General features: G+C 60.6%; 53 protein-coding genes and 1 riboswitch (2 of these 54 running past the window's edge). Of the genes, 26 read left to right on the top strand and 27 right to left on the bottom strand.

Annotated elements, in window-relative coordinates; translation table 11 throughout:
• Positions 1–1096, top strand: partial view of a Fic family protein gene (locus ACMX25_RS01900; protein ID WP_414947852.1) — the 3' portion only. The gene continues 20 nt to the left of window position 1, outside the view; 1096 of the gene's 1116 nt are visible here — the last part of the coding sequence; its start codon lies beyond the left edge, outside the window; its stop codon occupies positions 1094–1096.
• Between the two features lie 66 nt (positions 1097–1162).
• Here the strand turns inward: ACMX25_RS01900 and ACMX25_RS01905 are convergent, their stop codons facing one another.
• The 17 genes from ACMX25_RS01905 to fliF all read right to left on the bottom strand — a co-directional run bounded on the left by ACMX25_RS01905 (position 1163) and on the right by fliF (position 19652).
• Positions 1163–2341 carry a Wadjet anti-phage system protein JetD domain-containing protein gene (locus ACMX25_RS01905; protein WP_414947853.1) on the bottom strand — a complete coding sequence of 393 codons (1179 nt, stop codon included), beginning with the start codon at positions 2339–2341 and terminating at the stop codon, positions 1163–1165.
• Positions 2338–5712, bottom strand: coding sequence for an ATP-binding protein (locus tag ACMX25_RS01910; protein ID WP_414947854.1), 3375 nt, complete (start codon positions 5710–5712; stop codon positions 2338–2340). Before ACMX25_RS01910 ends, ACMX25_RS01905 begins: the two co-directional genes overlap by 4 nt.
• Positions 5705–6355 carry a DUF4194 domain-containing protein gene (locus tag ACMX25_RS01915; protein ID WP_414947855.1) on the bottom strand — a complete coding sequence of 217 codons (651 nt, stop codon included), beginning with the start codon at positions 6353–6355 and terminating at the stop codon, positions 5705–5707. Before ACMX25_RS01915 ends, ACMX25_RS01910 begins: the two co-directional genes overlap by 8 nt.
• 2 nt (positions 6356–6357) lie before the next feature.
• The gene (locus ACMX25_RS01920; RefSeq protein WP_414947856.1) at positions 6358–7812 is read right to left on the bottom strand and encodes a DUF3375 domain-containing protein; all 1455 of its coding nucleotides are present in this window, start codon (positions 7810–7812) and stop codon (positions 6358–6360) included.
• A gap of 115 nt (positions 7813–7927) precedes the next feature.
• Positions 7928–8719 carry a flagellar biosynthetic protein FliR gene (gene fliR / locus ACMX25_RS01925; RefSeq protein ID WP_414947857.1) on the bottom strand — a complete coding sequence of 264 codons (792 nt, stop codon included), beginning with the start codon at positions 8717–8719 and terminating at the stop codon, positions 7928–7930.
• The gene (gene fliQ, locus ACMX25_RS01930; protein WP_031364176.1) at positions 8719–8988 is read right to left on the bottom strand and encodes a flagellar biosynthesis protein FliQ; all 270 of its coding nucleotides are present in this window, start codon (positions 8986–8988) and stop codon (positions 8719–8721) included. The genes fliR and fliQ overlap by 1 nt, the downstream gene beginning before the upstream one ends.
• A gap of 29 nt (positions 8989–9017) precedes the next feature.
• Complete coding sequence (fliP, locus tag ACMX25_RS01935; protein WP_414947858.1) at positions 9018–9794, bottom strand: flagellar type III secretion system pore protein FliP; 777 nt, start codon at positions 9792–9794, stop codon at positions 9018–9020.
• On the bottom strand, positions 9794–10342 hold the full coding sequence (gene fliO, locus ACMX25_RS01940; RefSeq protein ID WP_414947859.1) for a flagellar biosynthetic protein FliO: 549 nt from the start codon (positions 10340–10342) through the stop codon (positions 9794–9796). The genes fliP and fliO overlap by 1 nt, the downstream gene beginning before the upstream one ends.
• Positions 10339–10776: a flagellar motor switch protein FliN gene (gene fliN / locus ACMX25_RS01945; protein ID WP_414947860.1), complete on the bottom strand. Its 438-nt coding sequence runs from the start codon at positions 10774–10776 to the stop codon at positions 10339–10341. Before fliN ends, fliO begins: the two co-directional genes overlap by 4 nt.
• The gene (gene fliM, locus ACMX25_RS01950) at positions 10769–11767 is read right to left on the bottom strand and encodes a flagellar motor switch protein FliM (protein WP_414947861.1); all 999 of its coding nucleotides are present in this window, start codon (positions 11765–11767) and stop codon (positions 10769–10771) included. Before fliM ends, fliN begins: the two co-directional genes overlap by 8 nt.
• A 129-nt stretch (positions 11768–11896) precedes the next feature.
• Positions 11897–12394, bottom strand: a complete 498-nt coding sequence (gene fliL / locus ACMX25_RS01955; RefSeq protein ID WP_414947862.1) for a flagellar basal body-associated protein FliL — start codon at positions 12392–12394, stop codon at positions 11897–11899.
• 207 nt (positions 12395–12601) lie between these two features.
• The gene (locus ACMX25_RS01960; RefSeq protein WP_414947863.1) at positions 12602–14140 is read right to left on the bottom strand and encodes a flagellar hook-length control protein FliK; all 1539 of its coding nucleotides are present in this window, start codon (positions 14138–14140) and stop codon (positions 12602–12604) included.
• 45 nt (positions 14141–14185) lie between these two features.
• Positions 14186–14635 (bottom strand): flagellar export protein FliJ, encoded by a 450-nt coding sequence (fliJ, locus tag ACMX25_RS01965; protein ID WP_414947864.1) that lies wholly within the window; start codon positions 14633–14635, stop codon positions 14186–14188.
• Between the two features lie 24 nt (positions 14636–14659).
• Positions 14660–16222: a flagellar protein export ATPase FliI gene (gene fliI / locus ACMX25_RS01970; protein WP_414947865.1), complete on the bottom strand. Its 1563-nt coding sequence runs from the start codon at positions 16220–16222 to the stop codon at positions 14660–14662.
• The gene (gene fliH, locus ACMX25_RS01975; protein WP_414947866.1) at positions 16216–16890 is read right to left on the bottom strand and encodes a flagellar assembly protein FliH; all 675 of its coding nucleotides are present in this window, start codon (positions 16888–16890) and stop codon (positions 16216–16218) included. Before fliH ends, fliI begins: the two co-directional genes overlap by 7 nt.
• On the bottom strand, positions 16883–17878 hold the full coding sequence (fliG, locus tag ACMX25_RS01980) for a flagellar motor switch protein FliG (RefSeq protein WP_414947867.1): 996 nt from the start codon (positions 17876–17878) through the stop codon (positions 16883–16885). The genes fliH and fliG overlap by 8 nt, the downstream gene beginning before the upstream one ends.
• Entirely contained in the window at positions 17868–19652 is a 1785-nt protein-coding gene (gene fliF / locus ACMX25_RS01985; protein WP_414947868.1) for a flagellar basal-body MS-ring/collar protein FliF, read from the bottom strand. Before fliF ends, fliG begins: the two co-directional genes overlap by 11 nt.
• A 333-nt stretch (positions 19653–19985) precedes the next feature.
• Between fliF and fliE the strand changes: the two genes are divergently transcribed.
• The 5 genes from fliE to ACMX25_RS02010 all read left to right on the top strand — a co-directional run bounded on the left by fliE (position 19986) and on the right by ACMX25_RS02010 (position 23193).
• A complete protein-coding gene (gene fliE / locus ACMX25_RS01990) occupies positions 19986–20336 on the top strand; it encodes a flagellar hook-basal body complex protein FliE (protein ID WP_414947869.1) in 351 nt (116 codons plus the stop codon).
• 300 nt (positions 20337–20636) lie between these two features.
• Positions 20637–21050 carry a flagellar export chaperone FliS gene (gene fliS, locus ACMX25_RS01995; RefSeq protein ID WP_414947870.1) on the top strand — a complete coding sequence of 138 codons (414 nt, stop codon included), beginning with the start codon at positions 20637–20639 and terminating at the stop codon, positions 21048–21050.
• A 24-nt stretch (positions 21051–21074) separates the two neighbouring features.
• Positions 21075–21407, top strand: coding sequence for a flagellar protein FliT (locus tag ACMX25_RS02000; RefSeq protein ID WP_414947871.1), 333 nt, complete (start codon positions 21075–21077; stop codon positions 21405–21407).
• An 80-nt stretch (positions 21408–21487) separates the two neighbouring features.
• Positions 21488–22855 carry a flagellar hook-length control protein FliK gene (gene fliK / locus ACMX25_RS02005; RefSeq protein ID WP_414947872.1) on the top strand — a complete coding sequence of 456 codons (1368 nt, stop codon included), beginning with the start codon at positions 21488–21490 and terminating at the stop codon, positions 22853–22855.
• On the top strand, positions 22852–23193 hold the full coding sequence (locus tag ACMX25_RS02010; RefSeq protein WP_414947873.1) for an EscU/YscU/HrcU family type III secretion system export apparatus switch protein: 342 nt from the start codon (positions 22852–22854) through the stop codon (positions 23191–23193). The genes fliK and ACMX25_RS02010 overlap by 4 nt, the downstream gene beginning before the upstream one ends.
• A gap of 26 nt (positions 23194–23219) precedes the next feature.
• Here ACMX25_RS02010 and ACMX25_RS02015 read toward each other — a convergent pair whose 3' ends face one another.
• The gene (locus ACMX25_RS02015; protein ID WP_414947874.1) at positions 23220–24920 is read right to left on the bottom strand and encodes an isovaleryl-CoA dehydrogenase; all 1701 of its coding nucleotides are present in this window, start codon (positions 24918–24920) and stop codon (positions 23220–23222) included.
• A gap of 329 nt (positions 24921–25249) precedes the next feature.
• Between ACMX25_RS02015 and ACMX25_RS02020 the strand changes: the two genes are divergently transcribed.
• Positions 25250–26911 (top strand): OmpA family protein, encoded by a 1662-nt coding sequence (locus ACMX25_RS02020; RefSeq protein WP_414947875.1) that lies wholly within the window; start codon positions 25250–25252, stop codon positions 26909–26911.
• Positions 26912–27002: 91 nt separating this feature from the next.
• Here the strand turns inward: ACMX25_RS02020 and ACMX25_RS02025 are convergent, their stop codons facing one another.
• Positions 27003–27956, bottom strand: a complete 954-nt coding sequence (locus ACMX25_RS02025; protein ID WP_414947876.1) for a LysR family transcriptional regulator — start codon at positions 27954–27956, stop codon at positions 27003–27005.
• Between the two features lie 205 nt (positions 27957–28161).
• Positions 28162–28297, top strand: a riboswitch (S-adenosyl-L-homocysteine riboswitch).
• 33 nt (positions 28298–28330) lie between these two features.
• Between ACMX25_RS02025 and ahcY the strand changes: the two genes are divergently transcribed.
• The 9 genes from ahcY to ACMX25_RS02070 all read left to right on the top strand — a co-directional run bounded on the left by ahcY (position 28331) and on the right by ACMX25_RS02070 (position 38378).
• Complete coding sequence (gene ahcY, locus ACMX25_RS02030) at positions 28331–29752, top strand: adenosylhomocysteinase (protein ID WP_414947877.1); 1422 nt, start codon at positions 28331–28333, stop codon at positions 29750–29752.
• An 87-nt stretch (positions 29753–29839) separates the two neighbouring features.
• Positions 29840–30190 carry a phage holin family protein gene (locus ACMX25_RS02035; RefSeq protein ID WP_031364155.1) on the top strand — a complete coding sequence of 117 codons (351 nt, stop codon included), beginning with the start codon at positions 29840–29842 and terminating at the stop codon, positions 30188–30190.
• A gap of 38 nt (positions 30191–30228) precedes the next feature.
• Positions 30229–31074 carry a methylenetetrahydrofolate reductase [NAD(P)H] gene (metF, locus tag ACMX25_RS02040; RefSeq protein WP_414947878.1) on the top strand — a complete coding sequence of 282 codons (846 nt, stop codon included), beginning with the start codon at positions 30229–30231 and terminating at the stop codon, positions 31072–31074.
• Between the two features lie 442 nt (positions 31075–31516).
• On the top strand, positions 31517–33151 hold the full coding sequence (locus tag ACMX25_RS02045; RefSeq protein WP_414947879.1) for an ABC transporter substrate-binding protein: 1635 nt from the start codon (positions 31517–31519) through the stop codon (positions 33149–33151).
• Between the two features lie 113 nt (positions 33152–33264).
• Entirely contained in the window at positions 33265–34275 is a 1011-nt protein-coding gene (locus ACMX25_RS02050) for an ABC transporter permease subunit (RefSeq protein WP_414947880.1), read from the top strand.
• 4 nt (positions 34276–34279) lie between these two features.
• Positions 34280–35197: an ABC transporter permease subunit gene (locus ACMX25_RS02055; protein WP_299703719.1), complete on the top strand. Its 918-nt coding sequence runs from the start codon at positions 34280–34282 to the stop codon at positions 35195–35197.
• Positions 35198–35282: 85 nt separating this feature from the next.
• Positions 35283–36278, top strand: coding sequence for an ABC transporter ATP-binding protein (locus tag ACMX25_RS02060; protein ID WP_414947881.1), 996 nt, complete (start codon positions 35283–35285; stop codon positions 36276–36278).
• Positions 36275–37288, top strand: coding sequence for a peptide ABC transporter ATP-binding protein (locus ACMX25_RS02065; protein ID WP_414947882.1), 1014 nt, complete (start codon positions 36275–36277; stop codon positions 37286–37288). Before ACMX25_RS02060 ends, ACMX25_RS02065 begins: the two co-directional genes overlap by 4 nt.
• On the top strand, positions 37281–38378 hold the full coding sequence (locus tag ACMX25_RS02070; RefSeq protein ID WP_414947883.1) for a TraB/GumN family protein: 1098 nt from the start codon (positions 37281–37283) through the stop codon (positions 38376–38378). The genes ACMX25_RS02065 and ACMX25_RS02070 overlap by 8 nt, the downstream gene beginning before the upstream one ends.
• A 15-nt stretch (positions 38379–38393) precedes the next feature.
• On the opposite strand, the gene ACMX25_RS02075 is transcribed toward ACMX25_RS02070, so the two are convergent.
• The 5 genes from ACMX25_RS02075 to pxpB form a co-directional block, all read right to left on the bottom strand.
• A complete protein-coding gene (locus tag ACMX25_RS02075) occupies positions 38394–39350 on the bottom strand; it encodes a DUF979 domain-containing protein (RefSeq protein ID WP_414947884.1) in 957 nt (318 codons plus the stop codon).
• A complete protein-coding gene (locus ACMX25_RS02080; RefSeq protein ID WP_299703734.1) occupies positions 39347–40066 on the bottom strand; it encodes a DUF969 domain-containing protein in 720 nt (239 codons plus the stop codon). Before ACMX25_RS02080 ends, ACMX25_RS02075 begins: the two co-directional genes overlap by 4 nt.
• 231 nt (positions 40067–40297) lie before the next feature.
• On the bottom strand, positions 40298–41050 hold the full coding sequence (gene pxpA, locus ACMX25_RS02085; protein WP_414947885.1) for a 5-oxoprolinase subunit PxpA: 753 nt from the start codon (positions 41048–41050) through the stop codon (positions 40298–40300).
• Positions 41051–41066: 16 nt separating this feature from the next.
• Positions 41067–42098: a 5-oxoprolinase subunit C family protein gene (locus ACMX25_RS02090; RefSeq protein ID WP_414947886.1), complete on the bottom strand. Its 1032-nt coding sequence runs from the start codon at positions 42096–42098 to the stop codon at positions 41067–41069.
• Entirely contained in the window at positions 42095–42748 is a 654-nt protein-coding gene (gene pxpB, locus ACMX25_RS02095) for a 5-oxoprolinase subunit PxpB (RefSeq protein ID WP_414947887.1), read from the bottom strand. Before pxpB ends, ACMX25_RS02090 begins: the two co-directional genes overlap by 4 nt.
• Before the next feature lie 185 nt (positions 42749–42933).
• On the opposite strand from pxpB, the gene ACMX25_RS02100 reads away from it, so the two are divergent.
• Positions 42934–43446: a winged helix DNA-binding protein gene (locus ACMX25_RS02100; RefSeq protein ID WP_414947888.1), complete on the top strand. Its 513-nt coding sequence runs from the start codon at positions 42934–42936 to the stop codon at positions 43444–43446.
• Positions 43447–44426: 980 nt separating this feature from the next.
• Here ACMX25_RS02100 and ACMX25_RS02105 read toward each other — a convergent pair.
• Positions 44427–45020 carry a 5-formyltetrahydrofolate cyclo-ligase gene (locus ACMX25_RS02105; protein ID WP_414947889.1) on the bottom strand — a complete coding sequence of 198 codons (594 nt, stop codon included), beginning with the start codon at positions 45018–45020 and terminating at the stop codon, positions 44427–44429.
• A 23-nt stretch (positions 45021–45043) separates the two neighbouring features.
• On the opposite strand from ACMX25_RS02105, the gene ACMX25_RS02110 reads away from it, so the two are divergent.
• From ACMX25_RS02110 to ACMX25_RS02125, 4 genes are all read left to right on the top strand, one after another.
• Positions 45044–47014, top strand: coding sequence for a lytic transglycosylase domain-containing protein (locus ACMX25_RS02110; RefSeq protein WP_414947890.1), 1971 nt, complete (start codon positions 45044–45046; stop codon positions 47012–47014).
• A gap of 123 nt (positions 47015–47137) precedes the next feature.
• Positions 47138–48094 carry a complex I NDUFA9 subunit family protein gene (locus tag ACMX25_RS02115; protein ID WP_414947891.1) on the top strand — a complete coding sequence of 319 codons (957 nt, stop codon included), beginning with the start codon at positions 47138–47140 and terminating at the stop codon, positions 48092–48094.
• A gap of 42 nt (positions 48095–48136) precedes the next feature.
• Positions 48137–48757 carry a glutathione S-transferase family protein gene (locus ACMX25_RS02120; protein WP_414947892.1) on the top strand — a complete coding sequence of 207 codons (621 nt, stop codon included), beginning with the start codon at positions 48137–48139 and terminating at the stop codon, positions 48755–48757.
• Entirely contained in the window at positions 48754–49983 is a 1230-nt protein-coding gene (locus ACMX25_RS02125; RefSeq protein WP_414947893.1) for a multifunctional CCA addition/repair protein, read from the top strand. Before ACMX25_RS02120 ends, ACMX25_RS02125 begins: the two co-directional genes overlap by 4 nt.
• Position 49984: 1 nt before the next feature.
• Here the strand turns inward: ACMX25_RS02125 and ACMX25_RS02130 are convergent, their stop codons facing one another.
• Both ACMX25_RS02130 and ACMX25_RS02135 read right to left on the bottom strand, forming a co-directional pair.
• Positions 49985–50179 carry a DUF2905 domain-containing protein gene (locus ACMX25_RS02130; RefSeq protein ID WP_414947894.1) on the bottom strand — a complete coding sequence of 65 codons (195 nt, stop codon included), beginning with the start codon at positions 50177–50179 and terminating at the stop codon, positions 49985–49987.
• A gap of 4 nt (positions 50180–50183) precedes the next feature.
• A complete protein-coding gene (locus tag ACMX25_RS02135; RefSeq protein ID WP_414947895.1) occupies positions 50184–51398 on the bottom strand; it encodes a class I SAM-dependent methyltransferase in 1215 nt (404 codons plus the stop codon).
• 13 nt (positions 51399–51411) lie between these two features.
• Here ACMX25_RS02135 and ACMX25_RS02140 point away from each other — a divergent pair, with 13 nt between their 5' ends.
• The 5 genes from ACMX25_RS02140 to glmS all read left to right on the top strand — a co-directional run.
• Entirely contained in the window at positions 51412–52251 is an 840-nt protein-coding gene (locus ACMX25_RS02140; protein WP_414947896.1) for an SDR family oxidoreductase, read from the top strand.
• A gap of 63 nt (positions 52252–52314) precedes the next feature.
• Positions 52315–52716 (top strand): dihydroneopterin aldolase, encoded by a 402-nt coding sequence (locus tag ACMX25_RS02145; RefSeq protein WP_414947897.1) that lies wholly within the window; start codon positions 52315–52317, stop codon positions 52714–52716.
• A gap of 56 nt (positions 52717–52772) precedes the next feature.
• Positions 52773–53681, top strand: coding sequence for a tRNA 2-thiocytidine(32) synthetase TtcA (gene ttcA / locus ACMX25_RS02150; RefSeq protein ID WP_414947947.1), 909 nt, complete (start codon positions 52773–52775; stop codon positions 53679–53681).
• A 112-nt stretch (positions 53682–53793) separates the two neighbouring features.
• Positions 53794–55152 (top strand): bifunctional UDP-N-acetylglucosamine diphosphorylase/glucosamine-1-phosphate N-acetyltransferase GlmU, encoded by a 1359-nt coding sequence (glmU, locus tag ACMX25_RS02155; protein WP_414947898.1) that lies wholly within the window; start codon positions 53794–53796, stop codon positions 55150–55152.
• Between the two features lie 95 nt (positions 55153–55247).
• Positions 55248–56807, top strand: partial view of a glutamine--fructose-6-phosphate transaminase (isomerizing) gene (glmS, locus tag ACMX25_RS02160; RefSeq protein ID WP_414947899.1) — the 5' portion only. It continues 258 nt past the right edge of the window; only the first 1560 of its 1818 coding nucleotides appear in the window; its start codon is at positions 55248–55250; its stop codon lies beyond the right edge, outside the window.

The raw sequence follows: 56807 nt of genomic DNA on the forward strand, positions 1-56807 counted from the left end.
TTTTATCTGGGAAGATCCTGACTGGCCGGCTTGGCGCTACGATCTGTCGGTGATCGCAGAGCCGCTGGCCGCCGTTAGTCGCGCCCAGGGTTTGCTGCTCGGCCGGCTTGCCGATGTCGGTTTGTCGCTGCGCAATCAGGCAAGTCTGGCCGCGCTCACCGAAGACGTGATCAAGACCAGCGAGATCGAAGGTGAACGGCTGAATGTGGACTCGGTTCGATCGTCTATCGCGCGCCGGCTCGGGGTGGACATTGGCGCGCTTGCACCGGTCGACCGGCATGTGGAAGGCGTGGTTGAAATGGTGCTTGACGCCACCGCTCGCTGCGACGCTCCGCTTACGCAGGAGCGTTTGTTTGCGTGGCACGCGGCTTTGTTTCCGACCGGCTTCAGCGGGTTATCGCGGATCCAGATAGGCGCATGGCGCAACGACCAAAACGGCGCCATGCAGGTGGTCTCCGGTCCTGTTGGCCGCCAGCGGGTTCATTTCGAAGCGCCTCCTGCCGATCGCCTCAACGCCGAGACAACGCGTTTTCTCGACTGGCTCAATCACGACGCTGACGTGGCTTCGGTGATCAAGGCCGGGCTGGCGCATTTGTGGTTCGTCACGCTGTATCCTTTCGACGATGGCAATGGCCGTATCGCCCGGGCCATCTGCGACTTGCTGCTCGCCCGCGCCGACGGCAGTCCGCAGCGCTTCTACAGTTTGTCGGCGCAGATCCGGTCGGAGCGCCGCGCTTATTACGACATCCTTGAGCAAACCCAACGCGGATTGCTCGATGTGACCACGTGGCTGACCTGGTTCCTGCACACGCTGCATCGCGCAGTGGACAACGCCCAGCACACCGTGGACGCGGTGCTGGCCAAGACGCGTTTCTGGCAGCGCTGGGCCACCGTGTCGTTTAACGAGCGGCAAATCAAGCTGCTGAACCGGTTGCTCGACGGTTTCGACGGCAAGCTGACCAGCAGCAAGTGGGCGGCCATCGCGAAGTATTCGGCGGATACCGCGTTACGCGATCTCGGCGAACTGGTGACATTAGGGGTGCTGCGCAGATCAGCGTCGGGCGGGCGCAGCACGGCGTACGAACTGACGGAATGACTTCCCGCCGTCGTCTCCGTTCGCGGTCGACGGTCGATTCCCGGCGCAGACGAAATAGGAAACAGGCTAAACCAAAGCAGCCAATGCCGTCTCGACCCACGCGAAGCCAATTCTTTCCTGCTCAAGACGCAGGTTTTTACGCAGCCGGTTATCCCGCAAGTCGTTGAACAGGGTCTGCTCTTGCTCGTTGAGTCTTGGCAGATCGCGCAGCGTTTGCTGTTCCTCATGATCCCAGAGCGACGTAAATGCCAGCAAGGTTTCGCGGTCCATCAAAAACGACTCCACATGCTCGAACCGGCGGCGTAACTGGTCGAGAATCGCGAAACCGTGCGTGTCGATATCGCCCCAATAATGAATCCGGCGACTCGCGAGCCACCGCGCATGGTTCAGCATCTCGAATCCGTATCCTGCGCCGAAGATCACCATGCTGTCTTTGACCGGCGGAAAGGCCAGGAAATTGATCTCGTTCTCGGTGATGAAAACCCGCCCGACATCGGGATTGAGTTCGATGAAGCTCGCGGCATCGAGCGTAATGTCTTGCGTGACGTGTGTAGTCCGAAACAATGCCTTATCCGCGTCGAGAATGCGAAAGCGAATGCGCAACGGCTTGTCCCGCAAGCCAAAACGGCTGGCGAACTGATTGACGCCGGAGCGAGAGGAATCGATAAACTCCGGACTCAAGACGCGGTCCAACAACTCCGCCAGCACACCGCGACGAGCCTCGATGAACTTGGTGTGAACATCCGGGATGTCTACCTGCCGGAGATACACATCGGGACGCGGATGAGCCTGGAACCAGCTGCAGATATCGAGCAGCCTGCTCCAGACATCGGCGAGTTCAAGCGCACGCAGCGGCCGTTCAGCGAGCCACGCGACCAGGCGCGGTTCCCGCGTGTGCGTGATATCCAGCAGCGCGGCGAAGCGGGCGGCTTCTCGTTGCTTGCCGATAAAGGCCGTCGCGTGCTCGAGCGAATCGAGCCATACGGCATCGGGCAGTGCGTTGGCACCAAATACACGATGTCTGAACTCCCTCATCTCGACGCGGCAATGGGTCATCGACCGAAGCTCGATGATCCATTGCCGGATGCCCTCGAACTGCTCGGCGATCTCCGCGGATGATGGACCTTTGAGCGTGAGACGCTTGGGAAAAAGCGTCTCACCCCTGGCCACGCTGCCGAGCAGTTCTCCCCGCTCCCAAAGCCGCATGACCTGTTTGCGCAGATCGGCTGGCGTGGTCCAGCTCATCGATTCATCCTTGCTTTTTCCTCGCGATACTCTTCGATAGAAAGATTGCGCAACCTCGACTCGCGTCCTTCCTTGTTGTCGACGAAACCGACACTTGCAACAAAGGGTTCGATGATATGAATCTTCTGTAAAGGCGTCACGATCAGCAGTTGCAAGTTGAGTTGCGCAAAAAGGCGCAGGCCGTATTGCGCCGACTCGTCAGAACCACGGCCGAACGCTTCGTCGATCACCACGAAGCGAAACGAGCGCGAGCGCACCGCGCCCCATTCCAGTCCGAATTGGTAAGCAAGGCTGGCCGCGAGAATGGTGTAGGCGAGCTTCTCTTTCTGACCGCCCGACTTGCCGCCAGAATCCGAATAATGTTCATGTTCGGTATCGTCTTCGCGCCAGCGTTCGCTGGCGGCGAACACGAACCAGTTCCGTACGTCAGTGACCTTGGTGGTCCAGCGACGATCTTGTTCACCCAAACCCTCGCGCCCGCGAAAGCGCTCAATGATCTGCTTGACCTGCAGAAACTTGCCTTCGGAGTATTGGGTGTCGTCGGAGCCGGTCAGCGTGCCTTCGGTGCAAGAACGCAGTTCGGACTGAAAATCGCGTATATCGGCATCGGGCGTCGACACCGCTTCCAGCACGATGTAACGCCCCGCGTTGTAGTCAATCTGCGTGAGTGACTCATTGATACGCGTGATGCGCTCCTTGATCGTCTCCCGCTCTCTAGCCAGTTGCGACTGGAAGTTGGCCACTTCTCGAATGGTATTTTCGTTCAGCAGCTCCTTGAAGCGATTTTCGAACCGGGGCAGATCATCGCCTTTGAGCTTGTCGAGCATCATCCGATACTCATCGGCCGACTCAATGGCGACGTCCACTTCCTGCGTTTCCAGCGGGAACGCGAGGTTGTAGGCGCTCATCGCATCGATGATTTTGTCGCGCTGGCGTGAGAGCTTTTTGTCTTCGGCGTCGATGCTGGTCTGAAGAAATCCGCGCAAGTCACTTTCGCGGTTATCGCAGGATTCGACAGTCAGTTGATGCTTGCCGAGCACTTCGTGCCACGTCAATTCCAACTGCTCGAAATAAGCCGTGTGGCGCTCGTAGCCGGGGTCATCGAGAATGGCACGGGTCTGTGTGCGCAGTTCTTCCGCGATGCTTTGCTTTTCCCCGGTGCGGGAGCGCGCATCCTTGTGCTCGTCGAGCTGGTCTTCCGTGCTTTTCAGCGCAGCGCTGATCTCACCCAACCGCGCCGTCAGTTGCGCCAGCTTATCCGAGGCCGATTCGAGCCGTTGTTTTTCATCGCGCAATCGCGCTATTTCCACCGCGAGCGAATTCCAGTCGAGGTCGGCGTAGTCGGCGTGCTCCTCCAACTTGGAAAGCATGGTCAGCCGATGCTTGCACTCTTTTTGATCCGCCAGGATCTTGGAGACAAGGTTGCCCAGCTCACCGAGTTGAGCGGCTAGGTGGCTGGCTTTAGTTTGAAGCGCGTCGATCTTGGCTTCGTTGGTCCATCCCAGTACATATCGGCTGCGATCATCCAGGCGATGACGATCGTCCTTTTCATGACGTTCGCCCGGCGCCTTGATCTGGCCCGCAAGCGTGATCGCCCGCGTTTCACGGCGAAACTGTTCCGGGGTGCTGCAGCAAATCACGTTAAAGCGATGCGCGACTTCGCGTTCGAGCCAGTCGTAGAAGGGCGAGTCCGGCTTGATCGCCAGCTTGCGGGCGAGGGAATCGGCCTGCAGGGAAGGCAGCTCGCCACGAACGCCCGACCGGATCCGGAAGAACACAAGCCGTCCCCGAAGGTGGGTTCTGTCGACCCACTCCACGACCGCCGGGTAGTGTGTATCGGGAACCAGCAATGACAGCCCGAAGCTTCGCAACAGCCGTTCGGCCGCCCCTTCCCAGTCGCGCTCGTCGTCGCGCACCTGTAACAGTTCACCAGCGAACGAAAGCTCCGCCTCGGGTAAATCCAGCGCCTGGCACAATGCCGTACGCATGGCGACCTGTTCTGCGGGAATGTTGCTTCGACGATTTTTCAGGCTGTCGATTTCCGCCGATAGCGCGTCGTGCTCCTGTTTTCCTTGACGCAGGCTGACGCCGTGCTCGGTCAGATCGTTCAGATAGCGATCTTCTGCTTCCCGAGCGGACCCGAACATGACGGACAGACGCTGGCGCAACGCCTGGAACGCGGCTTCGTCTTCAGCCGGATGCTCGCCGACTGCACGCACCAGTTCGGCATGGCGCTCCGCCTTGCGTTTGCGAGTCTCGCACTCAAGGTCCTTCTTGCGAATTTCGGCGTCGAGACGCTCCAGACGGTCGCCCCCGTTTTCAGCGATGTTGCGCTTGAGTTCGGTTTCCTCCGCGCGCTGGTTGTCGCGCGAGGTCTCCAGACGCCTGATCTGAGCGTCTTGCTTTTCCCAGTCCGCCGTTAGCCCCGCGATGCGTTTATCGAGCAAGCCCAGTTTCAGTCCTGCAGCGTAATAGCGAAGCGCTTCACGGCATGCGCGAAGGCCTTCCACCTGAAGCAGCAGCTTGGCGTATCGATCGCAGTCGTCGGTGAGCGGCGTGAGGCGGTCCATTTGCCGCTTGACTTTGAGCACTGCCTCGTGCGCGCGATTCAGGTCATCGAAATGGGCAATCAACGCAGCAATCCGGGGCGCGATATCGAAGGGCTCGAGCATATGGCTGCGCACGAAGTCGGTGAGATTACCCACTGATTTCATCGATACAGTCTGATGGAACAGTTCCAGCGCCTGCTCGTTTTCAATCCCGAAGCGGCGGCGGAACCACGCGCCGTACGGAGGGAAACTGTCGAAGACTTCTGCGCCGAGGCCGCGGAGTTTCTTGCGCAATGCCGTGATATCCGTGCCGAAGTTCGCGAAGTCTTCAGCTATCGACAATGCGCGCTCGGCGCCGACAAAAACCCTCGCAGGCTGGCCCTGTTGCTCCTTCATCCAGAAGACCTGCGCAAGCGTGACCGTCTGGTCATACCCGGCGTTATAAAAGGTGCCAAGGATGACGGAGTAAGTGTTGTAGTCACGCAGCGCAACAGGCTTTGCGTTGCCGCTGACTTCGTTGCGTTCGGATTTGTAATGGCCCAGGACGTAAGAACGAAGTGATCTTTCCTTGTTGTCCGCGCCGGCCGCCTTGTTGTAGGCAATACGATGCGCCGGAACAAGCAGCGTGGTGACCGCGTCGACCAAGGTCGACTTCCCCGAGCCGATATCGCCCGTCAACAGCGCGTTCTCTCCATGAGGATTCAGCGTCCATACGCGAGCGTCGAATGTGCCCCAGTTATAGACTTCCAGGCGCTGAAGGCGAAAGCCCGACAGTGCGTCATCGTTCACGAAGTCGAGGCCGAGCAATTGCATGTCAGTCATCTGTGTCTGCCTCCGCTGAACGATCGAGTTGAGCGCGATAGGCGGCGAGTCGCGCATCGAAATCAGCAAGCCACTGAGCATCCACGAACGCTTTCAGTATCCGCTGAACCTCGAACGCCGCCGGACCCTCCCGTTTATCCGCGCCGGATTTAAGTCGTCGCAGAAATCCCAGTTCAACAATTTTGTTGATATGCGTCTCGATCTGGTCGACCACCTTCGCTTCATTGCTGCCGGCGGGGAGAAATACCCGTATCAGTTCGGTGATCTGTTCGCGCGTGAGAATCAGGCGCGTATCCGCACCGCCCGCGTCGGACTCGGCGAGCTTTTTTCTGAGCAACGCGAGCAGCAGGCTGACCGGAAACGACAGCGGTCGCCGTGCAACAAGACGCGGCAATTTGGGTGCGTCGTCTACCCCGTCTTCCTCCGGATGCGCGCGCACAAAAGCGTATCCCTCTGCTTCGTCTAGCACAAGCGCGAGGCCCAGTACCGAAACATAATCGCGCACACGCGCTTGCAGTTCGAGTAACGCTTGCCAGAGAACGGGATCGCTGTCCCTGTAGCAGACTCCCTTGAGCAGCGGAATGACCACGCTGGACAGACCGGCCGTTGAGGTTGTTGCACCGCCTGAATCCTGGTCCGGCATCCTTACCTCACAAAAATGACACGCGGAAAGCTGGCTTGCCGCGTCTGTTGCTCGCCGCTTGGCCCCGTGCCTTGCCAAGTCACGATATCAACCGTTTGTTCGTCGACCACCGTGCTGAAAGAGTCGCTACCGAGTTGCAGGTAGGCCACCAGTTCTGCCAACCCATGTTCGAGCGGTTGCGTGTCGCATAGCTCGCGCAACGTCACTTGAGCGCGATCTTGCAGCACGTGACGAATATGCCGCGCGAGCTTTTCGCGATCGATCACGACTTGCGAATAGAGAGCGCCGGCGTCCAAATCGGCGTCACCAGCTTCCAATACGGTCTCGGTCAGGCGCGGTTTGAAAGACGGAACGTACAACGGCCTTTCCATGGGCAGGTCGATGTCCGCAGCCATGTCGGCAATCGTCATTGTCTGACCCGCTGGCGGCTGCTCCCGCACAGCCAGCGCGTGCATTTCCACATTGCGCAGGATGTCCATGATTCGACGATTTTCCAGCCACGCCTGATCATCGAGAAACCGTCGCAACTGCTGCGAAAGCGTGGCCACCGTTCGCTGAGTATGCTCGCCGGCTTCCAGCCAGTCGTAATGCACCCGCCGAGTGCGGCCATCCGGTTTAAGTTCTACGACGGGCGGCAGCGCCAGCACGTGTTCTAGCAAGATCGACAACTCCTCCTGCCTGCTGCTCGACATCAGGAAATCCCAAAACGCCCGGAAGCTTCGCCCCTGGTCGGAGTCGGAGATGGCGTCGCGTTCGCCAAGGATATCCTCCAGCAGCGTACCCTTCGAACCGTCCCATAGCGCAATGCGCTCACGTACGCGCCGGTCCAGCCCTCGGAAATTCTGCTCTACCTCACGAAAATCGGTCAAGAGTTCACGCGCTAACGCGATAAATTGCTGGAAGCGGTCCTTCAGTTCGGTGGCACCGAGCAGCGCGATATCGCCCGTCTGCGCGCGGGCTATCTCAGCGTCGATGTCATCGCGTCGTTTCTCTAACTCCACGATGCGGGCCTGCGGATCACTTTCGCTTCCATCGCTCATTTGCTTGAGCAATTCGAAAAGCGTGAGCAACCGGGACTCGGTACCGACAAAACTCCGTTCGACCAGCGTTCCCAGCCAGGCGATGGCCTTCTCTGCGGCAGGGGTCAGATCAAAGTGTGGTTCGTCTGACCCTTGGGGATAAAACTTGCGTAACCAGCCTTTGTCGTTGGCTGCCCAGTCGTCGAGATACGCCTGCGCCGTTTTCGGAAAAGCGGAGGAATCCAGTTGTTCACGTAAGCCGAATAGTTCGTCTTCCAGCGCCTCGGCCAGATCGGCTTGCGACATGACGCGTACGTTGGGCACGATGAACACCCGCTGCAGGAAGCTTGCAACGAGCGGGGCGTGATCGGATCGCAGGAGGCGCCACGCCGGGTGGTTCTGACGCAACTGATCCAGGGTGAAATAGTCGAGGTTCATGGGCGGAGCACGTGACCCGTCGGCGAAGCAAAGCAAGGGGGAGAAAACTGAATGATAGCCGCGTGGCGAAATCGCCAAGCGCGCGAGGCTAATTTGTTACGTGACGAGGCGAACGCTAAAGCGCAGCCGCGACGCGCCCCATCTGGTCGATACCGCTATCGAAGATGCGTTGAAAGAACGGGATCATGTTCGGGATCATCAACTGAAGCAGCAGGAATCCGACCAGCATGGTGACCGGAAATCCCACCTGGAAAATCCCGATCTGCGGCGCTGCGCGATTCAAGATGCCCAGCGCGAGGTTGGCGATCAGCAACGCCGTGACCACCGGCAGCGACAGCAGCAAGCCCGTCGAAAACACGCTCACGCCGTAGGTCGCAAGCGTCTGCCAGCCGCGCGCGAACGTGGCCGAACCCAGTACGTTCGCGCTCACCGGCACGCTCTGGAACGTCTGCACAAGGGCGCTGATCATCTGCAGGTGCCCGTCGAACACGAGAAACGCGAGCATGGCGATCGTGTTCAGATACCGCGAAATCACCACCGAATTTCCACCGGCGCGCGGGTCATAGAGCATCGCAAAACCGAGGCCCATTTGCATGCCGATAAACTCGCCGGCCGCATCGATGGTGGCGAATGCAATCTGCATCGTCATGCCGAGCGCCGCGCCGATCAGGAACTGGTTGATGATGATCATCACGCCATCGGCGGAAAACACGGTCACCTGCGGCACTGCGCCAATCGTGGGCGCGACGATCAAGGCCATGAACGCTGCAACCGCGACCTTGACGCGAATCGGAATGGCCTGGTGGCTGAGCAGCGGCGCGGTCGCAATCAACGCGAGAATGCGCGTGAACGGCCAGAGGAACGACGTCAGCCAGACATTGAGCTGCGCGTAAGTGACGGAGAACATCAGCCGGTGATCGCGGGCGTGATGGTGAAAACGTGGCGCATGTAGTCGAGCAGCGTTTCCATCATCCACGGGCCGGCGATCACGAGCGTCAGCGCGACCGCGAGCAATTTCGGAATGAACGAGAGCGTGCTTTCGTTGATCTGCGTCGCGGCCTGGAACAGGCTCACGACCAGGCCGACCACGAGCGCGACCAGCAACAGCGGAGCCGCGAGCAACAGCGCCACATACATGGCCTGATGCGCGATCGACATGACGGATTCGGGTGTCATCGTTTGATTCCTGATGCTATATACAAAGGCTACGAAACGAAGCTCTGCGCGAGCGAGCCGATCAGCAACTGCCAGCCGTCCACCAGCACGAACAACATCAGCTTGAACGGCAGCGAAATGGTCGTGGGCGACACCATCATCATCCCCATCGACATCAGCACGCTCGCCACCACCATGTCGATGATCAGGAACGGGATGAAGATGGTGAAGCCGATCTGGAAGCCCGTCTTGAGCTCACTCGTCACAAACGATGGCACCAGCAGCGAGAGCGGCACGTCTTCGGGACCGTTCATCGGCGGCGCCTTGGCGATCCGGGCGAACAGCGCGAGATCGGCTTCGCGCGTCTGGCGCAGCATGAATTGCTTGAACGGCGCGACGCCGCGCGTCATGGCCTGGTCCATCGTGATCGTGCCGTCGGAGAACGGCTTGTACGCGTCCACATACGCGCGGTCGAGCACCGGCGACATCACGAACAGCGTGAGAAACAGCGCGAGTCCGACGAGCACCTGATTCGGCGGCGTGCTGGTTGTGCCAAGCGCCTGCCGCAACAGCGACAACACAATGATGATGCGCGTGAAGCCCGTCATCATCAGCAGCATCGCCGGCAGGAACGACAGCATGGTTAGCAGCAGCATCGTCTGGACGCTGAGCGAATACGTCGTGCCGCCGTTCGGACCCGGGCTGGTGTTGAACGCCGGAAGTCCTGCTGTGCTTTGAGCGAAAGCGGAGTAGGGAAGAGCCAGCATGGCGACCGGCAGCAACAGCCCCGCCAGTCTCACGCAGCGTGCTAAAAACGTAGACTGCATTACTTGCTCCCGCCTGCGAATTTTTGCAGACGTTTGTTCGCTTCGCCGGCGAGGGCGTCGCGAAAACGTTGACCGAAACTGCCTTGCAGTGCGTCGCCCGAAGGCGTGACGCCGGCTTCAGCGCCGTTGAGTTCCACCGATCCCGCCGGCATGGCGTGCAGCAGCCGCACGTTGCCGGGAGCCGCGCCCAGCACGAGCCATGTATCGCCGATCTCCACCACCGAGACGCGCTCCTTGTTCCCCAGCGACGCCCCGCCGATCACCTTCACCAGCCCCGTGCGTTTGGTGCCGGCCACGCCGAACTTGCGTGCCAGCCACGCGCAGCCGAACACGAACGCGATCACGATCACGAGTCCGAGCAGCGTTTGCAGCACCGCGCCCACGCCAAGCGACGGCACGGCTGTGCCCGCGCCAACGCCCGATGCAATCTGCGCCGCGTGATTGACGGCGTTCATGTCAGCGGCGTGGGCCGCGCGGGCGGCAATCGACATGGCAAGCGTCATGGCAAGCGATGCCAAGGCTGCATGCGCGGCGGTAAAGCGTTTCATCGATTCAACTTCCTGATGCGTTCGGACGGCGTGATGATGTCGGTGAGACGGATACCGAACTTGTCGTTGACCACCACGACTTCGCCCTGCGCGATGAGGCAGCCGTTGACCAGCACGTCCATCGGTTCGCCGGCGAGGCCGTCGAGTTCCACCACCGATCCCTGCGCCAGTTGCAGCAGGTTGCGAATCGCGATCTTGGTCCGCCCGAGTTCCACCGTCATCTGCACGGGGATATCGAGAATCATGTCGATGTCATTGCGCGTGGAAGGCGCCTGGACTTTCGACAAAGGCTGGAACAATCCCGCCGATGAAGCCGCCGCCGGCGTTTCATTGCCGTTCTGCTCAGCCAGCGCGCTTGCCCAGTCGTCCATGCCGAAGTCTTCGCTCTTGAGCGGATCGGACGGCAGCGTGCCCGGTTCAGTTACGTCACTCATATCCACCTTCCTTCATCGTGTCGGTTGCGCTGATCATTTTTTGGACGCGCAACGCGTATTGACCATTGAAAATTCCGTAGCCGCATTCCATCACTGGCACGCCGTCCACTTTTGCCGTGACCAGTTCGGGCACGTCGATTGGCAGGACATCGCCGGCTCGCATGTTGAGAATCTTTTCGAAGGTCGTGCCGATCTCCGCCAGATCCACCGTCAGTTCCACTTCGGCCGCTTGCACTTGCTGCGACAGCACGCGGATCCAGCGGCGATCCACTTCGAGCGCTTCGCCTTGAATGGGCGAGGAGAGGATGTCGCGAATCGGTTCGATCATCGAATACGGCATGCAGATATGCAGCGTGCCGCCAGTCGATCCGAATTCGATAGAAAACTGCGTGACGATCACGATCTCGTTCGGCGTGGCCACGTTGGCAAACTGCGTGTGCATTTCCGAGCGCACGTATTCGAAGTTCAGCGACCGCACGCTTTTCCACGATGCCGCGTAGTGTTCGAACACGAGGTTCAGCAGTTTGCTGATGATGCGCTGCTCGGTCTGCGTGAACTCGCGGCCTTCAACGCGCGTGTGGAAACGGCCGTCGCCGCCGAAGAGGTTATCGACGACAAAGAAGACCAGGTTCGGATCGAACACGAACAGCGAGGTGCCGCGCAACGGCTTCACGTGGACGAGGTTCAGGTTCGTCGGGATCGGCAGGTTGCGGGTGAATTCGCTGTACTTCTGCACCTTCACGGGGCCGACCGAAATTTCCGCCGAGCGCCGCATGAAGTTGAAGATGCCCACGCGCAAGAGGCGCGCGAAGCGGTCGTTGATGATTTCCAGGCCCGGCATCCGGCCCCGGACGATGCGTTCCTGCGTCGCGAGGTTGTAGGGGCGCACGCCGTGGAAGCGTGTTTCGTCGGCGACTGCGTCGACTTCCCCGGTGACGCCCTTAAGCAGGGCGTCCACCTCCTCCTGCGACATGAACTCTTCGTGGCCCATGAGTGTTCCTTCGTTCCTGTGCGCGGTTGCTTGGTGCTTGGCTGTGTGCTTTTGCCGTGAGCGCCAACCAGCGTTAGTGCTGGCTTTTGCTTATGCCTAAGCGGCTAGAGGCGAGGAGGGTTGCGCGGATTATTGAACGACGAATTCCGTGAACAACACTTCCTGGACATGCGCCGGACTGTCCGGCGGGCCACCCGTCTTCTGGACCGTCTCCAGCAGTTCTTTCGCGAGCTGACGCTTGCCGTCGATGCCCGCCAGATCTTCCGGCCGCTTCGCCGATAACAACATCAGGACGTGGCTGCGCACCTCCGGCATGCGTTCGGTCAGTTCGGCTTGCGCCTTCTGGTCAGGCAGCTTCAGCGTCAGGCCGATACGCAGGTAATGCATGCCGTCGTCGGACTGGAGATTGACGGTCATCGATTCCAGCGGGAAGAACACCGGCGGCGCGGCAGGCGCAGCTTTCGCCGACGCGCCCACCTCGGGCTTGTGCATGAAGTAGTAGTACGCACCGGCGCCGCCGGCGCCCAGCAAAACGATAAGACCCGCCGCGATCAGCAAGATGCGCTTCATCCTGCCGCTCTTGACGGTGACGATGGGTGGTTGTTGAGTTGCGGTGGTGCTTGCCATGATTGCGGACCTCTTTCTGTAGCCTGAATTGTTGGCGATTTCGGAGGGTTGCGATGGGGGGAATAGAGGGGGGAATTGGGGCTAACTCGTAAGTTAGGTGTTTGAGGGGGTTGGGCGGCCGGGTGTTATCGAAAAGAAAAATCGACGACAAAAAAGCCGCGTCCCTTTCGCGAACGCGGCTTTTTGCTATTGGACCTTTACGCTAAATCAAGCAAACGTATCGACCAATCCCACCTGCCTGCGCACCGGCATGCTGATTGAGCTCAGCGCGTCCACGCTTCCGCCGTCATCGACGGCGCCCGAGCCTCGCCCGCCTCGTCCCGCATTCGATGACGCTCCGCCATTCCGCTGGCCCGACTGCTGACCCACGAAACCATCGCTCACACTCGTGCTGCCTAGCGATATCCCGCTGCCTTGCATGGCTTCACGCAACGTCGGCAACGCTGCTTCCACCGCCGCCCGAACCTGCGCGTGCGTCGACACAAACAACGCGTGCGCGTGATTGTCCGTGACCTGCAAGACCACTTGCAAAGGTCCCAGATCTTTCGGGTTCAACGTCAATTCAGCACTCTGCTGATGACCATTCGACAGAAACACCACCTTCTGGCTGAACGCCTCGTCCCATCCACTCGTCCCGACATGCGGCGCAATCGCAGCACTGGCGGCAGCCGTCGCCGAGCTCTGAACCGGAGCGCTGCCGGCGGATGCCGACGCTGCCTGCATCGATGCCGAATGGGCAGCCGCATCGGCAGTCGCTTTGTAAGCAGCACTGCCGTCATCGGCGGGCGTGGCGGTTGCCAGCGCCGCTGCATCGGCTTGTTGCGTAGCCGATGCGGAGCCAGCCTGCTGCGTCGCCGATGCACGGCTCGAACCGTCGCCGGATGACGCTGTGATCGATATCGCCCGGTTCGATGACCTCGAACCTCCGCCCTTGGCGCCCGCGTTCGCGGCGTTGGCCACATTCGCACCGTTCGCGGCGGCTGCGGCTGCCGCCGCTGCCGCGTCGGGCGATGGCGTCGCAGCACCACCCTGCGGGTTCGCCAAATGCGCGAGCGCGGCCTGCAGCGCATCGTCCGCAGCCTTGGCGTCGCTCGACTTGTTCTTCGATTGCGTGGAAGACGCCGCATTGGTCGCATCGGCGTCCATCGCGGCCGTAGCCGGATCGGTCGAAGCCGTGGCCGGATCAGCGGCCGCACCACCGTGCGCCTTCAGGGTCGCGGCGGTCGCCGCCGCCGTTGCGGCTGCTGCCGCTGCCGCCTTGGTTTCGGGCTGTGCTTTTGCGGTATCCGCGTTGGTCTGGGCCGCTTGATCCGCAGCCGTCGTGTTTGCCGTAGCCGAAGACGTTGTCGATCCAGCCGATGCCTGCGCTTGATTCGCCGCAGCAGAACCCGGCGCAGCGGAAGCCGCCGATGTCGCCGCAGAACCTTGATCCGCAGCGGCCGCCTGGTCCGCGCTATCGGCTTGCTCCGCTGCCGCTTTAGCCTGTGCAGTCGAAGCATCGTCGGGCTTGGGCGCGTCGTGAACGCTTCCACGCGCCGCCGATGCCGCCGCCGCAGCTTTCTGAGCCTGTGCCTGCGCTTGCACCCGTGCCTTGGCTGCCGCTTCTTCGTTAGCCTTGGCGGTGATGTTATGCAGAGTGGAAACAAACGATGCCGCGGCGTCGTCGCTCGCCGACGTTGCCGCCGCGTTCCGCGATTGAGCAGCGCTCAAGCTCAACATCGTGCTGGCAGAATTAACCGTCGACATGCGTGGTCCCTCGTATCTTGTTCAGGATAAACATCGCTACAAATATCATGCTTTCTCGGCGCGCATCCGCAGCATCTTGGAAGCGTGCTCATCGGAGTCGCGCTGTTCGATCCGCGACTCCTGCTTCGCCTTCACCAACTCGCCGCGCGCGGCCAGCACTTCGTAAGAACCCAGCTTCTGCTTGCGCTGCTGCCATTCGGGCTTTGCCGCTTCCAGCCGCTGGTTCGCGCCCACGAGCAACTTGCGCTGCTGGTTGATCGCGGAATCGAGGGTATCCACAAACGCCTGGAAATTGCGCAGCGTCTGCGCGGTCGTGCCTTCTTGCGCCGACGCCGTAAAACGCGCGTGATACTCGTCCCGATACGTAACCAGCGAGTTCAACTGCGTCTCGATCTCGTCGCGTTCCTGCTGGAATCTGCCAAGCTTTTTCGTGGCAGCCTCCAGCTCTTCTTCCGCGAGGTTGATCAAAGTCTGGATCGGCAGATGCTTGGACATGGACGTCAAATTCCTCAATTATCTTTATTCGAATAGCGCATCGAGTTGAGCGAGGCTCGGTTCAAACATGGCCTGCTCACGAAATCCCTGCTGCAAAAACGCTTCAATCCGCGGGTAAAGCGCAATCGCCCGATCGAGCAACGCATCCCGCCCCGAGGAATATGCGCCTACATTGATCAAATCGCGATTGCGCTGGTAGCGCGACAACATCTGCTTGAATAAACGCACGCGGTCCAGGTGCTTGTCGTCGATCAGCGCGGTCATCGCCCGGCTAATAGACGCTTCAATATCGATAGCCGGATAATGCCCCGCTTCAGCCAACGAACGCGACAACACAATATGGCCGTCGAGAATGGCGCGCGCCGAATCGGCGATAGGATCTTGCTGATCGTCCCCTTCCGTCAAGACCGTATAAAAAGCCGTGATTGATCCAGCACCCTTCCGGCCGTTCCCGGTCCGCTCAACCAGCGCCGGTAATTTGGCGAACACGGAAGGCGGATAGCCTTTAGTGGCGGGGGGTTCGCCGATTGCGAGCGCAATCTCGCGCTGCGCCATGGCATAGCGCGTGAGCGAATCCATCAGCAAAAGTACGTGTTTGCCCTGATCCCGAAAATATTCGGCCAAAGAGGTCGCGTAGCTCGCGCCCTGCATCCGCAAAATAGGCGACACATCGGCCGGCGCCGCGACCACGACCGAGCGCGCAAGCCCGTCTTCACCCAGAATCTGTTCGATGAACTCCTTCACCTCGCGGCCCCGTTCACCAATCAGCCCGATCACGATCACTTCGGCGCTCGTATAACGTGCCATGGTGCCGAGCAGCACGGACTTGCCCACGCCCGAGCCGGCGAATAAACCCATGCGTTGGCCGCGTCCCACGGTCAACAACGCGTTGATCGCGCGCACGCCGACGTCGAGCACCTTGTGAATCGGCTCGCGATTAAGCGGGTTGATCGTCGGCGCGGTCAGCGGCGCATCGATCTTCGAGCCAAGCGGGCCGAGTCCATCAAGCGGCCGGCCAGACGCATCGACGACACGGCCGAGCATTTCCCAGCCGACCGGCAGGCGCTTGGCGCCGGCCATCGGATCATTGATCGGTGCGCTTTCCAGCGGATACACGCGTGCCCCGGGCAACAGGCCGGAGACTTCGGTGGTCGGCATGAGGAACAGTTTGTCGCCGGAGAAACCAACGACTTCGGCTTCGGCCATCGGGATCGAACTGCCGGCCGGCAACTCGATCATGCATTCCGAGCCCACGCCCAGCTTCAATCCGACCGCTTCCAACACGAGCCCGGCTGCACGCGTGAGACGCCCGCATGCGCGCAACGGTTTCGATATCTGGCTGCGCGCCTTGCTCGCTTCAAGCTGCGCGCGCCAGCCGTCCAGATGCGGGTTGTTCGCCATATCGGCGAGATCGACGATGGTCTGAGCCGCGATTTCTTCGATCGTCGGTTCGACGTCATCGTCCACGGCCAGCGGGCCGAACGACGCGCGCGCCAGTTCCTGTTCGAGCTCGCTCAAGCCTTCCTGCGTGACGCGGCGCGCAGCGCTCGGATTGACGTGGGCTGGTGCGTGACCTGAGTTCACCATGGTTGTGACCTCCCGAGCGCCGCTGCCACACGCTCCCAGCGCGTGACATTGGTTGCATCGATTTCACCGCTCGCCGCGTGCGCCTTGCACCCGCCGCGCTCGATGTCCGGATCGGTCCGCACCGACCATCCTGCCGCCTGCAGCTCTTCCAGCAAATACGCTTCGACAATCGGCAGATCCGCCGGATTGACCGTCAGGTACGGCGCGCCGGACAACGCCGGTTCGGCCGCGATCACCGAACGCGCGACGGCCAGCACCGCGGTCGGATCGAGTGTCAGATGCTGCGAAACCACTTGCTGCGCAATATCCAGCGCCAGCGCCGTCAGCGCTTCAGCGACTACAGCGTCGGCCGCCTGCAGCGCGATCTTGAAGGTATCGGCCATTTGCGCGAGCCGCGTGGCTTCCGCGTGCGCGTGACGGCGGCCTTCTTCCACGCCTTGTTCGTAACCCTGGTCGTAGCCGGCCTTGTAGCCCATTGCCTGACCCGCCACATGGCCCGATGCCAACCCTTGCGCGTGCGCTTCATCGCGGACACGGCGCAAGTGCTTTTCCAGCGCGGCTTGATCGGCGGCGCTGCGATCGACCGGAACCGGATCGAACGACGCCATCTCCCAGCGCTGATAAGCGGTCATGCGAGCCTTTTTGGCGGCTTCGGCAGTGTCAGACATATGCGTCCTCGGCCTTGCCGCCTAACTGGATCTGACCCGATTCGGCCAGGTTGCGCACGACCTGCAGGATCTTGCGCTGCTGCGTTTCGACTTCCGACAGCCGCACCGGGCCGCGCGAGTCGAGATCTTCGGCCAGCAGTTCGGCGGCGCGCTGCGACATGTTCGCGAGGAACTTCTGCCGCAACGGCGGTTGCGCACCTTTCAACGAGATGATCAACGTTTCGGATTCCACTTCTTTCAGCAGCAACTGAATTGCGCGGTCTTCGAGTTCGAGCAAATTCTCGAACACAAACATTTGATCGATGATCTTTTGCGCGAGTTCCGCATCGAATTCCTTCACGTTTTCGATCACGGATTCTTCGTGCGCCGTCGACATGAAGTTGAGGATTTCCGCCGCCGTGCGGATGCCGCCCATCGGCGCGCGCTTCAGGTTGTCGCTGCCGGAAAGCAGCGTGGTCAGCACGTCGTCGAGTTCGCGCAGCGCGGCCGGCTGGATACCGTCGAGCGTGGCAATGCGCAGCAGCACGTCGTTGCGCAGACGTTCGGTCATCAGCGCCACGATCTCCGACGCCTGGTCGCGGTCCAGGTGAACCAGGATGGTCGCGATGATCTGCGGATGTTCGTTCTTGATCAGTTCGGCCACGGCGGCAGAATCCATCCACTTCAGGCCTTCGATACCGCTGGTATCGCTGCCCTGCAGGATCCGGTCGATCAGCGCGCCCGCCTTGTTTTCGCCGAGCGCCTTCGTCAGCACCGCCCGGATGTATTCGCTCGAATCGAGCGACAGCGCGGTGTGCTGCTCGGCTTCGTTGACGAACTCGGTCATCACGTTGTCGAGCTGCTCGCGCGTGACGTTTTTCAGCGTCGCCATGGTCGCGCCGATCTTCTGCACCTCGCGCGGTCCAAGGTACTTGAACACTTCCGCCGCTTCCGATTCACCAATCGACATCAGCAGGAGCGCGGCTTTATTGAGACCTTCAGCGTTCATCGGACACCCAGTTCTTGACGACCGTCGCGACGATTCTCGGATCCTGGCGCGCCACCATGCGCGCGTAGTCGAGATTGCGTTCGAACTTGGCCTTGTTGCTTTCATGACCGAGCAAACTGACCTCGGCATCCTTTTCTTCGTCTATCTGCGACTTCGGCATGGACGGACCGTCAAGCAGCGACAAGTCATCCGGCGCGGCGAGCGCTGACGGTTCCGGCGGTGGCGGGAATGCACGGCGCAGCGCCGGTTTCACCATGCTGAAATACAGGAACAACGCTACTGCACCAATCCCCGCGTACTTCGCGAACTCAATGGCGCGCGCGATCATGTCCGGGGTGCGCCACCACGGCACGTCGGGAATCACGGTCGAATCCACCAGGAAGGTGCTGTTGACCACGTTCACCGAGTCGCCACGCTTTTCGTCGTAGCCCATCGCGTCTTTCACCAGTTGCTGCACCTGCTCGAGCTTGTCAGCGGGCAGCGGCTGCATCGTCACGTGGCCCTTGGCGTCGACTTGCTTCTGGTAATTCACCACCACGGCGACGGACAGGCGCTTGATTCCGCCCATCGGCTGCTCGTAGTGACGCACGGTGCGGTCGACTTCGTAATTCGTCGTCGTGTCCTTGCGCATGCTGACCGGCGCGGTTTTGCCGCCGTCGGCGCCGCTCGCGGCTGCATCGATAGGCGCCGACGCCGCGGCCGGCGGCTGGTTCGACAACGCGCCCGGCACGCCACCGGAGTTCGCGCCCCCTGTGTCATTCGACACGCTCGATTGCTGGCTGCGGATCGCCGTGTTTTGCGGGTTGGCGTTCGGACCGTAGCTTTCGGCCGTTTGCTCCAGCTTCGAGAAATCGATATCCGCGCTCACCTGCGAGTGCGCATTGCCTGCGCCGAACAGCGGCGCGAGGATGGCGTCGATACGCCCCTGCGTGTTGTGCTCGATCTGCTGCACGTACTTGAGTTGCGACGCGTCCAGGCCGTTCGCCGCGCTTTGCTGCGTGAGGAGGTTGCCGTCCTGGTCGACGATCGTCACGTTCTTCACGGGCATATCCGGCACGCCCGAAGACACCATGTGCTGGATCGCAATGATCTGACCCTCGTCCAGCGCGCGGCCGGGGTACAGGTTCAGCATGACCGACGCAGTCGGCAGTTCCTTTTCCCGCACGAACACGGTGGGCTTCGGAATGGCGAGGTGGACACGGGCTTCGCGGACCGAGGAGATAGACGCGATGGTTTTTTCCAGCTCGCCTTCCAGCGCCCGCTGATAGTTGACCTGCTCGGCGAACTGGCTGATGCCGAATTTCTGGTTATCCATCAATTCGAAGCCGACCGAGCCGTTCTTCGGCAAACCTTGCGATGCAAGGCGCAGGCGGGTTTCGTGCACGGCGTCGCTCGGAACCAGGATCGCGCCGCCCGACTCGGCAATCTTGTAGGGAATGTTGCCTTGCTGCAGCGCAGCAACGATCGCACCGCCATCGCGATCGGAGAGATTGCTGAAGAGCACCCGGTAGTCCGGCTGGCGCGACCACATCACAAGGCCCGCCACGACGACAGCCAGGATCGCCACGGCGATGATCAGCGGCATGCGCGGGTTGTTGCGGAACTGGTTGAGCATCGGCATGCGGGGGCTGAAACTGCTGCCGCCACCGAAGTCCGTGCCGCCCGCGTAGCCGGCGCCGCCGGCACCTGCGGCGATCGACCCGGCCGTGCCTGGCTGCGCGCCAGTCAGACCCATGCGGGCGTCCGGGTTGATCAGGTTGGTTGTGGAATCCATGCGTCGAAACTCTCCGAGTCTTGCGTTTTCTGCGATGTGCGGCGGCGATAACCGTGCGCACTGCAGGCACTTTCATGAGAGGAATTATCCGTAAGCAGGATTGAGTTGATCCAGCGAATAGAAGCGAGTTTTGGTTTCCTTTCCCCGCTTTGCAAATTGCGCCGACTGCTAGACTTTTTCCTAATCGGTCAGGCCATGTGCCGAACCGCCCAGGCTCTGGCGAGAGACGCCGGCCTGTGGCTCGGGACAGCCCGGTTCGGATAGTCGCAGATGCACAGCGATCCTTACATTGCCGCCGAGATTGAATTCCTTTCCGTTCCTTCTGGAGACCCCATGAATGCTCCTATCAGCGCGTTGAGTTCGGCGCTCCAGCAAATGCAGGCCATGTCGACGCAGGCTGCGGGCGGTGCCGGTCAAGTCGCGAGCGGCAGCGTCGTGCCCGAATCGGGTGCGGCCAGCGCCGGTAGTTTCGCCGACGCGCTGAAATCGTCTCTGGACAGCATCAGCAGCAGCCAGACCAAGGCGGTCAACGAATCGCAGGCATTCGAAGTGGGCGCGCCAAACGTTTCGCTGAACGACGTGATGGTCGACATGCAGAAGGCGAACGTAGGTTTCCAGTTCGGCTTGCAGGTCCGCAACAAGCTCGTGTCGGCCTACAACGACATCATGAACATCTCGGTCTGAACGCTGCGCCGACGGTTTCCACATCCCCGGCCCGCCGACTATTTCCCTTCCAGGAACTCGTTGTGACGCAAAGCACGCCTAAAGCTTTTGCCGCTTTCTCCGATAACCCGGATAGCAGCACGATAAACGGTCAGACAAATAGCGCGGCCTGATCCGTTTATCGGCACCGGTTCATCACGGGTTTTGGTACTAAGCGCGGATTGCAGCGCTTTTGTGCGAAACGCCAATGAGACCACGCAGGTCACGGAATGTGAGTAGGGCGCTAAAGCGCCAACTCTGGTCGACATAGGAGAGGGTCGGATGTTTTCCCAGGCACACGGTGGAGCGAACGCGTATGCGCGCGTTGGCGTTCAGACAGGCGTAATGGGCGCGAGCCCGCACCGGCTGGTCGCGATGTTGTATCAAGGCGCGCGACAAGCCATTGCCCAGGCGCGGATGAATCTGCAGCAGGGCAATATCCCGGCACGCGGCGAGGCGATCACGAAAGCGATCAGCATTATTGAAAGTGGTTTGCAGCAGTCGCTCAACAAAGACATTGGCGGCGATATCGCTGCACGCCTGGATGCGCTGTACACCTACATGGCGCACCGGTTACTGGAAGCGAATGTGCGTCAGAGCGAAGAAGTGCTGGTGGAGATCGATGGCCTGCTGGCAACCCTAGAGGAAGCCTGGATGGCGATTGCACCCGATGCAGCAAAAATGGCTGCGGCGTGAAGCCGCGAAACATGCTTGCACATAATGAAAACCACACAAGAATATTTCGCTCATTATGAAGCGATTGCCGCACTTTCTACGTGCATGCTGGCCGCAGCACGCAGTGGAGAATGGGGTGAATTGAAGACTATGCAGAGCGCGTACAGGGATCTCGTCGACGGCTTGAGAGAAGTCGATACCAGCTCGGAACTGGACGATACCGCGCGCGCCCGCAAGCTCGAACTGGTGCGCCGGATTCTTGCCGACGACGCCGCCATTCGCGACCTCGCCACCCCCAGCCTCGCGCGTTTGTCCGCAGCGTTGTTCACCGTGAACAGGCCCGTGCGAGTTTTGAAGAAGATGATCGGGTTTCGCTAGACGCGTTTCTTGACGCGTTTGCGGCTCGTTGCAACTGGCGGCCGGCCGTTCGGCTGGACTGCTGACCCGAGGATACTGGCATGACTGGACTGGACTCCGCCGTCGCTGCGCTGCTTGCCAGCCGCACTGACATGCTGTTGTCCGCGCTCAATACGCAGACCAGTTCGACCGCGCCTCAAGCCAATACCTCGCAACTTTTAATCGATACCCCGCCGGCCGCCACGCCCGCTGCCGCTATCAACGCGTATACCGCGCCGGGCCCGTCGACGCAGACCGCATTCAGCGAGATCGGGCGCACGCTCGACATCATTTCGCGCTTCGGCGGCAGCGCGACGCCCGCTGTGCTCGGCAGTTCGCCGTTGTGGCCGACCGCGCCGCGCCTGGTCGTGGCCGCCAGCGCGTTCGAAAGCCTGTCCGGGTCGCTGTTTTCCTCCAGCTCGGCCAATGCCGCCAGTGCGGTCAACCCGCCCGCACCGCCTTTGCCCGCGCCTGTCCTGGCGGCCATGCTGGCGAGGACCGTTGTAGACAGCGGCCTTTTCTACGAAAACCATATTGCGCTTTGGCTGGGCGGACAGCGTTCGCTGGCGTCGCTGCGAAATGAGCCCCAGGCGCGCGTCGACAAATTGGCAAGCGAGTTGCCATCGGATGCTTTCTCGGCCTCGGCGGACGATGCCGATGCCGTGACCGATGTCTGGATCGATGAAACGCTGCTGCCGCTAACCTTCTCCGCTCCCGCCGATTCCCCCGACGCGCCCAATTCCGCGCGTCTCGTGCCGACACCACAAACGCCGCAGCAGGCGGCGGCGCTGGCTGAATCGGTGCGACAGATGCCCACGGGCGTGTTTGCATCGACGCAGACGGCCCAAGGAATGGCGCCGCGAACGGCAACCGGCGCGTTGCCTTTGGCCGCCCATCTGCAGGATTCGTCCGTGCAGGCGGCCGTCGCCTCCGCCGGGATTCATCCATCGACTATCGCGCTGGTTCGCCAGCAACTCGATGTCCTCGCTTCCGACCAGTTCCGCTGGTCCGGCGAAGCGTGGCCGGGCGCCAAGTTCGAGTGGGAGATCCAGCCTCAGAACCGCGCACCTTATGGGCGCGATCCGTCTCAGGAGAGCGACGCGGGTGGCGATTCGGATCGCGGCTGGCACACGCGTGTCACGCTGAGCTTGCCCACGCTCGGCACCGTGGACGCCGACCTGGTGCTCACCGGCCAGCAACTGGTGGTGCGGTTGAATGCAAGCGAAGGCGGCGCGGCCCGTCTTGCCGCCGACGGCGATCATTTCCGCCAACAACTCGACGCCGCCGGATTGCAGCTCGCCGGATTGACGGTGCACGCGCGCGAAGCGCTGGCCGACCTGGCCGCTGACCCAACATTCCCCCATTTCGCCGATGTCATCACGGTCACCGATGCCGGCCCTGCTGGAAGCGCAGCGGGGAGCGGCAGATGAGCTTGCGCAACGACTCCCGAAAGCAGGCGGCCGCGCTTACCTACGACACCAAAAACGCCGATGCTGCGCCGCGCGTGGTCGCCAAGGGCTACGGGCTGGTCGCTGAAATGATCGTGCAGCGCGCAAAGGACGCGGGGCTGTACGTGCATGAATCGCCCGAGATGGTGTCGCTGCTGATGCAGGTCGACCTGGATTCGCGCATTCCGCCCGCGCTTTATCAGGCGGTGGCGGAGTTGCTCGCGTGGTTGTATCGGCTGGAGAACGGAGAGGAAACGGGGCCTCGGCCTGAAGTGGATCCGGGGATTCCAGTGCGCAAGGGGCGTAGCCGCGCGGCTTGATTCATCGCGCGCGCCTATTCCCAAAACTACTCGCCGAACGCGCGCTCGATCAAAGCGTTGAAATCGAACGTTGCCGGCAGCGTTCCATACACGCGATTGACGGAACCACGGGCATCGCCGAGACGGGTTTCGATGAAAGCCGCCGCCACATCCGCGGGCGCATGTTGCGCGAGCAGAACCCCTTGCGCGGTGAGCACGAGTTGCTGTGCGATCGCCCGTGCCGACGCTTCGCGCGTAGCCGGGTCGCCTTGCAGCATGGCGAGCAGCGTCTTCATCGCGTCACCGAGTACGTGATGTTCACCCGCCACCTTCCGCCACGATTCGAACAGCGCGTGGGCAGCATCGGGTTCGCGTTCGAACGCCCGCAGCACGTCGAGGCACATCACGTTCCCCGATCCTTCCCAGATCGAATTCACCGGAGCCTCTCGATAAAACCGCGCCATCGGCCCCGTTTCGACATAACCATTTCCGCCCCAGACTTCCATTGCCTCGCCGGTGAATTCCAGCGCGCGCTTGCAGACCCAGAACTTGGCCGCCGGCGTCACGATGCGGCGCCACGCGTGCTCTTCCGGTTTCGATGAATTCTCGAACGCGCCCGCGAGCCGCATGAACAGCACGGTGGCCGCTTCGGATTCCAGCGCGAGGTCGGCGAGGACGTTGCGCATCAGCGGCTGGTCGATGAGCTTGGCACCAAAGACCCGCCGATACCGCGCGTGATGGATCGCCTGGATCAGCGCGGCGCGCATCAAAGCGGCGCTGCCGATCACGCAATCGAGACGCGTGAAGTTCGCCATTTCGATGATCGTCGGAACGCCGCGCCCTTCGTCGCCGATCATGACGCCGTAGGCATCGAGAAATTCGACTTCGCTGCTAACGTTCGAGCGGTTGCCGAGCTTGTCCTTGATCTGCTGGATCTGCACGGCATTCTTCGATCCATCCGGCGCGAATCGCGGCACATAGAAGCAGGAAACCGGGCGTTTTCCGTCGTCGGCATCGGTGTCGTCACCGGCGCGCGCCAGCACGAGATGGGCGTCGCATTGAGGCGCCGAGAAGAACCACTTATGGCCGATCAGCCGATACTCGCCGCCCCGTCCGCCCGCGCCCGTCGCCACTGCGCGGGTCCGGTTGCTGCGCACGTCCGAACCGCCCTGTTTCTCGGTCATGCCCATGCCGATCATCATCGACTGCTTGCCGGCGCCAAGCGGGATATCGCGTGGATCGTGCTGGCGCGAAAGCAATTGCTCTCGCAAGCTCGCGTACAACGCGGGCTCTTGCTGCAACACGGGAATGCTGGCGAAGGTCATGGTCAGCGGGCACAACGAACCGCTTTCCAGTTGTGCGTGGAGAAAATATCCAGCGGCGCGCGCGGCCATGGAACCGGGTTTCGGCGCGGCGGTTTCAAACGGCAGCGAATGAAGACCTTGCTCGCGCAGCATGGCAAGCAGCGTGTGCCAGGCGGGATGGAATTCGATTGCATCGATACGCTCGCCACGCGCGCTGAACGGATGGTGCTCAGGCGTATGCCGGTTGGCCAGGTCAGCGAGTGCTAAGACGCCGGGTTGCGTGAGCGCGAGGCCGTCGCGGGTGAGCGCGTCGAGATGCCACGCCGCGCCTTCACGTTCCAGCGCGGTCATGAGGGCCGCGTCGGTGGTCATCGCGTTGTAGCGCTCGAGCGGTGGCGCCTGGTTCGTGACTTCGTGCGTTTGACCGTAGGCGGATGAGCACATCGTTTATCTCCGTCATGCTTTTGTTCAGTTTGCCCGCTTGTCTCAATTTTTGCAAAAGCCTTGATCGCCGTCATGGTCTGCGGCTTGACCAATCGAATCGAATAGTGCGAATTAACGTTCATTCAAAATTTTGCGCGTCTATTACTGCATCAATGCGATGACATTCATCAGTAATTCAAGATGCTTTAAGAACTGTCTCAAGACTTCTACTTTGAGGTATTTCCGATTTTTAGTCCGAAGTCCTTATTTGTTAATTGCCGAACCTATAATCCGCTTCGCTCATTCTGAGCGGTTGGCGAATTAACGCAAGTAAGGAAAAGGCAATTTAAGTGAGCATCAATGTTATTCAGCTGGTACGGGGCGCTTTGACCGAAAGCGTGTTGCAGCAACTCGCTACAAAACTGGGCGTCGCTCCCGAAGCAGCGAAACGCGTGGTCGGCATGATCGCGCCGGCACTCGTCGGGTCGCTGATGAACAAAGCCGCATCGCCTGAAGGCGCACGCAGCTTGTTCGCATCAATCATGTCACCGGATTCGAACGCCAATATCGTCGATATGCTGCCGCAACTCGTCCATGGCGACGGCCTGCAATCGTTGCTCGCGGCCGGTACGCGGCTCGCAAGCGGCGTGGCATCCGAAGAGCGCGTGAACGCGCTGAGCAACACGGTGGCAGCAAAGACCGGTGTATCGGTTGGCGCCACGCATGCGCTGGGCGGCATCGTCACGACCGCGTTGTTCGGCGTGCTAAAGCACTACTTCACGAAGTCTGGCAGCAACGTGGGCCAGTTGCCTACGCTGCTCGGCCATCAGTTGCCAATGGTGAAGGCAAGCATGACGGACGATATCGCCAGCGCGTTGGGCTTGGGCGGCGCGGCCAGCTTCATGTCCGGCGTGGCAGCGCAGATGAAAGCGGTGTCGTCGCATCTTGAACATCCGTCGACAGTCGGCGGATCGACCGCCATCAACCCTTCGCTCGACCGGATCGTGGTGGAAGAAAAGGCTCGATCGAAGAAATGGTGGTGGCTTGCTGTCGCCGCAGCGCTCGCGTTGCTCGCACTGCTGTTCGGCCGTAGCTGCGGCAACCAGACACCGCTCGCACCGGCACCCGCTGCGGCTCCTGCTGTAGCGTCCGCCGCAGCGCCGGTGGTTACATCGACTCCGGTGGTTGCCGCAGAACCCGCGTCGGCACCCGCTGCCGCGCCTGCGCCTACGAAGGACGCGCTGCTGACGTTCACCGTCGACAAGCTCGGCGCACCGACCATTCAAGCAACGGTTGGCAGTGAAGAAGAGAAGGCCAAGCTGCTCGCCGCATTGACGGCGAAGTTCGGCGCGGACCATCTGAACGCGACCATTGCAGTCGACCCGGACACCAAGCCGGCTAGCTGGCTTGACAAGCTCGACGGCCTGTTGCCGCTGATGCAATTGCCGGGCGCGGAAGCCAAGTTGTCGGGTGAGAAGATCGAGTTGAGCGGATCGGCTGCCGACGTGCGCAACGGCTGGATGAACAAGCTGAAGACGTTGTTCGGCGCGGGATTCACCATCGGCACGTTCAATGTCAAGCAAGCGGTCGAAAGCGCGAAGGAATCGTTCATGAGCGCGTTCTCGTCGTTGAGCGATGATTGCTCTGCCGCCGATGTCGCCAAGGTGCTGAACCTGCAAGTCATCAATTTCCGCACGGGTTCCGACGTGCCGCCGCAAGACGCGCAACTGGCGTTGGCGAAATCGGCAGAAGTGCTGAAGGCGTGCGAAGCGAAGGGCAAGACCGTGAAGTTGAACGTGGGCGGTTATTCGGACAATGTCGGCCCGGCGAGCACGAATCTGGTGTTGTCGAAGAAGCGGGCGGAAGCAGTGCGCGCGTTCCTCGTGAAGCACGGCGTTTCTGCTGATTCGCTGATGGCGCAAGGTTTCGGCGATGCAAACCCGATTGCCGATAACGCAACGGCCAGCGGACGTTTCGCAAACCGCCGGATCGACTTCGCTGTACAGGAATGATCGATTGACGGACGCCGCTGAGGTTTGACATCGGCGTAGCAACTAAAACCCCCTGTCCCGCGCGAGCGGGACAGGGGGTTTTTCATTTCGGCTATCGCGGCGCCGCATTCCTAACGCGTGCCGGAAACCGCTCGGCCGGCCCTTGCAAAAAGTCATCGCCGAGATTGGCTGGCAGTAATTGCCGCACAACCTCCAGCCAAGCCCTCGCCGCGTTCGACAAATAACCATTACGTCGCCAGCCCACCGCCATGTCCCAATGAATCTCCGGCGCGATCACCGGCCGGCAGGTGAATGCGTTGATATCGAGCCGGCGGCAATACGGCGCAGGCAGCAACGCAATGCCGACGCCCGCCTGCACCAGCGCAGCCATGAAATCCCAATGGCCGCTGCGCCCCACGATAGCCGGCGTGAACCCCGCTTCGCGGCAGGCATTAAGCACGAGATCCGATAACGCTAGGCTTTCGCCGTAGAACACGAACGGCTCCGCCGCGAGATCGCTGAGCGGCACGTCCGACAACGCATCCCATCGCGAGCCTTTGGGCGCAACGAGCCAGAGTAATTGGCGGCTGATGGGCAGCACATCGAACATGGCGAGATCGACGGGTTGCAGCACACCGCCAAGCTCGAGTTCGCCATCGATCAATGCAGCTTCAATTGCCTTCGAACCGCGCTCGAACAGCTTCAGTTCCACCTTCGGATAACGCTTCTTGAATGTGGCAATAGCTGGCGTGAACAGCGATCCGCCCATCGGCGGAATGCCGATAGTGAGCGTGCCGCGCCCCAGTTTGCCCAGATCGTTGAGTTCGGCTTCGAGTTGCGCGTGCGCCGCGAGCACTTCAAGGCCGCGCTGATAGACGATCTGTCCGGCGTCGGTGAGCACCATTTGGCGACTTTCGCGCAGCAGCAGCGGCGAGCCAATTTCGTCCTCGAGCGACTTCACCATCTTGCTGATGGTCGGCTGCGTGACAAACATTTTCTCCGCAGCACCGGTGAAGCTTTTTTGCTTCACGACTTCGACGAAATACCTCAACGATCGCAATTCCATGCAATTCCCCTGAATTCCAGTTTGGAATACTGTCGATAAGTTTAAGTCATTTTAATTATGTCGCAGTGCCGACCCCATCCGATTAGAGGTTAACCCTTCGCGGTTAGTCATCTGAAAGATTTGCCATGCCGATGCGTGACGGCGGCAAAACAAAACCTCTCGCGCAAACGCGCTCCCTCCATCCCAATTTGCTACAATCCCAACTCGCTTCGAGGAGCGTTGCGACGGTCTTCCACAACGAAGGCCGCCAGGCTCGAAGCATTCAATCGGACGGAGTGACCAGCGCTTGCAGACCAAGTAAGCGCTTGTTGAACCACCGCATCGAACGGCGCTCACGTCAAATTTCTATATTTCCATTTAGAAAGGAGGGCGTGATGAACGCCGCAGTTCTCGATTCAAACACCAACAAAGATTTCGTCGTCGCCGATATGTCTCTTGCTGCCTGGGGCCGCAAGGAACTGAACATCGCTGAAACCGAAATGCCTGGCCTCATGCAAACGCGTGAGGAATACAAGACGCAACAGCCGCTGAAGGGCGCGCGTATTGCCGGCTCGCTGCACATGACTATCCAGACCGGCGTGCTGATCGAAACGCTGACCGCGCTCGGTGCAGACGTCCGCTGGGCATCGTGCAACATCTTCTCGACGCAGGATCACGCTGCATCGGCTATCGCGCAGGGCGGCGTGCCGGTGTTCGCATTCAAGGGCGAATCGCTCGACGAATACTGGGAATTCTCCCACCGCATCTTCGAGTGGCCGAACGGCGAATTCGCCAACATGATCCTCGACGACGGCGGCGACGCCACGTTGCTGCTGATCCTGGGCTCGAAGGCTGAAAAGGACCGCTCGGTCATCGGCAAGCCGGAAAACGAAGAAGAAATCGCGCTGTACAAGTCGATCGCCGCTCACCTCGATATCGACCCGGCGTGGTACTCCAAGCGCCTCGTGCATATCCAGGGCGTGACAGAAGAAACGACGACGGGCGTGCATCGTCTGTATCAGATGGAAAAGGAAGGGCGCCTGCCGTTCCCGGCCATCAACGTGAACGACTCGGTCACGAAGTCGAAGTTCGACAACCTGTACGGCTGTCGTGAATCGCTGGTCGACGGCATCAAGCGCGCCACCGACGTGATGATCGCCGGCAAGATCGCGGTCGTCGCAGGTTACGGCGATGTGGGCAAGGGTTGCGCGCAATCGCTGCGCGGTCTGGGCGCGACGGTGTGGGTCACGGAAATCGATCCGATCTGCGCACTGCAGGCAGCCATGGAAGGTTACCGCGTAGTGACCATGGAATATGCCGCCGACAAGGCCGACATTTTCGTGACCGCTACGGGCAACTTCCACGTGATCGGCCATGACCACATGAAGGCGATGCGCAACAACGCAATCGTCTGCAATATTGGTCACTTCGACTCGGAAATCGACGTTGCATCGACACGCCAGTACGAGTGGGAAAACATCAAGCCACAAGTCGATCACATCATTTTCCCCGATGGCAAGCGCGTGATCCTGCTGGCTGAAGGGCGGCTCGTGAACCTGGGTTGTGCGACGGGCCACCCGTCGTTCGTGATGTCGGCATCGTTCACGAACCAGACGATTGCTCAGATCGAATTGTTCGTGCACGGCGACAAGTACGAAAACAAGGTCTATGTTTTGCCCAAGCACCTTGATGAAAAGGTCGCGCGTCTGCATCTGGGGCGTATTGGCGCTGAACTGACCGTGTTGTCGGACTATCAGGCGAACTACATCAGCGTGGACAAGATGGGTCCGTTCAAGCCGAATCACTACCGTTACTAATCGCGGCGGTCTGTAGCGCTCAACGCGTGCGTGGGTTTAGTCGATCAAACCCACGCACGCGACCTTTCAAGTACCAGGAGACCATCGATGTCCGTGCTGCTGACCTGGCTGATCAACGCGCTCGCGCTGTTGATCATCACTTACCTTGTGCCGTCGATTCACATTCGCAGTTTCGGTACCGCGCTGATCGTCGCGATCGTGCTCGGGCTGATCAATACGTTCCTGCGTCCGTTGCTGGTGCTGCTCACGCTGCCGGTGACCATTCTCACGCTCGGGCTGTTCATTCTCGTCGTGAATGCGCTGTGTTTCTGGCTGTGTGCTTCGTTGCTGAAAGGCTTTGAGGTATCGGGTTTCTGGTCGGCTTTCTTCGGCTCGATTCTGTACAGCATCGTGTCCTGGCTGCTGTCGGCGCTGATCCTCGGTCAGCGCAACTTCTAAGAACGCGAATGCCAACGCGTGCGCGTTCAACTCTTCCCATGAAACCGATCGAACTCTCATTCGAGTTTTTCCCGCCGAAAACGCAGGAAGGAATCGAGAAATTGCGCGCGACTGGCGCGCAGCTCAAGACGCTCAACCCGAAGTTCGTCTCCGTGACGTTCGGCGCGGGCGGTTCCACGCAGCAAGGCACGCTCGATACCGTCGTCGAGATGATGAAGCAGGGACTCGAAGCGGCGCCGCATTTGTCGTGCATCGGGTCGTCGAAGGAGAGTCTGCGGGCCATTCTCGGTAGTTATCGCGAGCATGGCATTCGTCACATTGTCGCGTTGCGCGGCGATTTGCCTTCGGGCATGGGCGAAGTCGGCGAGTTGCGATATGCGTCGGAACTGGTCGGCTTCATTCGGGCTGAGCACGGCGACTGGTTCAACATTGAAGTCGCGGCGTATCCGGAATATCACCCGCAGGCGCGTTCGCCCAAATCCGACCTGGAGAACTTCGTGCGCAAGGTGCAGGCTGGCGCGAATTCGGCGATCACGCAGTATTTTTTCAACGCGGACGCGTATTTCCGTTTCGTCGATGACGCCCGCAAGAAGGGCGTGGATATTCCTATCGTGCCGGGCATCATGCCGATCACGAACTTCTCGCAGCTCATGCGCTTCTCCGAGATGTGCGGCGCGGAAGTGCCGAAGTGGATTGCACGCCGCCTGGAAAGTTTTGGCGACGATAGAGAAGCCATCCGCGCGTTCGGATTGGATGTAGTGACGGGTTTGTGCGAACGGCTGGTGATTGAAGGCGCGCCCGGGCTGCATTTTTATACGCTGAACGGCGCGGCCGCGAGCAAGACGATTTGCGAGCGGCTGGCGTTGCCAAAAGCGGTCGCCTAAAGCCTGATGTTTTCGCTTAACCCGCGCGGCATTCGCCGCGCGGTTCTTGTCCCGCTTTTCAGTTTTCCCCTCCTACTGGTTTAATCACCTTGAAACATTGTGCATAACGAAACATGATGGATTCATGTTTTCGGCGCGCAACAATCCTCATCTTTATCTTAAATTTACATTTCTTTCGTGCTACGGTAGCGCCCGAATTTGCCGTCGCGCGTGAGTTTGCCGACAAAGCGCGGAACGATGAAAAACGCGCTGAATCGATGAAAAACCTCGATAACCCAAGAAGGTAAGCGAAAACACGGCCTTTTCAACCCTGTTGCCTGGCTTGCCGGACACACGTGCAGAAGCAATTCCCCCTCGGGAATTTCGTCGCCTTGTTCCCCCCGGCAAAGCTCAGTAATATCGCGCTACGCTGGTTTTAGCCGGCACCGATCCTGGAGGAAACATGAAGAAAATTGGCCTGTTACGAGCCGCTCATCTGTCGATGGCACTCAGCGCCGCCATCGCGGCATCGCTCGTAACCGCGAGCGTCGCTCACGCAGCACCCATTCCCAACAAAACGCTCGTTTACTGCTCAGAAGGCAGCCCGGCCGGTTTCGATCCCGCGCAATACACGACGGGCACCGATTTCACCGCGAACACCTTCACGGTCTACAACCGCCTCGTGGAATTCGAGCGCGGCGGTACGAAAGTGGAACCCGGTCTCGCGGAAAAGTGGGACGTCTCGCCCGATGGCCTGACGTACACGTTCCATCTGCGCCATGGCGTGAAGTTCCAGACCACGTCGTTCTTCAAGCCCACGCGCGAATTCAACGCGGATGACGTGCTTTTCACGTTCAACCGCATGCTCGATCCGAATCAGCCGTTCCGAAAGGCTTACCCCACGTCGTTCCCGTATTTCACCGACATGGGCCTGGACAAGCTGATCACGAAGATCGAAGCAGTCGACCCGTACACGATTAAGTTCACGCTGAAGGAAGTCAACGCTCCGTTCATCCAGAACATGGCGATGGAATACGCGTCGATCCAGTCAGATGAATACGCTCAGCAACTGCTGAAAGCGGGCAAGGCATCGGATATCAACCAGCAGCCGGTTGGTACAGGTCCGTTTATTTTCCGCAGCTACACGAAAGACGCGACCATCCGTTTCGACGGCAATCCTGATTACTGGAAGCCGGGCGCAGTCAAGATATCGAAGCTGATTTTCTCGATCACGCCGGATGCCGCCGTGCGCGTGCAGAAGCTGAAGAACAACGAATGCCAGGTGATGGCTTATCCGCGCCCGGCTGACATTGCACCGCTGAAGGCCGACACGAACCTCGACACGCCGTCGCAACCAGGCTTTAACGAAGGTTACGTCGCGTACAACACGACGAAGAAGAACATCGATAACGTCGAAGTGCGCCGCGCGCTGGACATGGCGATCAACAAGAAGGCGATCATCGAGTCGGTGTATCAAGGCGCAGGTCAGGCAGCGATTGCACCCATTCCGCCGACCGAATGGTCTTACGACAAGAACCTGAAGGTTCAGGCGTACGACACCGCGGCGGCCAAGGCGCTGCTGGCGAAGGCAGGCTTCCCGAACGGTTTCGAAATGAACCTGTGGGCCATGCCGGTCCAGCGTCCGTACAACCCGAACGCACGTCTGATGGCCGAGATGATCCAGGCCGACTGGGCGAAGATTGGCGTGAAGGCGAATATTGTGTCGTATGAGTGGGGCGAGTACATCAAGCGCGGCCACGCTGGCGAACACGACGCCATGCTGATTGGCTGGACGGGCGACAATGGCGATCCGGACAATTGGCTCGGCACGCTGCTCGGCTGCGAAGCGGTCAACGGCAGCAACTTCTCGCACTGGTGCTACAAGCCGTTCAACGACCTGGTGATCAAGGGCCGCAATACGTCGGATCAGGCGCAGCGCACGCAGGCTTATATGCAAGCGCAGCAAATTTTCGCTGACCAGCTGCCGTTCTCGCCGATCGCTCACTCGACGGTGTATCAGCCGACAAGCAAGAAGGTCATTGGCATGAAGATCGAACCGCTGGGTTACCTGCGTTTCGACGGTGTCGGCGTGCAGTAAGCTGTTAGCGGTACGCTTCATGCACTGAAACTATAACTAGTCGAAAAGGTCCGGCGACAAGGGTCACAAGCCCGCGTCGCCGGTCGCATTTTTCCTCCCCAAAGAGACGAACCATGTTCCGATTCGTTCTGCGGCGCATAGGCATGGTGATCCCGACGTTCATCGGCATCACGATCCTGGCGTTCGCGTTAATCCACCTGATCCCGGGCGACCCCATCGAAGTCATGATGGGCGAGCGCGGCGTGGACCCGGCCATGCACGCCGAAGCAATGAAGCGGCTCGGGCTTGACCTGCCGCTCCCTGTTCAATATTTCCACTATGTCGGACACGCGCTGAAAGGCGATCTCGGCATGTCGATCATCACCAATACCAGCGTGATGGGCGAATTCATGGCGCGCTTTCCCGCGACGCTCGAACTCGCTATCTGCGCGATGATTTTCGCCCTGGTGATCGGACTGCCCGCCGGCGTTGTGGCTGCGTTGAGACGCGGCACGGTCGTCGACCACGGCGTAATGGGCACAGCGCTCACGGGTTACTCCATGCCGATCTTCTGGTGGGGTTTGATCCTCATCATGTTCTTCTCGGCCAAGCTGGGCTGGACGCCGGTGTCAGGGCGCATCGCGGTGGAATACGACATTCCGCACCGCACCGGCTTCATGCTGTGGGACGCACTCTTTTCCGACGATGAAGGCGCGTTCAAGTCCGCCGTCAGTCACCTGATTCTGCCGACTATCGTATTGGGCACCATTCCGCTGGCCGTGATCGCGCGCATGACGCGTTCATCGATGCTCGAAGTGCTGCGCGAGGACTACATCCGCACGGCGCGCGCCAAAGGTCTTTCGCCGGCCCGCGTGGTGGTCGTGCATGCGCTGCGTAACGCGCTGATTCCCGTGGTGACCGTGATCGGCTTGCAGGTTGGTACGCTGCTCGCCGGCGCGGTGCTGACGGAGACGTTGTTCTCGTGGCCGGGCGTGGGCAAATGGCTCATCGACGCCATCAGCCGGCGCGATTATCCCGTCGTGCAGGGCGGTATCCTGATGATCGCGACGCTCGTTATTCTTGTGAATCTGGTCGTCGACTTGTTGTACGGCGTGCTGAATCCGCGCATTCGCCACACGAGGTAAGCCCATGGCCGATATCCAAAACAATCCCGGGGCGCTGATCCCCGTCCCGAGTGGCCGGTTCCTCGCCGGCCGCGAATTCTGGGCCAATTTCTCGCGCAATCGCGGCGCGGTCGTGGCCGGCGCGATCGTGCTGATCCTGGTGTTCATCGCTATTTTTGCGCCGTTGATCGCGCCGCATTCGCCGATTGAGCAGTATCGCGACAATGTGAAAATTCCTCCGGCCTGGCTCGACGGCGGCAACTGGCGCTTCGTTCTGGGTACCGACGAAGCCGGCCGCGACATCCTCTCCCGCCTGATGTACGGCGCGCGGTTGTCGTTCTGGATCGGCTTCGTGTCGGTGGTGCTGGCGTTGATTCCGGGCATCGTGCTCGGCTTGATCGCGGCGTTCTTCCAGAAATGGTTCGACACGCCGATCATGCGCATCATGGACGTGCTGCTGGCGCTGCCTTCGCTGCTGCTGGCGGTCGCGGTGGTCGCGATTATCGGTCCGGGGTTGATGAACACGATGCTCGCCATCGCGATTGTCGCGTTGCCGGGTTATGTGCGTCTGACGCGTGCCGCCGCGCTCGGTGAACTCCAGCGCGAATACGTGACAGCGTCGCGTGTGGCTGGAGCAGGCACCGTGCGCCTGATGTTCTCGCAAGTGCTGCCGAACTGCGCCGCGCCGCTGATCGTGCAGGCAACACTGGGCTTTTCGTCCGCCATCCTCGATGCCGCCGCGCTCGGCTTTCTCGGCCTCGGTGTGCAACCGCCGGCGGCGGAGTGGGGCGCGATGCTCGCATCGGCGCGTGATTACATCGAAAGTGCTTGGTGGATCGTGACCATGCCCGGGCTTTCCATCCTGATTTCGGTCCTCGTGATCAACCTGCTCGGCGATGGCCTGCGCGATGCACTCGATCCCAAACTCAAACGGATGGCGTGATATGGAACAACCCCCACGCTCACTTCATTCGCTGCCCCCCGAGGGGGCTGGTCAATACGTTTCGGGCGGCCGTGCACGCACTGACATGAACGATCTTCTAACCATCCGCAATCTCGCCGTTAGTTTCAATGGGCTCCCGGCGGTTGATCGTATCGATATATCCGTCAAACCCGGCGAAGTGGTCGGCGTAGTCGGCGAATCGGGATCGGGCAAAAGCGTTACCATGATGGCGCTCATGGGCTTGATCGACGCGCCAGGCATTGTCACCGCCGATCAGGTCACGTTCAACGGCGTCGACTTGCTGAAGGCATCGGCGGGGCAACGCAGGAAGATTATCGGCAAGGACATTGCCATGGTCTTCCAGGACGCGCTGTCGAGCCTGAACCCGAGCTACACCGTTGGCTATCAGATCAAGGAAGTCCTCAAGCTTCACGAAGGCTTGAAAGGATCGAAGCTGCATCAGCGCGCGCTGGAATTGCTCGATCAAGTGGGGATTCCAGACGCGAAAAGCCGTATCGATGCCTTCCCGCACCAGATGTCCGGCGGCATGAACCAGCGCGTGATGATCGCGATGGCCGTCGCGTGCAATCCGAAGCTGCTGATTGCCGACGAACCCACCACCGCGCTCGACGTCACCATCCAGGCGCAGATCATGGAGCTGCTGGTCAAGTTGCAGAAGGAACGCGGCATGGCGCTCGTGCTGATCTCGCACGATCTCGCGGTCGTGTCCGAAGTCGCGCAGCGCGTGGCCGTGATGTACGCGGGCGAGATTATCGAAACGAATCACGTGCCGACGATTTTCAGCGAGCCGCATCATCCGTACACGGAGGCATTGCTCGCCGCCATTCCCGAACATAGCCGAGGCGCCGAGCGTCTCGCGGCCTTGCCGGGCATGGTGCCCGGCCGCGACGATCGCCCGACCGGTTGTTTATTCGCGCCCCGCTGCAGCTACGCCGTCGACGATTGCCGCAAGGCGCGGCCGGCGCTCTATCAACTCGCCCCGAACGATCCGGCCGTGCGCGCTCGTTGCATCAAGCCGCTAAACATGGACCTCGTGGCAGAACATGGAGGCGCGCGATGAATGCCGTTCCTGAAACTTTCGCTAAAGACGCTAAAGATATCGTCCTCGTCGCCGATAAACTGACGCGGCACTACAGCGTCAAGCGCAGCATGTTCCAGCAGGGCACCGTCAAGGCGTTGAACGGCGTGTCGTTCTCGCTTGAACGTGGCAAGACACTTGCCGTGGTGGGCGAATCCGGTTGCGGAAAATCGACGCTCGCGCGTCAGTTGACGATGATCGAAGCGCCCACGTCGGGACGATTGCTGATTGATGGCGAGGACGTGGCGAGCGCGAACCGTGCGAAAGTAGCCGACTTGCGGCAGCGCGTGCAGATGGTGTTCCAGAATCCGTTCGCTTCGCTGAATCCACGGAAAACCGTCGAGCAGACGCTGGGCGAACCGCTGGCGATCAACACGAAGCTGTCGTCCAGCGAGCGCGCCGAGCGCATTGCGCACATGATGCGCACGGTCGGTTTGCGGCCGGAACACGCGGCGCGGTATCCGCACATGTTCTCGGGCGGCCAGCGGCAACGGGTGGCTATCGCGCGTGCGATGATTCTGGACCCGCAGATCCTGGTGGCCGATGAGCCCGTCTCCGCGCTGGATGTTTCCATCCAGGCGCAGATTCTGAATCTGTTCATGGATCTGCAGCAGCAGTTCGGTACAAGCTATGTGTTCATCTCGCATAACTTGTCGGTGGTGGAACATATCGCCGATGACGTCATGGTGATGTATTTTGGCGGTGTGGCCGAACTTGGCGACAAGGCAACGATCTACGCACGGCCGCGTCATCCGTACACGCGCTCGCTGATGTCGGCGACGCCTGCCTTGTTCGAAGAAGATCGGCGCATCAAGATCCGGCTGCAGGGCGAAATGCCTTCGCCGCTTAACCCACCATCAGGTTGCACATTTCATCAGCGCTGCCCGTATGCAATCGATAAATGCCGCGTCGAAGAACCGGCGCTGCGTTTCGTCGATGGTCGGCACGTCTCCTGTCATCGCGCCGAGGAAGTCGGGGAGATCGATGGCTGAACGCCCGGCGGCGCGGCAGGTTGCGCGCCGTTTTGTTGCGGGTTTTGCTGTTGTTGTGGCGGCGATCCTTGCGATTTTTTGCCTGGCGCCGCAACTGGCTTTTGCTGTGACCGGCGCGCGCTCGCCGCCGGGCGCCACGGTGCCGCCCACGTCCTCTGCTGCGTTGCCCGGCCTAAGTGTGCCGCCCGCGCGTCCGGCTCCTCCCGACGTAGACCATTCGAATGGCACCACCGCCAGCGGTCCGGTGCAGGCGCAGCCGCCGCATATGCCGTTCTACGTCGCCACCAAAGGCCAGGTCACTATCTACGTGCTGGGTACGCTGCACGTCGGTTTCGCCGATGACTACCCCGTCAGCCAGCCGTTCCGCAAGCCGATCCTCGGCGCGCTCGATGCATCGCCGACGCTCGCGCTGGAAATCTCTCCCGACGACCTGGTTGTATCGGCCGATGAAGTGAGCAAATACGGCGTATGCCGGGAGCCGTGCCTGTCGCGATATTTGCCCGATGCGCTGTGGAAAAAGCTGGAAATACGCATGCGCGGCAACCCCGCCATGCTCGCCGATATCAGCCGCTCGCGGCCATGGCTGGCGTCGATGCTGGTTGAAACCGTCGATACCTTGAAGGCCGGATTCCAGACCGAATTCGGCACGGAAACGCAATTGCAGAACGTCTACTTGCGGCCGCGCGGGCGAGTGGTGGGGTTGGAGACGCTCAATGAGCAGATTGCCGCGTTCACGCGGCTCACGCAGGCGCAGCAACGGGAAATGCTCGCGCAGGATCTGGTGCAGACGCCGGCTGAGAATGTTGCCGATGTGAAGGAGTTGCATCGGCTATGGCGGATTGGCGACGCCGATGCACTGAAGGCATGGGACGACGCCAAGACGGAGAAACTGGCGAGATCGAAGCAGCTTGCGAGGCAGATCGATAACCGCGTGGTGGTCGACCGGAACTATCGGTTCGCGGCGCGCGTGGTGGCGATAGCCGCGCCGAACAAGCCGGTGTTCCTGGCTGTTGGCGCGTTGCATCTTGGCGGGAAAAGAGGTGTGCTCGCGTTGCTGAGAAAGCGTGGGTTCGTGGTGGATCCGGCGTGAACCCACGCCTTCGCGTTACAGGAACATCAGCCAGTTCAGCAAGAAGATATTCACGACCAGCATCGACAGCGCGGTTGGAATCTGCACTTTGATCACCGCGTTTTTATCGGGTAATTCGAGCAGCGCGGCCGGCACCATGTTGAAGTTCGCGGCCATCGGCGTCATGAGCGTGCCGCAATAACCCGAGAACATGCCGATCGCGACCATGGTGGCCGGATTGCCGTGGAACACGCCGACCAGGATAGGCACGCCTACGCCGCCCGTCATCACCGGGAACGCCGCGAAGCCGTTGCCCATGACCATCGTGAAAAGCGCCATGCCGATGCAATACACGGCCACCGCGACCAGGCGGTAATCGAGGTTCACATAAGCCGTCGTCACGTGCGCGACCGCCTTGCCCACGCCCGCATCCGAGAACACCAAACCCAGCATGCCCAGCATTTGCGGCAGCACGGCGGCCCATGAAAGCGCATCGACCAAGCGGCGCGTTTCTTTCATCGATTGCCCGACGGTATCGCGTGTCATCACGCACGCTACGCCCAGCGCGACAATACAGCCGATGCCAAAGCCCATCAGCGTGACATTCTTCGGATCGAGCAGCGGCTTGCCGCCGAACACCAGGTAACTCGCTCCCAGCGTCAGGATCACGGTCACCACGGGGATCGTCAATGCGGGGACGAACAGCTTGTTGCCCAGACGCAAGGCGCTGTTGCGGCGCGCTTCGTCGGAGAGCATTTTCGGCTTGCCCGCCGTGACACCGCCGAAGCCTGCGATCAAGGCCATCGCCACAACCAGCACGCCGACCACATTGGCCGGCAGCCAGTCGCCGATCAGGAAAATCAGCGCATACACCAGCCAGAAGGTTCCGGCGGTGAGGCGGCGGGGATGTTTTTTATCGACGTAGATCATGCCGGCGACAACCACCAGCACGATACCCAGCAGATAGAACAGATAGTTGAGCGTCAGTGTCATGCGGTTTCTCCGCGAACGTTCTTGGTCAACGCGCCGAGTTCGCGATTCAGCCGCCGATCGAGCAGCCACAGCCGGAAGCCGTGAATCAGGAACGCGCAGATCGCAGTCGGGATGCCCCAGACGGCAACGTGCAGCGGTTCAACCACGATCCCCGCTTCCTTGAGGAAGGTTGTCATCAACACGATCGCGCCGAAGGCCACGAAGATGTCTTCGCCGAAGAACAGGCCGACGTTGTCGGTCGCGGCGGACCACGCTCGCAGCTTGAAGCGGGTTTCATCGGAGAGCTTGCCGAAACGTGTTTGCGCGGCGCCTTCGGCCATGGGCGCGAGCAGCGGCCGGACCATTTGCGGATGTCCGCCAAGACCAGTCAGACCGACAGCCGCCGTCAATTCGCGAATCAGCAAATAGACGATCAGCAGACGTCCCACCGTCGCCGCCTTGATGCCCGAAATCCAGATTTGCGCGCGTTCACGCAGACCGTGCCGTTCCAGCAAACCGATCACGGCCAGCGGCAGCAAGATGATGAGCGGAATGTTGCGTGTCTTGAGAAACCCCGTGCCGATAGCGGTGAGAATGCGATCGATGGGAAAGTGCGCCGCCAAGCCGGTGACGATTGCAGCGGCGGCCACGATCAGCATCGGATTGAAGCGCAGGATAAATCCCACGATGATGACAGCCACGCCTATCAGTGGCCATAGATTGACAGCGGTACCCATAAGATCTCCAAGTGGTCGGGCTAATGTCCCGATAAGGGCTTGTTCCGCCGCCGGACGAACCGCTTGCTTCGAGCGGACCGTTCCGTTGGCTTGATAAAACGGCTCTACGGCCGCTTACGAAAACGCCCCGCCAAGTCGCGAGGCATTCAGGTTCATTGAGGCTTTGTTGCCGAGGCGCAGGCTCGCTTCGGGCGCTAACGCCAAGCAGCGAGAAACGCTAAAGACAGTTCGTCAGACCTCGACCGCGTGGGCAGCGCGAACGTCGATGCCCGCCGTTTCGAGCGCCCCGCGAATCCGCCGGGCGAATGCCAGCGCATGCGCGCCGTCGCCGTGAAGACAAACCGTCTGCGCGTTGATCGGGACCCACTCGCCGCTGACCGCCTGGACGCGATGCTCCATTGCCATTTTCAGCGTTCGGGTGATCACGGCTTCCTCGTCCTCTAGCAGCGCGCCGGGGTCTTTGCGCGGCACGAGCGACCCATCCGACCGATATCCGCGGTCCGCGAACACTTCCTCGATCGCGACCAGGTTCGCCTTGCGGGTGGCATCGACGAGATTGCTGTTCGCCAGCCCGAACACCAGCAACGACGAATCGAAATCGCGAATTGCCGTGACAATAGCCTCGGCAATGTCCGGATTCTTCGCCGCCTGGTTATAGAGCGCGCCGTGCGGCTTCACATGCGACATCCGACCGCCTTCAGCCCTCACGATCGCGGCCAGCGCGCCCAGTTGATACAACACGCCCGCGTAAATCTCGTAGACGGGAAGGTCCATCTCCTTCCTGCCGAAATTCTCGGGATCGTTGAAACTCGGATGCGCACCAATGGCGACACCCTTCGCAACGGCCCAGCGCACGCAATCGCGCATGGCCGTTGCGCCACCCGCGTGCCACCCGCAAGCGATATTCGCGGAGCTCACGAGATCGAGCAGTGCTTCGTCAGTGCCCATGCCTTCGCCGAGATCGGCGTTCAGATCGATTTCCATCTTCGTTCCCTGTTCTTTACCGGCCGAGGCGTTCCGCGTGCATCGCGATAGCCGATTCGACCTGTTTTACATACATGCGCTCGTCCGCCAGCGCGTGACGCGCGGCTTCAACCGTTGTTTCGATAAAGCGCACACCGCTGTTGAGCCGCGCTTGCGCGAGCTTCCACAAGTCGGCCTTGATGACCGAGCCTATTTTTGGATATCCGCCGGTGGTCTGGGCGTCGCCCATCAGCACGATCGGCTGACCGTTCGGCGGGACCTGGATCGTGCCGGGCAATACGGCGTGGGACAAAAGATCGGCTTTATCGCCGCGTTCCAGCACTGTGCCCGCGAGCCGGAATCCCATGCGGTTGCTGTTCGGGGTGATCGTCCATTCTTCGTTCCAGAAGTCGCGCTGAGCCGTTTGCGTGAAGGTCTCGTATTCGGGACCGCGCAACACGCGGATTGGCAGCGACCATGAATTGCCCGGCGTGTGTTTGCCGCGCCGAAGCGGTTCTTCCACATAAACGAACTTGCACCACGCGGGCGCTTTCACCCCAAAGGCCGTTCCCGCCGATGAAAACACCGCAGTCTTATTCGGCTGTGGCACGCCGGTAGCCAGACGATCGCCATCGCGCAACGCCCGGCCGCCGAGACCGCCGAAACAGGCGCCGAGGTCGGTGCTGCGAGAACCGAGCATGGGCAGGACATCGATACCGCCCGCCACGCACACATATCCGCGCATGCCGTGCTTGGCGCCGCGCAACGTCAGTTCCTGACCGGCCTGGACCGGCAGGCTCCACCACGAGTAGACGGGCTTGTCGTCCAGCGTGGCGGCGAAATCCGTGCCGGTGATCGCCACGCGGGTAGCGCGCGTGAAGCGCAGCGTGGTCGGTCCGAGCGTCAGTTCGATACCTGCCGCGCCCGGCATGTTGCCCACGATCCGGTTGCCGATTTCCAGCGACAGCGCGTCCAATGCGCCGCCCGAACTGACACCGAGGTGCCGATATCCCGCGCGGCCAAGATCCTGCACGGAGGAGAGCATGCCGGCGCGAATGACGTCGATCATGCGAGCACCTCGAGCGCGGTAAAACGGACGTGATCGCCGGGTTGCATCAGCGTGGGCGGGTTGCGGGCGGGATCGAAGAGTTTGAGATCGGTGCGTCCCAGCAGCTGCCAGCCACCCGGCGACACCGCTGGATAAATCCCCGTCTGCTCCCCGCCGATACCGACCGACCCCGCCGGCACTTCCAGCCGGGGTTTGGGATGTCGAGGCGCGTGTAGCGTGGGATCGAGGCCGCCGAGATAGGCAAAACCGGGCTGAAAACCGAGGAAAAATACGATGTAATCGGCTTGCGTGTGTCGCTTCACGAGTTCATCGATGCTCAGGTTGAGCGACTTCGCCAGGGACGCGAGATCGGGGCCATCAGCGCCGCCGTAGCGCACGGGAATTTCGATTTCAGCGGTGCCTACATCGGCTTCCGCCGCTTTTTCCCACGCGTTTTGCATGTGTTGTGCGAGGTCGGCGGGATCGGCCTGGAGGGGATCGAAGACCAGCGTAAGGTTGTTCATGCCCGGCACCACCTCCACGACATGCGGCCACAGGCGTGCTGCGTCGGCGAGCGCCCACATTCGGCGCTGGCAGTCGATCGTGGCGGGCGGGGGCGCTTCGCACACAAGCGCGGTGTCGCCGAGTGGATGAATTTTGGGTGGTGTCATGCTGGGTTTTGCCGGTAATCGAGCACGCGCTTGAACGAAAGGCAAATGAGAAGCCGTCTCAACGCTAGCTCGGGAATGTACATTGTCAATAATTTATCGACAAATTATCAATAAGAATTTAGACCTAGGGGTGAATTTCGTTCCATACGCTACACTCGCCGACATATTCTTCCGCCGAAATATTTATGCCCCGTCATCCGACCAAGATCGTTTCGTCCGAGCATCTCGTGTCTGAAACGAGCGCTGAGTTGTCCGAGTTCGAATATGGCCTGATCATGGCTGGTAATGCGTTTAACCGCTGGATGGTTCGATGCATGTCGGCGGCGGGCGCGAAGGACATGACGGCGGTGGAAGTGTCGCTGCTGCATCATGTGAGCCATCGTGACCGGAAGAAAAAGATTGCCGATATCTGCTTTGTTCTCAATATAGAGGACACGCACGTCGCGAGCTATGCCATTAAGAAGTTGATGGCGCGGGGTTATGTGAAGAGCGAAAAAGTGGGTAAGGAGGTGTTCTTTTCCGCAACGATGGCGGGGCGGGAGTTGTGCGGGAAGTATCGGGAGGTGCGGGAGAGTTGCTTGATCAGCACGTTGAAGGAGAGTGGGCTGACCAATGAGCAGATAGGCGAGGCGGCGCAGTTGCTGCGAAATGCTTCCGGTCTCTACGATACAGCGGCCAGGGCTGCAGCCTCGTTATAGGGTTTCCGTTCGCACTCGGGTTTTGGGTGCGTTGGTTCTGGGGTTGGTGGTCGGGGTTGGTGGTCGGGGTTTATGCTGGGTTGTTAGGTTCCAGGGTTAGCGGTCTGGGTCAATGCCGGGTTGCTGCTCTCCAAGTCTTCGCGCATTTAGTGTTGGATGTTTTTTTTATCACTATTAGCCACTGCGCGTGGCAGCGCGTCATTTCTTGGTCCTTAGCGACAAAGAAACGAAGCAAAGAAAACGCTTTTAACAGCTCTACCCTAAGTGTCCACAGCGTGCAGTTTTGATTCATGGGTGCCCCAAAAGCACGGTGCTCGCCAGAACTTAGGATGTGTGAAACCCTCCTTCTCGCGAATCCTGACAGTAAAACGCTTCGCCCCGTACGCTCTCGGGCCAGCACTAGCGACTGAACCTGCCCAAGGAGCCCCCCGCGCTATCCGCGGAAAACCTTTCACCGAATTTGTACGCATGCCGAACCATCCTTTAAACCACCAAGAAATGGATCTGCAGAACGCATAGGGCATAACCCGGCAAATAACAATGCAAACCGATAGCTAACCCGCGAAGTACCACTGCGGCAAATACGCGTGAGGCCGTGCGGGTTTCCTTGCCACTGGTCCTTGCCCGAGAGCGTACGGGGCGAAGCGTTTTACTGTCAGGATTCGCGAGAAGGAGGGTTTCACACATCCGTGGTTCTAGCGAGCACCGTGCTTTTCGGGTACCAATGAATAAAAACTGCACGCTGTGGACACTTAATTTTTAGAGAGTTTAAAGCGTATTCTTTGCTTCGTTTCTTTGTCGCTAAGGACCAAGAAATGACGCGCCGCCACGCGCAGTGGCTAATAGTGATTAAGAAAACAGCTAACACTGAACGCGCGAAGACCTGAAAAGCAGCAACCCGGCATTGACCCAGAACCGCTGCCCCAAGACCAAGCACCCCGCACCGCCCACCTTCCAAAACCGTCCACCGGTGCGAACACTCAATACACTGCCGATTCGGTCACAATTGCCCCGAGTGGCAAATCAAACTCCCCCCTTGGCAGCGCGTCGCATCTCGCGGATTCAAAAGCCACCCCAATCGTCGCCGGCGCAAGGCCCCCTGTCCAATCCGCCAATGTCCGATCGTAATACCCACCGCCATATCCCAGCCGATATCGATCGGTATCGAAACCCACGCACGGAATAACGAGCAAGTCCGGCACAACCACGCGCTCTTCCGCCGGCACGGGAATGCCATACCGCCCTCTCTTCATCGCGGCGCTCGGCTGCCAAGCATGAAAAACCAGCGGCGCCCTCGGCGCAACCACCACCGGCAATGCCGCCTTCCGCGATGCATCCAGCGCCAGCCACACAGTCAGCACATCACGCGCGTCGAACTCCCCGGCCACCGGCCAATAAAAACCAATACATGACGTATCCGGAAAGCGCGCGACCGCTTCCATCAAACGCCGCGCCAACGCTTCACCACGCGCGTCCTGATCGGCCCGAACGCCTTGCGCCTCGCGGGTCGCGAGCAGGTTTGCACGCAGCGCGCTTTTGGTTTCCAGCAGAGGGTTGCGTGCTATGCTTTGCATCACTTCGCGCTCCAGAAATAACGATGTCAAAACGTCTCAAACGAGTATATCTCGCAGTCGCAACCACGCTCGCTGCGATCACCCTGATCGGATGCGGCACCGCCTCCGCCGTGCGTCCGCCAGCAGCTGATTATTCGCTCTCGCCGGATGACCGCACCTTCATCCAGCTACGCGAAGCCGCGCGCTCGAATGACGTCGGCCGCGCCATGCAACTCGCCGCGCAAATTCCGAATTATCCGGCGCCGGGTTATATCGAATACTTCACGATCAAGCCGCAACTCTTCGACTCGCAAGGCCACGCGCGCGTCGACGCGCCGGACGAGCCCGTGCTCGCATTCCTGCAGCGCTACGACGGTCAGGCGATTGCCGACCGCATGCGCAACGACTATCTGACGGTGCTCGGCGCACGCCACGACTGGCGCAATTTCCTCGATCAATATTCGCGCTTCGTGCTGAACGACGACACGCAGGTGAAATGCTACGCGCTCGAAGCGCGGGCGTCGCGCGGAGAAAATGTCGCGGACGCCGCGCGCGCTTTGCTCGTCGATCCAAAATGGTATGGCGATGGTTGCGTCGACCTGATCAACGCGCTAGCCGTCTCGCAGCAATTCACGTCGGACGACGTGTGGCAGCAAATCCGCCTCGCCTACGAGCAGAACTACACGAACACGGGCGCCAAGATCGCGGACGCACTCGGCCAGCAACGCCCGGATCAAAGCGTCCTCGACTCCGCCGCCAGCACGCCGCCGCTGTATCTCGCACGCGGCGTAGGTCGCGACACGTCGTCGCATCAACTCGCGCTCGTCGCCATCACGCGCATGGCGCGCAACGATCCAGCCATGGCCGCCGCCACATTCAGCTCGGTTGCGCCGGCGTTGACGCCAACGGAACGCGCTATCGGCTGGGGCACGATCGGGTATCAGGCCGCAGCGAAGCGCATGCCGAGCGCGGTCGACTGGTATCGGCTTTCGCTGAATGCGCCGTTGTCGAATCCCGCCTATGAATGGCGCACGCGCAGCGCTTTGCTCGCCGGCGACTGGATCATGGTGCGCTGGTCGATCGAACAAATGCCGCCCACGCTGCGCAACCAGCCCACGTGGATCTACTGGCACGCGCGCGCCCTGAAGCAAGCAGGCGATACCGCCACGGCCAATCAGGAGTTCGCGGGTATCGCGGATCAGTTCAACTTCTATGGCCAGTTGGCGTCGGAAGAACTCGGCCAGAAAATCACGGTACCGCCGCGCACGGAAGTCACCGACGCGGAAATCGCCCAGGCTGCGACCGTGCCGGGTTTTGCGTTGTCGCAGAAGTTCTACGCCATGAATCTCCGGCTCGAAGGCAACCGCGAATGGAACTGGCCACTGCGTACCATGACGGACCGGCAATTGATCGCGGCCGCGCAGTACGCAAAGCGGATCGAATTGTTCGATCGCGCGGTGAACACGGCAGACAAGACCAAGACCGAGCACGATTTCTCGTTGCGGTATTTGTCGCCGTATCGTGATGTGGTCGAGCGTGAGTCGAAGAACACCGGGCTCGATATCGAATGGGCGTATGGCCTGATTCGCCAGGAATCGCGCTTCATCATCAACGCGAAGTCGGAAGTGGGCGCGGGCGGCTTGATGCAGTTGATGCCCGGCACCGCGCAACTCGTGGCGAAGAAAATCGGCATGGGACCGGTATCGCGTGAACAAATGAACGACCTCGACACGAACATCCTGCTCGGCACGAATTATCTGGCGATGGTCTACAACCAGTTCGACGATTCCGCCGTCCTCGCCACCGCCGGTTACAACGCCGGCCCGGGACGCCCGACGCAATGGCGTTCCACGCTCGGCGCACCGGTAGAGGGCGCGATTTTTGCTGAAACCATTCCGTTCACCGAAACCCGCGATTACGTCAAGAACGTGCTGTCGAACACCGTTTATTATGCGGCGCTGTTCGAAGGCCGCCCGCAATCGCTGAAAGCGCGCCTCGGTTATATCGCGCCGTAAGCGGCCTGCAAACCGACTCGCCGCGCGTTTCGCTTTCCGGTCAATACGGTCACGGTCAGTCGAAAGTCACGCGCGGCGCCGCCGCCATGACGCTTTCGCGGACCGCCACTTTTGGAGGCGAACATGCGGCATCAAACCATTGCGTTGATCGGCGGATCGGGGTTTATCGGCAGTCATCTGGTGAATGCGCTTGTCGAGCTCGGCAAGAACGTGCGCATCGCCACGCGGCGCCGCGAAAATGCGGCGCATCTGACGCTGCTGCCCGTGGATGTGATCGAAACGAACGTCTACGATCCCGTCCAGCTTGCGGCCTTCGTCTCTCAAGCCGATGCCGTCATCAACCTCGTCGGCATTTTGCACGGTAAGCGCGGCGATCCTTACGGTCCACAATTCGCCAAGGCGCACGTCGAGTTGCCGGGCAAGATCGTGGCCGCGTGTCAGGCGAAAGGCGTGCGGCGCTTGATCCACATGAGCGCGCTTGGCGCAGATTCGAAAGGGCCGAGCATGTATCTCCGCTCGAAGGGCGACGGCGAAAAAGCCGTGCGCGAATCGAATCTGGCGACCACCATTTTTCGTCCATCCGTGGTGTTTGGCCCCGAAGACAACTTCCTGAATCAGTTCGCGTTTCTCGAACGGATCTTTCCGGTGATTCCGCTGGCGTGTTCGCAAGCAAAGATCCAGCCGATTTTCGTCGGCGATGTCGCCAAGGCCTTCGCCAACGTGCTCGATCTCGATGCCGCCAGCGGCCGTGTGTATGAACTTGCCGGACCGACGGTGTACACGCTCGAAGAACTTGTGCGCTTCAGCGGCGCGGCGATCGGCAAGAACGCGAAGATCATTCGTTTGCCTGACAGCCTTGGCCGCCTTCAGGCAATGTCGCTTGAGCTCGCGCCTGGCGAACCCATGATGTCGCGCGATAATCTCGATTCGATGAAAACCCCCGCGGTCGCCAGCGGGCCGATGGCGCCGGAACTCGGTATTGAAGAACCGGCGAGCATTGAAGCGATTGCGCCGATGTACCTCACGGGTTCATCGACGCGTTCGCGTTTCAACACGTTTCGCGCGTCCGCCGGGCGTTGAACGTGGTGTTCCCCAAGCAGCGCTTTAACCAAGATATTCTCGATGAAACTCGTTATTGGTGACAAGAATGTATCGTCGTGGTCCATGCGGCCGTGGCTCGTGCTCAAGCACTTCGGCATTCCGTTCGAGGAAGTAATGATTCGCCTCGCGCGGCCAGATTCCAGCGCGAATATCCTCGCGCATTCGCCATCGGGGAAAGTGCCTTGCCTCGTGACCGATGCCGGCGACGCAGTGTGGGAATCGGTCGCGATCATGGAGACGCTGGCCGAGCTTTTCCCGCAGCACGCCATGTGGCCGCGCGATGCCTCTGCGCGAGCGCACGCCCGCAGTATCAGCGCGGAAATGCACGCGGGTTTCGCCGATCTGCGCGAACAGATGTCGATGAATATCCAGCGGCAAACCTTCGGTCTGGAGTTCACGGCGGGCACGTTGGCGAACGTCAAACGGATCGACTTGATCTGGCGCGCTTGCATTAGTCGGCACGGCGGCCCGTTCTTATTCGGCAAGGAATTCGGCATAGCCGACGCGATGTTCGCGCCTGTCGTCATGCGCTTCAATTCTTACGCGCCCAAGCTGAGCGAAACGGCGCTCGTCTACGCCGCCTACATCACGGCACTGCCTCACGTCGCCGAGTGGATCGAAGGCGCACGGAACGAGCGATGAACATTTACGCTGTGGGCGGCGCGATCCGCGATGACATGCTCGGCCTGCCGGTTCAGGACCGCGATTACGTCGTGGTCGGCGCGACGCCGGAGCAAATGACGGCGAAAGGGTTTAAACCCGTCGGCAAGGATTTTCCCGTGTTTTTGCATCCGCAAACCCACGAGGAATATGCGCTCGCGCGGACTGAGCGCAAGACATCGGCGGGATATCACGGCTTTCAGTTTTTCTACGCGCCCGACGTGACGCTCGAAGAAGATCTCGCGCGCCGCGATCTGACCGTGAACGCCATGGCGCGTGAAGTGCGCCCGGACGGCGAGCTGACCGGACCGGTCATCGATCCATTCAATGGCCGCGCCGATCTCGAAGCGCGCGTGTTCCGGCATGTGGGCGATGCGTTTATCGAAGATCCGGTGCGGATTCTGCGTATCGCGCGATTTGCGGCGCGGTTCGCGGATTTTACGATCGCCGACGAAACGCTCGCGCTGATGAAACGCATGGTCGCGGACGGCGAAGTCGATGCGCTCGTGCCCGAGCGTGTGTGGCAGGAAGTGTCGCGTGGCCTGATGGAAAAGACGCCGTCGCGGATGTTCGACGTGCTGCGCGAATGCGGCGCGCTCGTGCGGATTTTGCCGGAGGTGGATTCGCTGTGGGGCGTGCCGCAACGTGCCGACTATCATCCGGAAGTCGATACCGGCGTGCACGTGATGATGGTCGTGGACTACGCGGCGGCGCACGGTTACACGCTGCCGGTTCGCTTCGCTGCGCTGACGCATGATCTCGGCAAGGCGACCACGCCGGACGATATCCTGCCGCGTCACATAGGTCATGAAGGGCGTAGCGTCGATCTGCTAAAGCCGTTGTGCGAGCGTTTGCGCGTGCCGAACGAATGCCGCGATCTCGCGCTGCTGGTGGCGCGTGAGCATGGGAATATCCATCGGGTGATGGAGTTTGGGGCGGCGGCGCTGGTGCGTTTGTTCGAGCGATGCGATGCGTTGCGCAAGCCCGCGCGTTTTGCTGAAGCGCTGCAAGCCTGTGTCTCCGATGCCCGCGGCCGGCTCGGTTTAAGTCAGCAGCCGTATCCGCAGGCGGAGCGTTTGCGTGAAGCGCTGGTGGCGGCGCGCGCGGTGGATGCCGGCGCCGTCGCGCAGCAGTACGCGAACGAGCCGGGCAAGATCAAGGACGCGGTTCACGCCGCGCGTGTGGCGGCGGTGGAAGCGGTGCTGTGAGTTAAAGCATTCGCGCGAGCAGCGAAAGCACGATCGACAGCAAAATAGTCGACATGAACGGGAACGGATATTCCCGTCCAAACAGGCGCAGCGTGAAATCACCGGGCAACCTGCCAATGCCGAGTTTCTTCATCCACGGCAAACACGCCGAGAGAATCGACAACGCAATGAACGTGGTGAGTACCCAGCGGATCATGATGTCATAAGGTATGTGAACGATCGCCAGACGAGAACGCGGCGAGCGTGTCGTCGATACCGCGCGAGAACGCAATCACCTTGAACAATTCGCCCATTTCCGCCTCCGATAACAACTTCTGAACCGCGTTCGCAGCGGGCAGAAAGCGCCGGACGTCCGATGGATCGAGGTCGGAAAGCGTATCGGTAATGCCCGCGTTCATCAGGAAACGCGCTTGCGACGTAAAACCGAGCAGATCGGCGCCCGCGTCCGTGCCGGCCTCCGCGATCCCCGAAAACTCCACGTGCGCCGTGATGTCCTGCAACCCGGGATACAAGAACGGATCGCCGTGCGACCGATGCCGGTAATGGCACATGAGCGTGCCTTGCGCGCGCTGAGCGTGATAGAACTCGCGCCGCGGAAAGCCGTAATCGATAAAAAACGCCGCGCCGCGCGTGAGCATCGTGCAAATGGTGCGCGTGAAAGCCAGCGCCGCTTCGTGCGTCTCGCTCAAATATTCGATGAACGGCTCGTCGTTGACTTCATCGATAGTGGCATCTATTTCGGCCAGCAGCGGGTCGTCGAGCGCCGCTAACAAGGGTTTGTCGTCGAACGCGAAACGGTTGTTCATCCACGACACGCCGCGCTCGTGCCATACGCCAAGTTTGCGCACGACCAGGCGCACCGGCATCGCGTCGAGCACTTCGTTGCCGATCACCACGCCTTCAAAATTCTCCGGCAATGCGCTGAGCCATGTCACCTTAGATGCCAGCTCGGGCGCGTCGGCTTCTATCGTCGCTCGCTGACGGTCCTGCAATTCCCCCGATAAATCGACGATTGCGTAGGTATCGAAGGGAACGTCGAGCGCTTTCAACGCGTTCAGCAAGCCGGCGGCGAGTTTCCCGGTTCCCGCGCCGAATTCCATCAGATTGCGCGTGCCGCTATCGCGCAACGCCTGCGCAACCGGCCGTGCCAGCGTGGCCGAGAACAACGGCGACATTTCCGGCGCGGTGACGAAGTCGCTGCCATCGTCGCCGCGTTTGCCGAATTTCATCGACCCGCCGGTGTAATAGCCGAGGCCGGGCGCGTAAAGCGCGAGTTCCATATACCGGCTGAACGGCAGCCAGCCGCCCGCCGACGCGATTTCCGCGCGGATGCGACCGGTCAACGCCTCGGACTGCGCGAGCGCGTCGGGGCCGGGAACAGGTAAACTGTCGGATTCGTGAGCTTTTGGATTCATTCCGGCATTGTAAATGAGCGTTTCTCCGTCCACTTCTCCAGATTTTTCCGCGCCGAAAGCCCGCGTGGTGCTGATCACCGGGGCGGCAAAACGCATCGGCCGTGGGCTGGCGCTCGGTTTCGCCGCGCGCGGCTGGGACGTCGCCGTGCATTTTGGCGGTTCTGAGGGCGAAGCGCAGGAAGTCGTCCAGTCGATACGCGCCCTTGGCCGCCGCGCGGTTGCGCTGCGTGCGGATCTTGGCGTGGAAAGCGACGTGGCGCGGCTGGTGCCGGCGTGTATCGACGCGTTGGGTGGTCTGCATTGCGTGGTGAACAACGCGTCGAGTTTTGTCGAAGATACGGCGCGCGACTTCAGCTACCCGCGCCTGCTCGAGATGATGGCGATCAACGTTGGCGCGCCACTGGCCTTGGCGCGCGCGCTGTATGACGCCACGCCGGATGCTGACGCCGACGGTGAAACCGGGCGCGCTTGCGTCATCAACGTGCTCGACCAGAAGCTGTACAACATGAATCCCGATTATTTGTCGTACACGCTGACCAAGGCGGCGCTCGAAAGCGCGACCGTCGCGCTCGCTCAGGGGCTTGCGCCGAAGTTGCGCGTGGTCGGGCTGGCGCCGGGCCTCACGCTGCCGTCGGCGGATATGACGCCGGCCGAGTTCGAGGCCGCGCACAAGGTGACGCCGTTGGGCCGGGCTTCACGCGTGGAGGACGTGGTTGCAGCGGCCTGTTATCTCGCCGACGCTTCAGGCGTGACGGGTACAACGCTGGTAGTCGATGGCGGGCAGCATCTCGTGCCATCGCCACGCGACATCATGTTTTTGACGACGGGCCGCGCCCCGGGCGGCGGCGTTTAGTTGTCAATCCCAGTGCGTCAATCTTAGTAAGTTAATCAGAATCTGAATCACCAGGACATCACCATGCTTGCCGCACTTTCGCATCCCCGGCTGGCCGATTGCCGGCGGCTTTTCCTGCGCAACTACGAAGTGCGCATCAACATTGGCGTGCACGATTTCGAAAAACAGGGCGAGCAGCGTGTGGTGATCAACGTGGAATTGTTCGTGCCGCTGGCGTTATCGACGCCGACTGAGGACAAGCTGCGCGAAGTTGTCGACTACGATTTCATGCGCTCGACCATCGCCAAGCGCGTGGGACGCGGGCATATCCATTTGCAGGAAACACTCTGCGATGACGTCGCCGCTGCTTTATTGGCGCATCCGAATGTGCGCGCGGTGGCGGTTTCCACAGAAAAACCCGACGTTTATCCGGACTGCGATGCCGTGGGCGTCGAAGTCTTTCGCATCAAAGAGGTGACAGCATGAGTTCGCTAACGGAAACGGAAGCGCCGGTGGTTCAGGAATTGGCATCCGCCCCGACGATGCGCGAGCCGCTGACACGCCGCGAGCAGAAGCAGGCCTACGAGAACAACAAATTGTTCAAGCGGCTGGCGCGTCAGGTGGGTGAGGCGGTCACCGATTACAACATGATCGAGGACGGCGACAAGGTCATGGTCTGCCTGTCCGGCGGAAAGGATTCGTACGCGATGCTCGAATTGCTGATGCGGCTGCGCGAACGCGCGCCGATCAACTTTGACATCGTCGCGGTGAATCTCGATCAGAAGCAGCCGGGGTTTCCGGAGCATGTGCTGCCCGAGTATTTGAGCAAGCTGGATATGCCGTTTCATATCGAGAATCAGGATACGTACAGCATCGTCAAGCGGCTGGTGCCGGAAGGCAAGACGACGTGTTCGCTTTGTTCGAGATTGCGGCGCGGGATTTTGTATCGCGTGGCGGGCGAACTCGGGGCAACGAAGATTGCGCTTGGGCATCATCGCGACGATATTTTGCAGACGCTGCTGCTGAATATGTTCTATGGCGGCAAGCTCAAGGGCATGCCCCCGAAACTGCAATCCGACGATGGTAAAAACATCGTGATCCGGCCGCTTGCTTACGCGAGGGAAAAAGATCTGGAGAAGTTCGCCGAGTTGCGCGAGTTCCCGATCATTCCGTGCAACCTGTGCGGTAGCCAGCCGAACCTGAAGCGCGCAGAAATGAAAGCGCTGATCCGCGATTGGGAAAAGCGTTTCCCCGGCCGCGTGGAAAATATGTTCAACGCGCTGTCGAATGTCGTGCCTTCGCATTTGATGGATCACAAGCTGTTTCCGTTCAGCGGATTGCGCGCGACGGGCGTGGCGGACCCGGCTGGTGATATCGCGTTCGATGAAGACCCGTGTTCGACGGAGTCAACGTCGCAGACCATTTCGATTGTTCAGTTCGATGATATTTGAAGCCGGGCCGAAAACCCCGCAGAAGCATTGCTGAGCAAGGCCGCGCCGGGTTTTTCCGCCTCCCGGCGCGTGTTATATTGGCGGCTCCAAATACTTCAACGAAGCTGACGCCATGAACATTGTTATTTTGGCGGCAGGCATGGGCAAGCGCATGCGTTCCGCCTTGCCGAAAGTCCTTCATCCCCTGGCTGGCCGGCCGCTCCTCTCTCATGTCCTCGATGTCGCTCGCGCGCTCACGCCCACGCGGCTTGTCGTCGTGATCGGACACGGGGCGGAACAGGTTCAGAAAGCAGTCGGCGCCCCCGATGTCCAGTTCGCCGTGCAGGATCAACAACTGGGCACCGGCCACGCCGTCCAGCAAGCGCTGCCGCTGCTCGACCTTTCCGTGCCTACGCTCATTCTTTACGGCGATGTGCCGCTCACGCGCGTCAGCACGCTGCAGCGCCTGGCCGATGCCGCGTCTGGTGGCCGGTACGGCGTGCTGACGGTCACGCTGGACGATCCGACCGGGTACGGCCGCATCGTGCGCGATCCGACCGGCGCCGTGCAGTGCATTGTCGAGCAGAAAGACGCCAATGCCGGCCAGTTGACGATCGCCGAAATCAATACGGGCATTGTCATTACGCCGACCGCGCAGTTGGGCGAATGGCTAGCATCGCTTAAAAACGACAACGTGCAAGGCGAGTTCTATCTCACCGACGTCGTCGAGCGCGCGCTCGAATCGGGCGTTGAAATCGTCACGGCGCAACCCGATGAAGAGTGGGAAACGCTCGGCGTGAACAGCAAGCAGCAACTCGCCGAACTCGAACGGATTCATCAGGGCAATGTTGCCGAGGCGTTGCTGGTTGCCGGCGTCACGCTGCTGGACCCCGCGCGCATCGATGTGCGCGGCACGCTGACCTGTGGACGCGATGTGTCCATCGACGTGAATTGCGTCTTCGAAGGCAATGTGACCCTGGAGGATAACGTGACCGTCGGCCCGAATTGCGTGATCCGCGATGCGTCGATTGGCGCGGGCACCCGGATCGACGCGTTCACGCATATTGAAGGCGGCACGACCGGCGCGAACGTCGTGCTTGGACCGTATGCGCGTTTGCGGCCGGGCGCGGTGCTCGGCGACGAAGCGCATGTGGGCAACTTCGTCGAAGTGAAAAACGCGGTGTTCGGGCGCGGGTCGAAGGCGAACCATTTGAGCTATATCGGCGACTCGGATATTGGGGCGCGCGTGAATATCGGCGCGGGCACGATCACCTGTAATTACGATGGCGCGAACAAGTTCCGTACGGTGATCGAGGACGACGTGTTCGTCGGCTCCGATACCCAACTCGTCGCTCCGGTGCGCGTGGGGCGCGGCGCGTCCATCGCGGCCGGGACGACCGTCTGGAAGGATGTCGCGGAAGGTCAGCTCGTGTTGAACGAAAAAACCCAGGTGAGCAAGAGCGATTACGTACGGCCTGTGAAGAAAACCTGAACAAATAGCGAGTGCTCGCATGCTTAAGTGCGCGCCCTGGTGGCGAGCGCCTGGCGTTTTCGAGCGATTAAAAACAATCTGGAAAGGACGACGCCATGTGCGGAATTGTGGGCGCGGTAGCGCAACGTAACATCGTATCGGTGCTGGTTGAAGGTTTGCGGCGGCTGGAATATCGCGGCTACGATTCCTGCGGCGTAGCCGTGATTGCCGATGGCGAACCGAAGCGCGCGCGCAGCGTGGCGCGCGTGGCCGATCTCGCCGATCAGGTCCGCGATACGCGCCTGGAAGGCGTCACCGGCATTGCGCATACTCGATGGGCGACCCATGGCGCGCCCATTACCGACAACGCGCATCCCATCTCTTCGCGTAACGAGTTGGCGCTTGTGCATAACGGGATCATTGAGAACTATGAGACCTTGCGGACCATGCTGCGTGGAAAGGGCTACGAGTTTGTATCGCAGACGGACACCGAAGTTATTGCGCATTTGATCCACAGCATGTATCGCGGCGATCTGTTCCAAAGCGTGCGTGATGCCGTGAAGGAATTGCATGGCGCGTACGCCATTGCGGTGGTCCACAAGGATCAGCCGCATACGGTTGTCGGCGCGCGGCAGGGGTCGCCGCTGGTTGTGGGCGTGGGTAATGGCGAGAACTTTCTCGCCTCCGATGCGCTCGCGCTCGCCGGCAGCACCGATCGGTTTGCGTTCCTCGATGAAGGCGATGTGGTCGAGATCACGCTGGATGGCATCAAAATTGTGGATCGCGATGGAATGCCTGCCGAGCGCGAAGTGCGCGTGGTCGCGGCGTATGGCGGCGCGGTTGAGCTTGGGCCGTATCGACACTTCATGCAGAAGGAAATCTTCGAGCAGCCGCGCGCTATTACAGACACCATTCCTCAAACCGATCGGTTCTCGGCTGAGTTATTCGGGGCGGATGCGGCTGAAGTTTTCGCCGATATCGACAGCGTGCTCATTCTCGCGTGCGGCACGAGTTCGTATGCGGGGATGACGGCGAAGTACTGGCTTGAATCGGTTGCGAAGATTCCGACGCAAGTTGAGATTGCGAGTGAGTATCGATATCGGGAATCGGTGCCGAATCCGCGGGCGTTGGTCGTGATGATTTCGCAGTCGGGCGAGACTGCGGATACGCTGGCCGCGTTGAAGCATGCGCAGGCGCTTGGGCATAAACATACCTTGGCGCTTTGCAATGTGGCTTCCAGCGCGATGGTTCGATTGACGAAGCTCGCGTTTTTGACGCGCGCGGGGACTGAGATTGGCGTGGCGTCGACTAAGGCATTTACTACGCAATTAGTCGGGATGTTTGTGCTCGCTGTCACGCTTGGGACGTTGCGCGGGCATGTGAGTGAAAAGCAGGAAGCGGGTTATCTGACGCAGTTGCGGCATTTGCCTTCGGCGCTGAATGGCGTGCTGGCGCTGGAGCCGCAGATTATTGCGTGGTCGGAAGAGTTTTCACGCAAGGAGAATGCGCTGTTTCTCGGACGTGGATTGCATTATCCGATCGCGCTGGAAGGCGCGCTCAAGCTTAAGGAAATTTCTTATATTCACGCGGAGGCTTATCCGGCTGGGGAGTTGAAGCATGGGCCGTTGGCACTGGTGACGGAGGCTATGCCGGTGGTGACGGTGGCTCCGAATGAC

Source organism: Caballeronia eucalypticola, from assembly GCF_047608185.1.
Taxonomy (GTDB): domain Bacteria; phylum Pseudomonadota; class Gammaproteobacteria; order Burkholderiales; family Burkholderiaceae; genus Caballeronia.

Bases quoted from the DNA above. Each gene is read 5' to 3' on its own strand.
- fliF (WP_414947868.1), bottom strand. From the start codon at position 19,652: ATGGATTCCACAACCAACCTGATCAACCCGGACGCCCGCATGGGTCTG.
- ACMX25_RS02135 (WP_414947895.1), bottom strand. From the start codon at position 51,398: ATGAATCCAAAAGCTCACGAATCCGACAGTTTACCTGTTCCCGGCCCC.
- fliL (WP_414947862.1), bottom strand. From the start codon at position 12,394: ATGGCAAGCACCACCGCAACTCAACAACCACCCATCGTCACCGTCAAG.
- ACMX25_RS02015 (WP_414947874.1), bottom strand. From the start codon at position 24,920: ATGTGCTCATCCGCCTACGGTCAAACGCACGAAGTCACGAACCAGGCG.
- ACMX25_RS02000 (WP_414947871.1), top strand. From the start codon at position 21,075: ATGAAAACCACACAAGAATATTTCGCTCATTATGAAGCGATTGCCGCA.
- ACMX25_RS02010 (WP_414947873.1), top strand. From the start codon at position 22,852: ATGAGCTTGCGCAACGACTCCCGAAAGCAGGCGGCCGCGCTTACCTAC.
- ACMX25_RS01905 (WP_414947853.1), bottom strand. From the start codon at position 2,341: ATGAGCTGGACCACGCCAGCCGATCTGCGCAAACAGGTCATGCGGCTT.
- ACMX25_RS02125 (WP_414947893.1), top strand. From the start codon at position 48,754: ATGAACATTTACGCTGTGGGCGGCGCGATCCGCGATGACATGCTCGGC.
- ACMX25_RS02090 (WP_414947886.1), bottom strand. From the start codon at position 42,098: ATGATCGACGTCATTCGCGCCGGCATGCTCTCCTCCGTGCAGGATCTT.
- fliP (WP_414947858.1), bottom strand. From the start codon at position 9,794: ATGCAGTCTACGTTTTTAGCACGCTGCGTGAGACTGGCGGGGCTGTTG.
- fliN (WP_414947860.1), bottom strand. From the start codon at position 10,776: ATGAGTGACGTAACTGAACCGGGCACGCTGCCGTCCGATCCGCTCAAG.
- ACMX25_RS02140 (WP_414947896.1), top strand. From the start codon at position 51,412: ATGAGCGTTTCTCCGTCCACTTCTCCAGATTTTTCCGCGCCGAAAGCC.
- fliO (WP_414947859.1), bottom strand. From the start codon at position 10,342: ATGAAACGCTTTACCGCCGCGCATGCAGCCTTGGCATCGCTTGCCATG.
- glmU (WP_414947898.1), top strand. From the start codon at position 53,794: ATGAACATTGTTATTTTGGCGGCAGGCATGGGCAAGCGCATGCGTTCC.
- ACMX25_RS02130 (WP_414947894.1), bottom strand. From the start codon at position 50,179: ATGATCCGCTGGGTACTCACCACGTTCATTGCGTTGTCGATTCTCTCG.
- ACMX25_RS02110 (WP_414947890.1), top strand. From the start codon at position 45,044: ATGTCAAAACGTCTCAAACGAGTATATCTCGCAGTCGCAACCACGCTC.
- fliR (WP_414947857.1), bottom strand. From the start codon at position 8,719: ATGTTCTCCGTCACTTACGCGCAGCTCAATGTCTGGCTGACGTCGTTC.
- ahcY (WP_414947877.1), top strand. From the start codon at position 28,331: ATGAACGCCGCAGTTCTCGATTCAAACACCAACAAAGATTTCGTCGTC.
- pxpB (WP_414947887.1), bottom strand. From the start codon at position 42,748: ATGACACCACCCAAAATTCATCCACTCGGCGACACCGCGCTTGTGTGC.
- ACMX25_RS01920 (WP_414947856.1), bottom strand. From the start codon at position 7,812: ATGAACCTCGACTATTTCACCCTGGATCAGTTGCGTCAGAACCACCCG.
- fliM (WP_414947861.1), bottom strand. From the start codon at position 11,767: ATGGGCCACGAAGAGTTCATGTCGCAGGAGGAGGTGGACGCCCTGCTT.
- fliI (WP_414947865.1), bottom strand. From the start codon at position 16,222: ATGGTGAACTCAGGTCACGCACCAGCCCACGTCAATCCGAGCGCTGCG.
- fliE (WP_414947869.1), top strand. From the start codon at position 19,986: ATGAATGCTCCTATCAGCGCGTTGAGTTCGGCGCTCCAGCAAATGCAG.
- ACMX25_RS02115 (WP_414947891.1), top strand. From the start codon at position 47,138: ATGCGGCATCAAACCATTGCGTTGATCGGCGGATCGGGGTTTATCGGC.
- ACMX25_RS02145 (WP_414947897.1), top strand. From the start codon at position 52,315: ATGCTTGCCGCACTTTCGCATCCCCGGCTGGCCGATTGCCGGCGGCTT.
- ACMX25_RS01910 (WP_414947854.1), bottom strand. From the start codon at position 5,712: ATGACTGACATGCAATTGCTCGGCCTCGACTTCGTGAACGATGACGCA.
- pxpA (WP_414947885.1), bottom strand. From the start codon at position 41,050: ATGGAAATCGATCTGAACGCCGATCTCGGCGAAGGCATGGGCACTGAC.
- ACMX25_RS02120 (WP_414947892.1), top strand. From the start codon at position 48,137: ATGAAACTCGTTATTGGTGACAAGAATGTATCGTCGTGGTCCATGCGG.
- fliH (WP_414947866.1), bottom strand. From the start codon at position 16,890: ATGTCTGACACTGCCGAAGCCGCCAAAAAGGCTCGCATGACCGCTTAT.
- ACMX25_RS02060 (WP_414947881.1), top strand. From the start codon at position 35,283: ATGAACGATCTTCTAACCATCCGCAATCTCGCCGTTAGTTTCAATGGG.
- ACMX25_RS02105 (WP_414947889.1), bottom strand. From the start codon at position 45,020: ATGCAAAGCATAGCACGCAACCCTCTGCTGGAAACCAAAAGCGCGCTG.
- fliG (WP_414947867.1), bottom strand. From the start codon at position 17,878: ATGAACGCTGAAGGTCTCAATAAAGCCGCGCTCCTGCTGATGTCGATT.
- ttcA (WP_414947947.1), top strand. From the start codon at position 52,773: ATGCGCGAGCCGCTGACACGCCGCGAGCAGAAGCAGGCCTACGAGAAC.
- ACMX25_RS02065 (WP_414947882.1), top strand. From the start codon at position 36,275: ATGAATGCCGTTCCTGAAACTTTCGCTAAAGACGCTAAAGATATCGTC.
- fliK (WP_414947872.1), top strand. From the start codon at position 21,488: ATGACTGGACTGGACTCCGCCGTCGCTGCGCTGCTTGCCAGCCGCACT.
- fliJ (WP_414947864.1), bottom strand. From the start codon at position 14,635: ATGTCCAAGCATCTGCCGATCCAGACTTTGATCAACCTCGCGGAAGAA.
- ACMX25_RS02045 (WP_414947879.1), top strand. From the start codon at position 31,517: ATGAAGAAAATTGGCCTGTTACGAGCCGCTCATCTGTCGATGGCACTC.
- metF (WP_414947878.1), top strand. From the start codon at position 30,229: ATGAAACCGATCGAACTCTCATTCGAGTTTTTCCCGCCGAAAACGCAG.
- ACMX25_RS02055 (WP_299703719.1), top strand. From the start codon at position 34,280: ATGGCCGATATCCAAAACAATCCCGGGGCGCTGATCCCCGTCCCGAGT.
- ACMX25_RS02025 (WP_414947876.1), bottom strand. From the start codon at position 27,956: ATGGAATTGCGATCGTTGAGGTATTTCGTCGAAGTCGTGAAGCAAAAA.
- ACMX25_RS02100 (WP_414947888.1), top strand. From the start codon at position 42,934: ATGCCCCGTCATCCGACCAAGATCGTTTCGTCCGAGCATCTCGTGTCT.
- ACMX25_RS01915 (WP_414947855.1), bottom strand. From the start codon at position 6,355: ATGCCGGACCAGGATTCAGGCGGTGCAACAACCTCAACGGCCGGTCTG.
- ACMX25_RS02075 (WP_414947884.1), bottom strand. From the start codon at position 39,350: ATGACACTGACGCTCAACTATCTGTTCTATCTGCTGGGTATCGTGCTG.
- ACMX25_RS02050 (WP_414947880.1), top strand. From the start codon at position 33,265: ATGTTCCGATTCGTTCTGCGGCGCATAGGCATGGTGATCCCGACGTTC.
- ACMX25_RS02080 (WP_299703734.1), bottom strand. From the start codon at position 40,066: ATGGGTACCGCTGTCAATCTATGGCCACTGATAGGCGTGGCTGTCATC.
- ACMX25_RS02035 (WP_031364155.1), top strand. From the start codon at position 29,840: ATGTCCGTGCTGCTGACCTGGCTGATCAACGCGCTCGCGCTGTTGATC.
- ACMX25_RS02070 (WP_414947883.1), top strand. From the start codon at position 37,281: ATGGCTGAACGCCCGGCGGCGCGGCAGGTTGCGCGCCGTTTTGTTGCG.
- fliQ (WP_031364176.1), bottom strand. From the start codon at position 8,988: ATGACACCCGAATCCGTCATGTCGATCGCGCATCAGGCCATGTATGTG.
- ACMX25_RS01960 (WP_414947863.1), bottom strand. From the start codon at position 14,140: ATGTCGACGGTTAATTCTGCCAGCACGATGTTGAGCTTGAGCGCTGCT.
- fliS (WP_414947870.1), top strand. From the start codon at position 20,637: ATGTTTTCCCAGGCACACGGTGGAGCGAACGCGTATGCGCGCGTTGGC.